The 56,647-nt window shown below is 69.5% G+C and carries 49 protein-coding genes, 4 tRNA genes and 1 other RNA gene (2 of these 54 running past the window's edge); 19 read left to right on the top strand and 35 right to left on the bottom strand.

The window, feature by feature from the left end; genetic code table 11:
* From QBE02_RS02755 to QBE02_RS02730, 5 genes are all read right to left on the bottom strand, one after another.
* Positions 1–219 carry the 5' portion of an ATP-dependent DNA ligase gene (locus tag QBE02_RS02755; RefSeq protein ID WP_279367035.1) on the bottom strand. 165 nt of this gene lie to the left of the window's left edge, so 219 of the gene's 384 nt are visible here — the first part of the coding sequence; its start codon is at positions 217–219; the stop codon falls past the left edge of the window.
* Between the two features lie 186 nt (positions 220–405).
* The gene (locus QBE02_RS02745) at positions 406–2,205 is read right to left on the bottom strand and encodes a PPOX class F420-dependent oxidoreductase (protein ID WP_347710272.1); all 1,800 of its coding nucleotides are present in this window, start codon (positions 2,203–2,205) and stop codon (positions 406–408) included.
* 545 nt (positions 2,206–2,750) lie between these two features.
* Positions 2,751–2,825, bottom strand: a tRNA-Val gene (locus QBE02_RS02740).
* A gap of 27 nt (positions 2,826–2,852) precedes the next feature.
* Positions 2,853–2,923: transfer RNA gene (locus QBE02_RS02735), tRNA-Cys, on the bottom strand.
* A gap of 66 nt (positions 2,924–2,989) precedes the next feature.
* Positions 2,990–3,062 (bottom strand) — tRNA-Gly (locus QBE02_RS02730).
* Between the two features lie 152 nt (positions 3,063–3,214).
* Here QBE02_RS02730 and QBE02_RS02725 point away from each other — a divergent pair.
* Positions 3,215–3,287: transfer RNA gene (locus QBE02_RS02725), tRNA-Val, on the top strand.
* Positions 3,288–3,515: 228 nt separating this feature from the next.
* On the opposite strand, the gene QBE02_RS02720 is transcribed toward QBE02_RS02725, so the two are convergent.
* The 6 genes from QBE02_RS02720 to zapE form a co-directional block, all read right to left on the bottom strand.
* Complete coding sequence (locus QBE02_RS02720) at positions 3,516–4,772, bottom strand: hypothetical protein (protein ID WP_279367034.1); 1,257 nt, start codon at positions 4,770–4,772, stop codon at positions 3,516–3,518.
* A complete protein-coding gene (locus QBE02_RS02715) occupies positions 4,772–5,092 on the bottom strand; it encodes a type VII secretion target (protein WP_279367033.1) in 321 nt (106 codons plus the stop codon). The genes QBE02_RS02720 and QBE02_RS02715 overlap by 1 nt, the downstream gene beginning before the upstream one ends.
* Positions 5,082–5,462 (bottom strand): YbaB/EbfC family nucleoid-associated protein, encoded by a 381-nt coding sequence (locus QBE02_RS02710; protein WP_279367032.1) that lies wholly within the window; start codon positions 5,460–5,462, stop codon positions 5,082–5,084. Before QBE02_RS02710 ends, QBE02_RS02715 begins: the two co-directional genes overlap by 11 nt.
* A gap of 127 nt (positions 5,463–5,589) precedes the next feature.
* Positions 5,590–6,114, bottom strand: coding sequence for a type II toxin-antitoxin system PemK/MazF family toxin (locus QBE02_RS02705; protein ID WP_279367031.1), 525 nt, complete (start codon positions 6,112–6,114; stop codon positions 5,590–5,592).
* Positions 6,115–6,187: 73 nt separating this feature from the next.
* A complete protein-coding gene (locus QBE02_RS02700; protein ID WP_056231608.1) occupies positions 6,188–7,462 on the bottom strand; it encodes an ammonium transporter in 1,275 nt (424 codons plus the stop codon).
* Positions 7,463–7,627: 165 nt separating this feature from the next.
* On the bottom strand, positions 7,628–8,665 hold the full coding sequence (zapE, locus tag QBE02_RS02695; RefSeq protein ID WP_279367030.1) for a cell division protein ZapE: 1,038 nt from the start codon (positions 8,663–8,665) through the stop codon (positions 7,628–7,630).
* A gap of 118 nt (positions 8,666–8,783) precedes the next feature.
* Here zapE and QBE02_RS02690 point away from each other — a divergent pair, with 118 nt between their 5' ends.
* Positions 8,784–9,686 carry a sulfurtransferase gene (locus QBE02_RS02690; protein WP_279367029.1) on the top strand — a complete coding sequence of 301 codons (903 nt, stop codon included), beginning with the start codon at positions 8,784–8,786 and terminating at the stop codon, positions 9,684–9,686.
* 34 nt (positions 9,687–9,720) lie between these two features.
* Complete coding sequence (locus tag QBE02_RS02685; protein WP_279367028.1) at positions 9,721–10,161, top strand: SufE family protein; 441 nt, start codon at positions 9,721–9,723, stop codon at positions 10,159–10,161.
* Positions 10,162–10,195: 34 nt separating this feature from the next.
* Here the strand turns inward: QBE02_RS02685 and QBE02_RS02680 are convergent, their stop codons facing one another.
* Positions 10,196–11,401, bottom strand: coding sequence for an alpha/beta hydrolase family protein (locus tag QBE02_RS02680; protein ID WP_279367027.1), 1,206 nt, complete (start codon positions 11,399–11,401; stop codon positions 10,196–10,198).
* Between the two features lie 25 nt (positions 11,402–11,426).
* Between QBE02_RS02680 and QBE02_RS02675 the strand changes: the two genes are divergently transcribed.
* The 4 genes from QBE02_RS02675 (at position 11,427) to QBE02_RS02660 (ending at position 16,621) form a co-directional block, all read left to right on the top strand.
* A complete protein-coding gene (locus tag QBE02_RS02675) occupies positions 11,427–12,017 on the top strand; it encodes a DUF3000 domain-containing protein (protein ID WP_056232378.1) in 591 nt (196 codons plus the stop codon).
* Positions 12,010–13,206: a ribonuclease D gene (locus QBE02_RS02670; RefSeq protein WP_279367026.1), complete on the top strand. Its 1,197-nt coding sequence runs from the start codon at positions 12,010–12,012 to the stop codon at positions 13,204–13,206. The genes QBE02_RS02675 and QBE02_RS02670 overlap by 8 nt, the downstream gene beginning before the upstream one ends.
* Positions 13,207–13,277: 71 nt before the next feature.
* A complete protein-coding gene (locus QBE02_RS02665; protein WP_279367025.1) occupies positions 13,278–14,486 on the top strand; it encodes a thiolase family protein in 1,209 nt (402 codons plus the stop codon).
* A complete protein-coding gene (locus tag QBE02_RS02660; protein WP_279367024.1) occupies positions 14,483–16,621 on the top strand; it encodes a 3-hydroxyacyl-CoA dehydrogenase NAD-binding domain-containing protein in 2,139 nt (712 codons plus the stop codon). The genes QBE02_RS02665 and QBE02_RS02660 overlap by 4 nt, the downstream gene beginning before the upstream one ends.
* Positions 16,622–16,682: 61 nt before the next feature.
* Here QBE02_RS02660 and dxs read toward each other — a convergent pair whose 3' ends face one another.
* The 5 genes from dxs to dut all read right to left on the bottom strand — a co-directional run bounded on the left by dxs (position 16,683) and on the right by dut (position 23,612).
* Positions 16,683–18,632, bottom strand: a complete 1,950-nt coding sequence (dxs, locus tag QBE02_RS02655) for a 1-deoxy-D-xylulose-5-phosphate synthase (RefSeq protein WP_279367023.1) — start codon at positions 18,630–18,632, stop codon at positions 16,683–16,685.
* A gap of 166 nt (positions 18,633–18,798) precedes the next feature.
* Complete coding sequence (gene acnA / locus QBE02_RS02650; protein WP_279367022.1) at positions 18,799–21,639, bottom strand: aconitate hydratase AcnA; 2,841 nt, start codon at positions 21,637–21,639, stop codon at positions 18,799–18,801.
* Between the two features lie 133 nt (positions 21,640–21,772).
* Positions 21,773–22,528 carry a DUF3159 domain-containing protein gene (locus tag QBE02_RS02645; protein ID WP_056231557.1) on the bottom strand — a complete coding sequence of 252 codons (756 nt, stop codon included), beginning with the start codon at positions 22,526–22,528 and terminating at the stop codon, positions 21,773–21,775.
* Complete coding sequence (locus QBE02_RS02640) at positions 22,525–23,160, bottom strand: DUF3710 domain-containing protein (RefSeq protein ID WP_279367021.1); 636 nt, start codon at positions 23,158–23,160, stop codon at positions 22,525–22,527. The genes QBE02_RS02645 and QBE02_RS02640 overlap by 4 nt, the downstream gene beginning before the upstream one ends.
* Positions 23,157–23,612 (bottom strand): dUTP diphosphatase, encoded by a 456-nt coding sequence (gene dut / locus QBE02_RS02635; protein ID WP_056231552.1) that lies wholly within the window; start codon positions 23,610–23,612, stop codon positions 23,157–23,159. The genes QBE02_RS02640 and dut overlap by 4 nt, the downstream gene beginning before the upstream one ends.
* Positions 23,613–23,624: 12 nt before the next feature.
* Between dut and QBE02_RS02630 the strand changes: the two genes are divergently transcribed.
* Positions 23,625–24,116: a DUF3093 domain-containing protein gene (locus QBE02_RS02630; RefSeq protein ID WP_056231549.1), complete on the top strand. Its 492-nt coding sequence runs from the start codon at positions 23,625–23,627 to the stop codon at positions 24,114–24,116.
* Here the strand turns inward: QBE02_RS02630 and QBE02_RS02625 are convergent.
* Entirely contained in the window at positions 24,091–24,384 is a 294-nt protein-coding gene (locus QBE02_RS02625) for a DUF4193 domain-containing protein (protein WP_056231545.1), read from the bottom strand. The two genes, QBE02_RS02630 and QBE02_RS02625, sit on opposite strands and share 26 nt — an antisense overlap.
* Before the next feature lie 221 nt (positions 24,385–24,605).
* Here QBE02_RS02625 and sepH point away from each other — a divergent pair, with 221 nt between their 5' ends.
* Positions 24,606–25,634 (top strand): septation protein SepH, encoded by a 1,029-nt coding sequence (sepH, locus tag QBE02_RS02620; protein ID WP_279367020.1) that lies wholly within the window; start codon positions 24,606–24,608, stop codon positions 25,632–25,634.
* 87 nt (positions 25,635–25,721) lie between these two features.
* Here the strand turns inward: sepH and QBE02_RS02615 are convergent, their stop codons facing one another.
* Positions 25,722–26,849, bottom strand: a complete 1,128-nt coding sequence (locus tag QBE02_RS02615) for an alkaline phosphatase family protein (protein WP_279367019.1) — start codon at positions 26,847–26,849, stop codon at positions 25,722–25,724.
* A 71-nt stretch (positions 26,850–26,920) separates the two neighbouring features.
* Between QBE02_RS02615 and QBE02_RS02610 the strand changes: the two genes are divergently transcribed.
* A complete protein-coding gene (locus QBE02_RS02610; protein ID WP_279367018.1) occupies positions 26,921–29,389 on the top strand; it encodes a DNA gyrase/topoisomerase IV subunit A in 2,469 nt (822 codons plus the stop codon).
* 82 nt (positions 29,390–29,471) lie between these two features.
* On the opposite strand, the gene QBE02_RS02605 is transcribed toward QBE02_RS02610, so the two are convergent.
* Positions 29,472–31,544, bottom strand: a complete 2,073-nt coding sequence (locus QBE02_RS02605; protein WP_279367850.1) for a DNA gyrase/topoisomerase IV subunit B — start codon at positions 31,542–31,544, stop codon at positions 29,472–29,474.
* Positions 31,545–31,706: 162 nt separating this feature from the next.
* Between QBE02_RS02605 and QBE02_RS02600 the strand changes: the two genes are divergently transcribed.
* Positions 31,707–31,928, top strand: coding sequence for a DUF7455 domain-containing protein (locus tag QBE02_RS02600; RefSeq protein ID WP_056231527.1), 222 nt, complete (start codon positions 31,707–31,709; stop codon positions 31,926–31,928).
* 59 nt (positions 31,929–31,987) lie between these two features.
* On the opposite strand, the gene QBE02_RS02595 is transcribed toward QBE02_RS02600, so the two are convergent.
* Together QBE02_RS02595 and QBE02_RS02590 are read right to left on the bottom strand one after the other, a co-directional pair.
* Positions 31,988–33,031, bottom strand: a complete 1,044-nt coding sequence (locus tag QBE02_RS02595; protein WP_279367017.1) for an alanine racemase — start codon at positions 33,029–33,031, stop codon at positions 31,988–31,990.
* On the bottom strand, positions 33,028–33,678 hold the full coding sequence (locus tag QBE02_RS02590; RefSeq protein ID WP_279367016.1) for an alanine racemase C-terminal domain-containing protein: 651 nt from the start codon (positions 33,676–33,678) through the stop codon (positions 33,028–33,030). Before QBE02_RS02590 ends, QBE02_RS02595 begins: the two co-directional genes overlap by 4 nt.
* Before the next feature lie 44 nt (positions 33,679–33,722).
* On the opposite strand from QBE02_RS02590, the gene QBE02_RS02585 reads away from it, so the two are divergent.
* Entirely contained in the window at positions 33,723–34,745 is a 1,023-nt protein-coding gene (locus QBE02_RS02585) for a sugar-transfer associated ATP-grasp domain-containing protein (protein ID WP_279367015.1), read from the top strand.
* A 494-nt stretch (positions 34,746–35,239) separates the two neighbouring features.
* Here the strand turns inward: QBE02_RS02585 and QBE02_RS02580 are convergent, their stop codons facing one another.
* The 3 genes from QBE02_RS02580 to QBE02_RS02570 form a co-directional block, all read right to left on the bottom strand.
* A complete protein-coding gene (locus QBE02_RS02580; protein WP_279367014.1) occupies positions 35,240–35,938 on the bottom strand; it encodes a coenzyme F420-0:L-glutamate ligase in 699 nt (232 codons plus the stop codon).
* Entirely contained in the window at positions 35,935–37,254 is a 1,320-nt protein-coding gene (locus QBE02_RS02575) for an RNA polymerase sigma factor (RefSeq protein WP_279367013.1), read from the bottom strand. Before QBE02_RS02575 ends, QBE02_RS02580 begins: the two co-directional genes overlap by 4 nt.
* 259 nt (positions 37,255–37,513) lie before the next feature.
* Complete coding sequence (locus QBE02_RS02570; protein WP_279367012.1) at positions 37,514–38,440, bottom strand: proteasome assembly chaperone family protein; 927 nt, start codon at positions 38,438–38,440, stop codon at positions 37,514–37,516.
* A gap of 84 nt (positions 38,441–38,524) precedes the next feature.
* Between QBE02_RS02570 and QBE02_RS02565 the strand changes: the two genes are divergently transcribed.
* Genes QBE02_RS02565 through sucB form a run of 3 tightly spaced genes read left to right on the top strand, consistent with a single transcriptional unit; the run spans position 38,525 to position 43,161 of the window.
* Positions 38,525–39,991: a leucyl aminopeptidase gene (locus tag QBE02_RS02565; RefSeq protein ID WP_279367011.1), complete on the top strand. Its 1,467-nt coding sequence runs from the start codon at positions 38,525–38,527 to the stop codon at positions 39,989–39,991.
* The gene (gene lpdA, locus QBE02_RS02560; protein WP_279367010.1) at positions 39,988–41,361 is read left to right on the top strand and encodes a dihydrolipoyl dehydrogenase; all 1,374 of its coding nucleotides are present in this window, start codon (positions 39,988–39,990) and stop codon (positions 41,359–41,361) included. Before QBE02_RS02565 ends, lpdA begins: the two co-directional genes overlap by 4 nt.
* A 54-nt stretch (positions 41,362–41,415) precedes the next feature.
* On the top strand, positions 41,416–43,161 hold the full coding sequence (gene sucB, locus QBE02_RS02555) for a 2-oxoglutarate dehydrogenase, E2 component, dihydrolipoamide succinyltransferase (protein ID WP_279367009.1): 1,746 nt from the start codon (positions 41,416–41,418) through the stop codon (positions 43,159–43,161).
* Positions 43,162–43,178: 17 nt separating this feature from the next.
* Here sucB and QBE02_RS02550 read toward each other — a convergent pair whose 3' ends face one another.
* Positions 43,179–44,192 (bottom strand): hypothetical protein, encoded by a 1,014-nt coding sequence (locus QBE02_RS02550; protein ID WP_279367008.1) that lies wholly within the window; start codon positions 44,190–44,192, stop codon positions 43,179–43,181.
* A 118-nt stretch (positions 44,193–44,310) separates the two neighbouring features.
* Between QBE02_RS02550 and QBE02_RS02545 the strand changes: the two genes are divergently transcribed.
* The gene (locus QBE02_RS02545) at positions 44,311–45,021 is read left to right on the top strand and encodes a DUF4191 domain-containing protein (RefSeq protein ID WP_056231496.1); all 711 of its coding nucleotides are present in this window, start codon (positions 44,311–44,313) and stop codon (positions 45,019–45,021) included.
* A gap of 52 nt (positions 45,022–45,073) precedes the next feature.
* Here the strand turns inward: QBE02_RS02545 and QBE02_RS02540 are convergent, their stop codons facing one another.
* Positions 45,074–45,502 (bottom strand): RDD family protein, encoded by a 429-nt coding sequence (locus QBE02_RS02540; RefSeq protein WP_256335554.1) that lies wholly within the window; start codon positions 45,500–45,502, stop codon positions 45,074–45,076.
* A 133-nt stretch (positions 45,503–45,635) separates the two neighbouring features.
* Between QBE02_RS02540 and glnA (QBE02_RS02535) the strand changes: the two genes are divergently transcribed.
* On the top strand, positions 45,636–47,060 hold the full coding sequence (gene glnA, locus QBE02_RS02535) for a type I glutamate--ammonia ligase (RefSeq protein ID WP_056231492.1): 1,425 nt from the start codon (positions 45,636–45,638) through the stop codon (positions 47,058–47,060).
* A gap of 96 nt (positions 47,061–47,156) precedes the next feature.
* On the opposite strand, the gene QBE02_RS02530 is transcribed toward glnA (QBE02_RS02535), so the two are convergent.
* Together QBE02_RS02530 and QBE02_RS02525 are read right to left on the bottom strand one after the other, a co-directional pair.
* Positions 47,157–47,468 (bottom strand): DUF2277 domain-containing protein, encoded by a 312-nt coding sequence (locus QBE02_RS02530; protein WP_279367007.1) that lies wholly within the window; start codon positions 47,466–47,468, stop codon positions 47,157–47,159.
* Between the two features lie 39 nt (positions 47,469–47,507).
* The gene (locus QBE02_RS02525; RefSeq protein ID WP_279367006.1) at positions 47,508–48,350 is read right to left on the bottom strand and encodes a GNAT family N-acetyltransferase; all 843 of its coding nucleotides are present in this window, start codon (positions 48,348–48,350) and stop codon (positions 47,508–47,510) included.
* Positions 48,351–48,438: 88 nt separating this feature from the next.
* On the opposite strand from QBE02_RS02525, the gene QBE02_RS02520 reads away from it, so the two are divergent.
* Complete coding sequence (locus tag QBE02_RS02520; RefSeq protein ID WP_279367005.1) at positions 48,439–50,133, top strand: long-chain-fatty-acid--CoA ligase; 1,695 nt, start codon at positions 48,439–48,441, stop codon at positions 50,131–50,133.
* Positions 50,134–50,182: 49 nt separating this feature from the next.
* Here the strand turns inward: QBE02_RS02520 and QBE02_RS02515 are convergent, their stop codons facing one another.
* Genes QBE02_RS02515 through QBE02_RS02505 form a run of 3 tightly spaced genes read right to left on the bottom strand, consistent with a single transcriptional unit; the run spans position 50,183 to position 54,753 of the window.
* Complete coding sequence (locus tag QBE02_RS02515; RefSeq protein WP_279367004.1) at positions 50,183–53,173, bottom strand: bifunctional [glutamine synthetase] adenylyltransferase/[glutamine synthetase]-adenylyl-L-tyrosine phosphorylase; 2,991 nt, start codon at positions 53,171–53,173, stop codon at positions 50,183–50,185.
* 10 nt (positions 53,174–53,183) lie between these two features.
* Positions 53,184–54,524 carry a type I glutamate--ammonia ligase gene (gene glnA / locus QBE02_RS02510; RefSeq protein ID WP_056232374.1) on the bottom strand — a complete coding sequence of 447 codons (1,341 nt, stop codon included), beginning with the start codon at positions 54,522–54,524 and terminating at the stop codon, positions 53,184–53,186.
* Positions 54,525–54,549: 25 nt separating this feature from the next.
* On the bottom strand, positions 54,550–54,753 hold the full coding sequence (locus QBE02_RS02505; protein ID WP_279367003.1) for an SPOR domain-containing protein: 204 nt from the start codon (positions 54,751–54,753) through the stop codon (positions 54,550–54,552).
* A gap of 96 nt (positions 54,754–54,849) precedes the next feature.
* Here QBE02_RS02505 and ppgK point away from each other — a divergent pair, with 96 nt between their 5' ends.
* Positions 54,850–55,653, top strand: a complete 804-nt coding sequence (gene ppgK, locus QBE02_RS02500) for a polyphosphate--glucose phosphotransferase (protein ID WP_279367002.1) — start codon at positions 54,850–54,852, stop codon at positions 55,651–55,653.
* Positions 55,654–55,675: 22 nt separating this feature from the next.
* Here ppgK and QBE02_RS02495 read toward each other — a convergent pair whose 3' ends face one another.
* The 3 genes from QBE02_RS02495 to rnpB form a co-directional block, all read right to left on the bottom strand.
* Positions 55,676–55,966, bottom strand: a complete 291-nt coding sequence (locus tag QBE02_RS02495; protein WP_143017854.1) for a hypothetical protein — start codon at positions 55,964–55,966, stop codon at positions 55,676–55,678.
* A gap of 81 nt (positions 55,967–56,047) precedes the next feature.
* Positions 56,048–56,362 (bottom strand): hypothetical protein, encoded by a 315-nt coding sequence (locus QBE02_RS02490; protein ID WP_279367001.1) that lies wholly within the window; start codon positions 56,360–56,362, stop codon positions 56,048–56,050.
* A 73-nt stretch (positions 56,363–56,435) separates the two neighbouring features.
* Positions 56,436–56,647, bottom strand: an RNA gene (gene rnpB, locus QBE02_RS02485) — RNase P RNA component class A (it continues 156 nt past the right edge of the window).

Here is a 56,647-nt window from a genome sequence, read left to right as displayed (position 1 = left end):
CAGTTGCGGAGTTCGACTGCCGTGGAACTTGAACACCAGCGACACGTACGGGTGGATATAGACCGTAGTGCGCCCGCCGCCCGTGCTGATGTCGTCTTTCCAGGTGAACGGGAAGCTCTCGCCGCGACGCACTTTCGCCATGATCACCGCCTGCAGGTGCGCGAGCAGCCGGTCCTCGAAATCGACCTTGATGTTGCCGTCGTAGATGAACTTGCCCATGGTGACTCCCGTCGGTGCCGCCCGCGGCCAGGCGCCTCTCGGCGAGAAGTGGAACGCGGAGGTCGGGGGGCGGCAACCGCTTTCTCTGCGTGCACCGTCTCTCGGAGTCGACGTTCACGCAAACCCCCTTGCGAAGGATTGCGGTTTCGGGATAACGGCGGGTGAAAAGCGGGGGGATGCCGCGAATCAGGCGTCGCGAGAGATGCGGATGATGACGCGGTCGCCGGGTTTGCGTTGCAGGCGACGTACGAACGCCTCGAAGCCGAGGATCGCGCGGTATTGGAAGCCGTACTTGCGCTTGAGGGCGGCGTCGGCGCGAGCGTCGTCCGTGGCGGGGCCGGCGATCCGACCGTGCGCCTCGACGCGGATGGCATCCGGTTCGACGGCGCCCATCCTGCTGCAGGGCTGCAGGGTCACGCGCGAGTCGTTGCGCAGGCGCTTGACCTTGCCCGTGGACCGCTCGCTCGTCACGACCAGCTCGTCACCGTCGCGCGCGACCCACACCGGGACGGCCACGAGGGCTCCGTTGCGGCGGTAAGTGCCGAGCGAAACGAACGACGAGGCCGCGATCTCGCGCCACAGGGTGTCGGGGACGGTCATGGTCTCACCGTACTGGGCGGCCTCCGCGGCGGCGACGGGTTGCGCCGACGGCCCGCCGCGAGGTCCGAACAGATCGAGAACCCCGGGAATGGATGCCATCTCCTCCATGCGCCCGTGCGCGAAGCCGCCCCAGAGCGAACGGACGCTCCGGCCGACAGCGGTGAGCTCGTCGGAACGCGCGCCGGCGTAGGGCGCGAGCTGCGGCCCGGTCGACTCGGTACCGAAGACGAAGGGCACCTCGATCGCGTGGGAGGCCCGGTAGAGGTCGTTCGCCCGCCACCGGAAGACGTAGCGCAGCGCCGTCCCTCCCGCCCTGCGGTAGTCGCGAGCGAGGCGACGGGCCGGGCGGCCGTAGACGACCGCGTTCATCGCGGTGTCGAGGACCGTGGAGGCGAGGGCGTGCAGCAGCGGCACGGCGCGCAATGCGTCCAGGGCCGTCACGCCGGGGAGGAAGAGCCGCGTCTCCTCGGCGGTGACCCCGATCAGCAGGGGAATGCGTGCGGCCCCCTCGAGCCACCTCTCGGCGATCTCGCCGTGGGGAGGCAGGGGGTCGAACCCGGGCTGCGGAGCGAAGGGCATCAGAGAGAACCGTCCGAAACCGCGCGCGGCCTGCATCGCGTCCGCCTGGAGGCGCATGAGTTCTTCCGACGGGGTCGCCGGGCTGAGAGACGCGGTCGCCGCGCTCATCGCCGCTGCGAGGCCGGCGCGCGCGCCCATGGTGCCCATGGGCGCGCTCTGCACGATGGCGCGCGAGAACAGCCGCCGAGCGCGGTCGACGGCCATGAGGTGGAGCACGGCGTCGGCGCCCGCGGATTGTCCGAACGCCGTCACGCGAGCCGGGTCTCCCCCGAACGCCGCGATGTTGCGCTGGACCCACTCGAAGGCGGCGAGCTGATCGAGGAGCCCGAGGTTGGCAGGACGCTCCGCTCCGTCACCGAGATAGCCGAGTACGCCGAGCCGGTAGGTGACCGTGACGACGACGACGTGCTGCTCGGCCGCGAGCACGGCGGGGTCGTAGACGGGCAGATCGCCCGCACCGCTGGTGTAGCCACCGCCGTGCACCCACACCATCACGGGCAGCGCGGCGTCCGCTTCGCCGCGGTCGGCCGGAACGGTGATCGAGAGGTGCTGGCACTCCTCGCGGATCGGAAGGTGGCCGGTCTGGTCGCCGAGAGCGTCGATCAGCGGAGTGGGTGCCTGCGGGGCGGCGGGCGAGGGCTCGAGGGCCTCGAAGACGTCGTCGTCAGCCCGGTCCGGCAGAGGGAGGGGACGACCGAAGCGCTCCGCGCGAGCGTACGGGATGCCACTGGCCCGCAGCACCGCACCGTCGCGGCGTCCGCGGATGGGTCCCGTCGGCGGGAAGAAGAGGGGGTCTTCGCTCGTCACGCCTACTCGCTTCCTGTTCCGCCGGGGCGGTGCGTCGCGCCTGCCGCGGAGGTGGCGGAGGCGTCTGGCCACCCTACTGAGCCGCACCCATGGCCCCGCTGTACGACCGGGGCCGCGAACCTCAAAGCGAGCGCAAGATCAGCGCAAGGACAGCACAAGACTGGGCCGAACGTGTCCCCCAAACGGTGGACACGTCGTAGTGTCGTCTCGTTCCCGCCGCCAGGCACTCCGCAGCCCCCCTTACTGGCGGCGGGAACGACTACCCCGGATCCTCGCCCCGCCCGGCGCACCTCTCGGCCCTTTCTCGGCCCGTGCGCAGGGAGCGGAGCAGCGAGAAGTCCCGTGCCCCGGGATGCGGACCGTGACGCGTCGCGGTCGCCGCGCCGGGTCCGCCACCGGGTCGGGCCCGTGCGTGCCCGCTGGCGTGTCTTCGTACCGAGGGTCGGCGGCCGCATGCGTCCCGGTCGACCGCTCGGGCTGCGGGCGGCCTGCGAGAGGTGGTCCGGAAACGACGAAACCCCCGGCGAACCGGGGGCTTCTTCAGGTGGTGCGCGATACTGGGATCGAACCAGTGACCTCTTCCGTGTCAGGGAAGCGCGCTACCGCTGCGCCAATCGCGCCTATACAGGCTGTTCTTTTATGAGTTGAGGTGGCGACGGGATTCGAACCCGTGTAAACGGCTTTGCAGGCCGGTGCCTAGCCGCTCGGCCACGCCACCGTGATGTGGTTCGACCCACGTGTCGTGATTCTCCGTCGGTTTTCCAGACGGAGATCCCTCCACTCGAGCGGATGACGAGACTCGAACTCGCGACCCCAACCTTGGCAAGGTTGTGCGCTACCAACTGCGCTACATCCGCATTTCGTTCCCGGGGCTTGCCCCGAGCACTCGTAAGACATTACCCGATCTGAGCGCGGGTGCAAAACGGCGCGCGCCCCGCGCGTGTCCGCCCCTCGTGGTTCGAAGCACCTCTCGGCATCCGGTACGATCGATGAGTCCCGTTCGGGATGAGGGCGATTGGCGCAGTTGGTAGCGCGCTTCCTTCACACGGAAGAGGTCGTCGGTTCGAGTCCGGCATCGCCCACAGATTCACCCCCGGTCCTTCCGGGGGTTTTCTGCTTCCTCCCCGGGCTGGCGCCCCGGTCGCAGATCGTCGGCGCACCGCCCGCTCGGCGTGCCGGGCCAACTGGCCGTAGACCCGTCCCGGTCGGGGCGGCCGCTCGTCGGCCCCTGCCTATGCGCGCCCCACGTGGTAACGCCCCGGCACCCGGCCGTCGTGAGGCCGGACGCCGGGGCGTCGTCGACTCGCGGGTCAGTCGTCTTCGATGACCACGCGAAGATCGCGGCGGCGCTGACCGAGCTTCTGTCGGCTGCCGGCCCCCGCTCCGTGCTGTGTACCCGCGCCGGTCATCGGGGGGCGCAGACCGCCGGGGCCGGTGCCCCGCGCGGCCGACATCGAGGTCGCGGCCATGGCCGCTCCCCCGGTGGTCCCGCCGATGAGCGCGCCGGCGCTTCCGCTGTGGACGCCGGCGACGGTCTTCGCGTCGAGCCCGGTCAGCCCACCGAGCGAGCCGCCCGCGCCGCCGGACCCGCCGAGGGAGGCCTGGCCGATGACGGACCCATCGGGCGTAGGGGCGCCGGACAAGGCCCCGGAGCCGCTGAGGTGGAAGTCCCCCGAGGCGTGCTCGCCCGAGACGGCGAAGGGTCGGTAGACGACCCCGTCGGCACGCTGGCCCTTGACGGCGAGGTCGTGGGCAGCGCTGTTTCCGTAGCGGGTGGCGTCCGACGCGTCGACGACGGCCCCCGAGTCGATGCGGATGGTCTGGGCGCTGTTCTGCAGGGCCGCAGCGGTCGTGGTCGACGTGCGATCGAAGACGCCGCGGAGCTGCTGCACGAGCCCGGTGAGGGCCTTGACCGACCCGAGCACGGCACGCAGGGGCCGCACGACCTTGTTCACCATTTCGTTGACCTTCATCACGACGCGCGCGATGGCGTAGCCCATGCCGAGACCGAACGAGGCGGCGACGACCGCCATGGCCTCGATGGCGGTCGCAACGACCTTGGAGATCGCCGACTTGACGACGCCCTGCATCTTCGTCACCAGGGTGGAGGCGGAGGTGAGCCCGCTCGCCGCGGCCTCGGCCCATTCGCCCGACGCGCCGAGGTGCTTCGCCGCGTCGGTGGCGAACCGCACGTAGGCGGTGATGCTGCCGCCGGTCATGCCCTCGAGGTCGCTCAACCGGCGGTTCAGGTCGGCGCCCGCCTGTCGCATCGACGACCCGGCAGAGACCCATTGCGACGCGACGGAGGCGACGTTGGAGGCGCTGCCGGCGAGTTGGTCGAGCCAGGTGCTGAGAGGCTTGAGGTGCTCCATCACCCAGCCGAGACCACACGCGGTCAACGTGCCGATGGGGTCGGTGAGAGCAGCGGCTGCATCACCCAGGGTGTCGAGGAAGGCCATTCCTCCGTCGAGCCAGTTGCCGCTCTTGACGGCTTCGGCGAGGGCCCGACCCGACTCGATGACGCGGCTCCCCGAGAAGGTGGTGCCGGGGGCGACGATAGTGGTCATCAGACCCCCATCGCGGATTCGAGCGATCGGATGGTCGCGATGGCGTCGCTCTCGAACTGCTCCCACTGGTCGGCCGTCTGCCGCAGCTCTCCGGCGGTGCGCATGAGCAGTGATTGGTCCTCGCCGAGCAGGCCGGTGGCGGCTGCCGACAGGGCGAGTCCCGGGGGAACGAGGAAGGCGCACAGGAGTCCGAAGGCTTCGGGGAGCAGGTTGCTGCCGCGGAGGACGGAGAGCGCCGATCCGACGTCTCCCACGAGGGAATCGACGAATGCGGCGTGCTGTCGGAGTCGATCGAAGTCGACGGCGATGTCATCGGCCATGAAGAGTCCTCTCGGGTGAGGCGGGTTCGGTGTCGCGCAACTGCGCGACGAGGGGATCGTCGGCGCCGAGCAGCTCGCTCACCGCGCGGAGAGTACTCTCGCGGGCGTCGGCCTCGGCTTGTCGGATGGTCGAGAGGATCTCGGCGGACAGTCGCTGCGCGCCGCGGGCCAGAGCTGCCTCGCTCAGCCGCAGATCGACGACCCGGCCGCCCGAGTCCACCTGGGCGATGACGTCGCGACCGCGAGAGCGACCGGTGCCGCGCACCGAAGCGACCGTCGCCTCGAAGGCCGGCATCTGCGCGGCGCGCAGCTCGGCACGACGAACGTCGGCTTCGACCTGCGCGAACGACTCTTCGGGATCCAACGGCACGGCAGAAATTTATCGACCCGGGCGCTGAGAACGGACGGTTCCCGTCAAGAAAACCCGGTAGATGAGAGGAATCTCACGTAGCTCTCACGAACAGTTCCTCGTCCGGTTCGGGGAGGGACGCAGAGAATCAGCCGCGTGACCAGCCGTAGCGCGCGGCGAGAGCGGCAGCGACGGCGTCGAACCGCGCGCGGTCCAGGGCCGCCGCCTCCCGGCGCATCCCCGCGTCATGGACCAGATACAGCTGTTCGATGTCGATCCACGACGCACGACGCTGGGGATCCCACTCCCCCGTGCCCAGCGACAGGTACTGCCGGTCGCCGTCGTGCGGCTTGCTGGTGAGTCGCACGGCGTAGGAGCGGGTGGCATCCGCTCGACCGATGACGAGGACCGGTCGATCTTTGCCCCGTCCGTCGCGCTCCTCGTAGGGGACCCACGTCCAGACGATCTCGCCCCCGTCGGGGGCGTTGTCGCGTTTCGGCGCGTACGACAGGGTGAGGCGCCGCGGCGGATCGATCTCGACGGTCTCGCTCCCGCGGCGGCCCGAGGGGCGCGCGGTCGGCGCGACGGGAACGGAACGACGAGCGGGCGGAGCCGTCGGCGTCGACCGGAACATGCCCAGCACGGCGGACAGCAGACGAGAAGCGGTTCCCATACCCACACCCTAGGCACGCGGAACGGGGCGCCGCCGACGAATCGGCGACGCCCCGTTGGGGGTCGGGCGGTTATCAGGCGCGGACGTCGGAGAGGACGTAGCCCTCTTCGCCGTGCACGACGGTGTCGATGCCGGCGATCTCGTCCTCGTTCTTCACGCGGAAGCCGATCGTCTTCTCGATCGCGAAGCCGATGATGAAGGCCAGCACGAACGAGTAGACCAGCACCGCGAGGGCCGCGATCGCCTGGACGATCAGCTGGTTGAACGAGCCGCTGTAGATGAGGCCGCTCGTGTTGGCGAAGATGCCGAGGTAGAGCGTTCCGAGCAGACCACCGACGAGGTGGATGCCGACCACGTCGAGCGAGTCGTCGAAGCCGAGCTTGAACTTCAGCTCGATGGCGAGGGCGCAGATCGCACCGGCGAGCAGGCCCAGCACGATGGCCCAGATGGGCGTCAGCGCGGCGCAGGCCGGGGTGATCGCGACGAGACCCGCGACGGCACCGGAGGCGGCGCCGACCGAGGTGGGCTTGCCGTCCTTGATCTTCTCGACGATCAGCCACGACAGAAGAGCCGCGGCGGGAGCGGCGATCGTGTTGACGAAGGCCAGGGCGGCGGTGTTGTCTGCGGCGAGCTCGGAACCGGCGTTGAAGCCGAACCAGCCGAACCACAGCAGGCCCGCACCGAGGAGGACGAAGGGCGGGTTGTGAGGGACGTGGGCGCCTTTCTGGAACCCGACGCGCTTTCCGAGCACCAGGGCCAGGGCGAGGGCCGCCGCACCGGCGTTGATGTGCACCGCGGTACCACCGGCGAAGTCGATCGCGCCGACGCCGAACACATCCTGCAGACCGTGCGTGATCCAGCCGCCGTAGCTGAAGGTGCCGTCTTCGGCGAGGCCGAAGTTGAACACCCAGCTCGCGACCGGGAAGTAGACGACCGTGGCCCAGATGCCGGCGAAGATCATCCACGCGCCGAACTTGGCGCGGTCGGCGATCGCGCCCGAGACCAGGGCGACGGTGATGATGGCGAAGGTGGCCTGGAAGGCGACGAAGGCGAGCGGCGGGTACGCGGCGCCCTCGGGGGTGGTGAGCACGTTGGCGAGGCCGAAGTCGGTGCCGTCGATGTGCCACGGGGCGTTGGTGACCCCGGCGTCGGTCGCGGGGAACGCGATCGCGTAGCCGTAGAGCACCCACAGGACGCCCATGAGGCCCATCGCGCCGAAGCTCATCATCATCATGCTGATGACGCTCTTGGCCTTGACGAGACCGCCGTAGAAGAACGCGAGTCCTGGCGTCATGAGCAGCACGAGTGCCGCTGCTATCAGGATGAATGCGGTGTTGCCTTGATCCATCTCGGAGGGAACCTCTCTGCAGGGACGCAGGTAAAGCGTCGGGTCCCCTCAGTGTCCACAGCCTCGGTTCCGTCGCCGTTCGCCCCGTGTTTCGGGGGCGTTACAGGCGGGCCGCTCCGGTAAACATCGCGTTTCCTGCGCCCGCGAACCGGCGATGAACTCGCCTCAGGAGTGCGTCAGCGCCACGAGTCGCGAGACCGCGCGCAGGTACTTCTTGCGGTATCCGCCGCCGAGCATCTCTTCGCTGAACACCGTGTTCAGGGGCACGCCCGTCGCCCGGATCGGGATCTGCGCGTCGTAGGCGCGGTCGACGAAGGCGACCAGGCGCAGCGCGGCCGACTGATCGTGGAGGACCTGCACGTCGCGCAGGCCGATCACATCGACCCCGTCGATCAGGCGGATGAAGCGCGACGGGTGGACCCGTGCGAGGTGGCCGACGAGGTCGAGGAAGGAGTCGTCGGATGCCACGGCGCCGGTGGCGGCGGCATCCATCGCCTGTCGATACCCCTCGTCGGACAGGACCTTCGCTTCTCCGTCGATCGCGCGCTGACGGAAGTCGGTGCCGTCGATGCGGATCGTGCGGAAGCTGTCGGCCATCGACTGGATCTCGCGCAAGAAGTCCTGCGCCGCGAAGCGCCCCTCGCCCAACGCGTTCGGCGGGGTGTTCGAGGTCGCGGCGAGCCGGGTTCCGGATGCCACGAGCTCGCCGAGCAGGCGCGTCATGACCATCGTGTCGCCGGGGTCGTCCAGCTCGAACTCGTCGATGCAGAGGAGGTCCGAACCGCGGAACAGCTCGACGGCCTTGGCGTAGCCGAGGACCCCCACGAGGGCCGTGTACTCGATGAACGATCCGAAGTACTTCCGGCGGGCGGGCATCGCGTGATAGATCGCCGCGAGCAGGTGGGTCTTTCCGACGCCGAATCCGCCGTCGAGGTAGACGCCCGGCTTGATGGGGGCCACCTTCTCGGCGCGGCGGAAGAAGCCGCCCTTCTTGGCCGGAGCCGCCTGTCGGCCCGCGAATTCCTGCAGCAGCTCCTTCGCCTCCTGCTGCGAGGGATAGGCGTCGTCGGCGCGGTACGACTCGAAGGTCGCTCCGTCGAACTGGGGCGGCGGAACGAGGGCATTCACCATGTCGGCGCCCGAGACGGCGGGCTCGCGTTCGGTGAGGTGGATGAGGCCGGTCGTGGCGGGAGTGGAGGTCATGGCCGTCCTGTGTCCAAGTCTTACGGGGAGGGTGCGTGCCCCATGCCGCGGATCTAGGGTCGATGGTGCGGTGTCCACCCTATGCCGCGCCATCCACCGCCTTGACCGAGGAGTCCCCGTGACCGTCGAGTTCGACACCACGTCCCCCAAGTTCGCCGACTACGCCGAGCCCGGCCGTCTCGTCACGGGCGAGTGGCTCCAGGAGCGTCTCGGGCAGCCGGGACTCGTGGTCGTGGAGTCCGACGAGGACGTCCTGCTGTACGAGACGGGGCACATCCCCGGGTCCGTGAAGGTCGACTGGCACACCGAGCTCAACGATCCCGTCGTCCGCGACTACGTGGACGGCGCGGGATTCGCCGAGCTGTTGAGCCGCAAGGGCATCTCGCGCGACGACACCGTCGTGATCTACGGCGACAAGAACAACTGGTGGGCGGCGTACGCCCTGTGGGTCTTCTCGCTCTTCGGTCACGAGGACGTGCGCCTGCTCGACGGGGGCCGCGACAAGTGGATCGCCGAGGGCCGCCCGATCACGACGGACAAGACGGTCGTCGAACCCACCGACTACCCGGTCGTCGAGCGCGACGACTCGGTGCTGCGCGCCTATAAGGACGACGTGCTCGCCCACCTCGGCAACCCGCTGATCGACGTCCGCTCCCCCGAGGAGTACTCGGGCGAGCGCACCACCGCCCCCGCCTACCCCGAAGAGGGCGCCCTCCGCGCCGGCCACATCCCGAGCGCGCAGAGCGTGCCGTGGGGCAAGGCCGTGGCGGAGGACGGCGGGTTCAAATCGCGTGAAGAGCTGGATGCCATTTACCGCGACGGCGCCGGCCTGGCCGACGGAGACAAGATCGTGGCGTACTGCCGCATCGGTGAGCGCTCGAGCCACACCTGGTTCGTGCTGAAGCACCTGCTGGGCTTCGACGACGTCCGCAACTACGACGGCTCGTGGACCGAGTGGGGCAGCGCGGTCCGCGTGCCGATCGTCGCGGGTGCCGAGCCCGGCGAGGTCCCCTCGCGCTGATCCCGGTCGACGCGGGCGTGGGAGGATGACGGTGATGTCCGACAACGCCCTCCCCGCCCGCCTCGCCGAGATCCGCGACGAGTTCCTCGAGCTCGACGAGCCCGATCGCCTGCAGCTACTGCTCGAGTTCTCGCAGGAGCTGCCCGAGGTCCCGGCGGAGTACGCCGACCACCCCGAGATGCGTGAGCGCGTCGTCGAGTGCCAGTCGCCGGTGTACATCATCGTCACGGTCGACGACGCCGACCGGGTCGCGATGCACGCCACGGCTCCCGCCGAAGCGCCGACCACGCGCGGATTCGCGAGCATCCTGTCGCAGGGGCTCACGGGGCTGTCCGCCGACGAGGTGCTCGCGGTGCCCGACGACTTCCCGCAGAGCATCGGTCTGACGCGCGCCGTGAGTCCGTTGCGCATCGCGGGCATGACCGGGATGCTCATGCGCGCCAAACGCCAGGTGCGCGCGAACCGCGAGGCCTGAGCCGCGCGCGTCGCCGGGGTCCCGGCATCCCGGATCAGTCCCTCGCGAACCCCCGTTCGCGGACCCAGCCCTGGATCGCGGTGGTCCACCGGGTCTCGTCGTAGTTCCACAGCTTCGTGTGGCGGGCGACCGTGAATGTCTCCATCGTGACGAGGTCGGGGCGCGCCTGCGCCAGCGCGTGCGAGGCGTCCGCGGGGACGAAGCCGTCGTCGTCGCTGTGCAGGATGAGGACAGGATGCCGCAGCTCGGCCGCCCGGGAGACCCCGTCGAGGCGGTCGAGAGGGATGGGTTCGCCGCTGCGTAGTGCGGTAGCTCCCCAGTTCGAGGCGAGCGTGCGTTCCGCGAGCGCGATGACGGGTGCGGGCAGGCGCATCGCGCGCCCCTGGAAGCTCAACACCGTCCGCCAGTCGACCACCGGCGAATCCAGGACGAGGCCGGCGATCACGTCGGCGTGCGGCGACTCGAGCGCGGCCTGCAGCGACAGCGCTCCGCCCATCGACCAGCCCATCAGCAGCACGCGACGAGCCCCCTGACGGCGGGCGTAGCCGATCGCCGCGTCGACGTCGCGCCATTCGGTCGCGCCGAGGGCGTAGGTGCCGGACGGACTGCGCGGGGCGTCGCCGTCGTTGCGGTACGAGACCACGAGGCTCGAGATGCCGAGCGTGTGGAACACGGGCACGGCGCGAAGGGTCTCGGACCGGGTCGTGCCGCGGCCGTGCACCTGGATGACCCAGACGTCGGTGTCGCCGCGGGCGGGAAACTCCCACGCGGGGCATGCGCCCACTCCGGTGTCGATGTCGATCGAGTCGAACGGGAGGAGCAGGTCGCCGGGCTTGTCGAAGTACCACCCGCTGAAGGCCGCCTCGGCGGCGAGGTCTCCGTCCGCGGGCACGTGGGTGAGGAGTTTGCGGGTGACGGTGTCCTCGTCCTCACCCACGATCGAGCCGACCCGCAGGTAGTCGGCCGATCCGACGGTGAAGAGACCGTACCGACCGGGCAGCACCGTGTCGGGGGTGCGCCCGAGCGTGATGGTCTGCGCGGCGGCGTCCAGACGCACGATGCGCGTGTCGGGGCGTCGTCCGGCGGGACGGACGACCGTCCGTGCGACGCGCAGCGAGACCGCCCCGAGAGCGGTCGCGGAGGCCGCGAGGGCGACGCCGAGAGCCGAGAGCGTGACGCGGAGGCCGGGGTTCGTGCGCTGCGATGCGCGAGGACCCGCGGCGCGCCTGGGAGCGTTCATCGAGGCCTCACTCTAGTCTGTGGCCGTGAGTGACCAGCGCCCGGCGGAGGCCGATAGCCCCTTCGCGCGAGCCGTCGAAGAGGTGCGCGACACGGCTTTCCGCGACGATCTGGTCGTCCGGCAGATCCCCTCTCCCTCGGGCTTGGCTCCTTTCTCGCTCGCTCTCGCCGGCGATGTCCGCCCCGAGGAGCACGCGACAGACTCCCCCTTCGGCACGGGACGGTTCATCCTGCTCCACGACCCCGAAGAGCCCGAGCCGTGGGGCGGTGCGTGGCGCATCGTGTGCTTCGCGCAGGCCCCTCTCGAACCCGAGATCGGGGTCGACCCCCTGCTGGCCGAGGTCGCCTGGTCGTGGCTGATCGACGCGCTGGATTCGCGCGGGGCGCAGCGCCACTCGGAGTCGGGCACCGCCACCAAGACCCTTTCCACCGGCTTCGGCGCCCTGGCAGCCCAGGGTGAGGGGTCGCAGATCGAACTTCGCGCGTCGTGGTCGCCGCGCGGTCCCTTCCGCCCGCACCTCGAGGCGTGGGCGGAGCTCGTGTGCATGCTCGCCGGCCTCCCCCCGGGGTCGGAGGGCGTCGCTGTTCTCGGAGCCCGGAGGCCCACACGTGGTTGAGTACATCGTCATCGAGGATGCCGCGGGGTTCCTCGCCGCGTGCGAGACCCTGGCCGCGGGCAGCGGTCCCGTCGCGGTCGACGTCGAGCGCGCCTCGGGGTTCCGGTATTCGCAGCGGGCGTACCTGATCCAGGTGTTCCGGCGCGAGGCGGGGGTCTTCCTCTTCGACCCCTCCACGATCGAGGACTTCTCGCCCTTGCAACGCGCCATCGGCGATCTCGAATGGGTCTTCCACGCCGCGAGCCAGGATCTGCCGTCGCTGCGCGAGCGGGGGCTCGAGCCGCCGCGCATCTTCGACACCGAGCTGGGTTCGCGCCTGCTCGGGCACGAGCGGGTCGGTCTCGGGGCTGTCGTCGAGCAGACGCTGGGCATCACCCTGGCCAAGGCCCACTCGGCCGCGGACTGGTCGACGCGCCCCTTGCCGGCATCCTGGCTCGAATACGCGGCCCTCGACGTCGAGCACCTGATCGACGTGCGCGACGTGCTGGATGCCGAGCTCACCGAGCAGGGCAAGACCGAGATCGCGCGGCAGGAGTTCCAGGCCGTGCTCGATCGCGAGCCGAAGCCTCCTCGTGACGACCCGTGGCGGCGCCTGAGCGGCCTGCACAGCGTGCGCGGTCGCCGGTCGCTGGCCGTCGCCCGTTCGCTGTGGCAGGCGCGCGAGGACTACGCCCGCGAGCAGGATGTCGCCCCCGGGCGTCTCGTGCCCGACCGCGCGCTCGTGGCCGCCGTCCTTGCCGATCCCGCGAGCAAACAGGCTCTCGCGGGCGTCAAGGAGTTCAACGGCCGGGCAAGCCGCACGCAGCTCGATCGCTGGTGGAACGCGATCGTCGCCGGACGCGAGGCGACGGACCTGCCGGCGGACCGCGTCCCGAGCGACACGCTTCCTCCGCCGCGGGCGTGGGCCGATCGCAATCCCGAGGCCGATCGCCGGCTGAAGAAGGCGCGTCCGGCCGTCGAGGCGCGGGCGGAAGAACTCCGGATGCCGACCGAGAACCTGCTCACGCCCGAGACGCTGCGTCGTCTGGCCTGGGCGCCGCCTGCCGAGACGACCGCCGAGGCCATCGGGGAGGCTCTCGCGCAGCTGGGGGCGCGGCCGTGGCAGATTGACCAGACCTCACAGGTGATCGCCGATAGCTTTGTAGCTTCCCTCAACGCCGACGACGACGTGTCCGGATTGGATTCGTAGGTTCGGACAACCGATTCTGCGACGGATTCGCCTCTTCCTAGGCTGGGGTCATCCCAAACTATGGAGGCAGAGTGGCCGAGATGACGGACGTCTTCTTCGTCGACGGAATGCGCACCCCCTTCGGGCGCGCCGGCGAAAAAGGCATGTACTGGAACACCCGCGCCGACGACCTCGTGGTCAAGGCGATCATCGGGTTGATGGAACGCAACGGCGACGTGCCCAAGGACCGGATCGACGACGTGGCGATCGCCGCGACCTCGCAGACCGGTGACCAGGGACTGACCCTCGGGCGCACCGCGGCGATCCTCGCGGGTCTGCCGATGACGGTGCCGGGCCTGGCGATCGAGCGCATGTGCGCGGGCGCCATGACGAGCGTCACGACGATGGGCGCCTCGATCGGCGTCGGCATGTACGACCTCGCCCTCGCCGGCGGCGTCGAGCACATGGGACGCCACCCCATCGGCGGAAACGTCGACCCTAACCCGCGCTTCGTGGCCGAGAAGCTCGTCGACCCGGGCGCCCTCAACATGGGCGTCACCGCCGAACGCATCCACGACCGCTTCCCGCACCTGACGAAGGAGCGCGCCGACCGCTTCGGCGCCGCCAGCCAGCACAAGGTGCAGGCCGCCTACGAAGCGGGCAAGATCCAGCCCGACCTCGTCCCGGTCGCCGTGAAGGACGCCGAGGGCGCCTGGGGCCTCGCGACGGCGGACGAGGGTCGACGCCCGGAGACCACCGTCGAGGGCCTGGCGACGCTGAAGACCCCCTTCCGCCCGCACGGCCGGGTCACGGCCGGGACGTCCTCGCCCCTCACGGACGGTGCGACCATCAGCCTGCTCGCCGGAGCCGGCGCCGTGAAGGAGTTCGGCCTCGCGCCCAAGATGCGCATGGTCTCGTTCGCGTTCGCCGGCGTCGAGCCCGAGATCATGGGCATCGGCCCGATCCCCTCGACCGAGAAGGCCCTCAAGAAGGCCGGGCTCACGATCGACGACATCGGCCTGTTCGAGCTCAACGAGGCCTTCGCCATCCAGGTGATCTCGCTGCTCGACCACTTCGGCATCGCCGACGACGACCCGCGCGTGAACCCCTGGGGCGGCGCCATCGCCCTGGGCCACCCGCTCGCGGCATCCGGAGTGCGTCTCATGATCCAGCTGGCAGCGCAGTTCGCCGAGCGACCCGACGTTCGCTACGGCCTCACCGCCATGTGCGTCGGCCTGGGCCAGGGCGGCTCGGTCATCTGGGAGAACCCGTTCTTCGACGGAAAGAAGAAGCGCAAGTGACCGACTACACCTCGATCGACTTCACGCCCCTCGACGCCCTCACCGGCGACGAGGTGGTGACCCACTCCCCCGTCCGCGACGTGCGTCTGCCCTCGGGCAACGTGCTTTCGCTGATCACCCTCGACAACGGTCGCGACCACACCCGGCCCAACACGCTGGGACCTGCGACCCTCGCCGAGCTTGGGCAGACGCTCGAGACGCTCAAGGAGCGCGCCGACGCCGGCGAGATCCACGCCGTCGCGATCACCGGCAAGCAGTACATCCTCGCGGCGGGCGCCGACCTGTCCGACGTGGCGAAGCTGCCCTCGAAAGAGGTCGCGCGCCTCATCGCACAGCGCGGACACCAGGTGATCGGGTCGCTGTCGGAGCTCGGCGTCCCCTCGTTCGCGTTCGTCAACGGCCTCGCCCTCGGCGGCGGTCTCGAGATCGCGCTCAATTCGACATATCGCACGGTCGACTCCTCGGCCGCGGCGATCGCCCTGCCCGAGGTGTTCCTCGGGATCATCCCCGGCTGGGGAGGTGCGTACCTGCTGCCGAACCTCATCGGCATCGAGAACGCGCTCGAGGTCGTCATCTCGAACCCGCTCAAGCAGAACCGCATGCTCAAGCCGCAGCAGGCCTTCGACCTCGGGATCATGGATGCCATCTTCCCGGCGGCCAGCTACCTCGAGGACTCGCTGCGGTGGGCCGATGGCGTGCTCACCGGTCGGGTGCGCGTCGAGCGCAAGAACGAGCCAGGCAAGCTCGAGCGCCTCACCAAGTGGCCCATCGCGATCAAGATGGCCCGCGGCATGCTCGAGTCGAAGATCGGCACCGTGCCCCGCTCCCCCTACGTCGCGCTCGACCTGCTCGACAAGGCGAAGAGCGGCACCAAGGCCGAGGGCTTCGCGCGCGAAGACGAGGCGCTGGCCGAGCTCATCACGGGCGACCAGTTCGCGGCATCCATGTACGCCTTCGACCTCGTGCAGAAGCGCGCCAAGCGTCCGGTCGGGGCCCCCGACAAGGCTCTCGCGAAGAAGGTCACCAAGGTCGGCGTCATCGGCGCGGGTCTCATGGCCTCGCAATTCGCGCTGCTGTTCGTCCGCAAGCTGCGGGTGCCCGTGATCATCACCGACCTCGATCAGGGTCGGGTCGACAAGGGCGTGGCATCCATTCGAGAAGAGATCGGCAAGCTCGAGGCAAAGGGGCGCCTCGACGGCGACACGGCCAACCAGCTGCGCGCGCTCGTGCACGGCACCACCGACCGGTCGGAGTTCGCCGACTGCGACTTCGTCATCGAGGCCGTGTTCGAAGAGGTGGGCGTCAAGCAGGAGGTCTTCTCGGCCATCGAAAAGATCGTCGCCGCCGATGCGATCCTCGCCACGAACACCTCATCGCTCTCGGTCGCCGAGATCGGCTCGGTGCTGCAGAACCCGGAGCGCCTGGTGGGCTTCCACTTCTTCAACCCCGTCGCGGTCATGCCGCTCATCGAGGTCGTGAAGACGGACGCCACATCCGAGGCCGCTCTATCGACCGCCTTCGTGGTCGCCAAGGGGCTGGGCAAGAACGCGGTCCTCACCGCTGACGCGCCGGGCTTCGTCGTGAACCGCCTGCTGGCGAAGGTCATGGGCGAAGCAGCGCGAGCCGTGTACGAGGGCACACCCATCACCGTCGTCGAGAAGGCTTTCGCGCCCCTCGGGCTGCCGATGGGGCCGTTCCAGCTGATCGACCTGGTCGGCTGGAAGGTCGCCGCCCACGTGCAGGACACGATGGCGCACGCGTTCCCCGACCGGTTCTTCTCGTCGGAGAACTTCCACGAGCTCGCGGCCCTGCCGGAGGTCGTCGAGAAGGACAAGGGCGGCCGGGTGACCGGGTGGACCAAGGCCGCGCAGAAGGTGCTCGTGACGGGCAAGACGCCCGTCGTGCCCGAGACGATCCTCGCGCGCGTGCAGGACGGCCTCGCGCAGGAGATCAAGATCATGCTCGACGAGGGCGTGGTCCCCGAGGTGCAGGACATCGACCTGTGCCTCATCCTCGGCGCCGGCTGGCCCTTCATCGACGGTGGGGCGTCGCCCTACCTCGACCGCGAGGGGGCGTCGGAGCGCGCCTTCGGCGACACGTTCCACCACCCGCCCATCCGCGGCATCGGGGCCTGACCCCGGGTACGACAGCGGCGCCGTCCCCGAGGGGGCGGCGCCGTCGTCGTGTGTGAGGGCTTTACGGCCGGGACTTCTCCCACTCCTCGATCGTCGGGATCGAGCCGGTCGGAGTCTGACGGGCCATGGGGATGCGGGTACCGAGGACCTGCGCCACGACGTCATGGGCGATCTTGGACGCCGTGAGTCCGGCATCCTCGAGGATCTGCTCGCGCGTGGCGTGATCGATGAACTCGTCCGGGATGCCGAGCTCGTCGACCGCCGTGTCGACGCCGGCCTCGCGCAGAACCTGGCGCACGCGCGTGCCGACCCCGCCGACGCGGATGCCGTCCTCGATCGTGATCACGAGACGGTGCTCGCGGGCCAGGTCGACGATCGACGGCTGCACCGGAATGGCCCAGCGCGGATCGATCACGGTGGCGCCGATGCCCTGCGCCTTCAGTCGCTCCGCGACCTCCAGCGCAAGATGGACCATCGGCCCGATGCCGACGAGGAGCACGTCTTCGCTCGAGCCGCGACTCAGCACGTCGACGCCGTCGTGCAGACGCTCGATCGCCTCGACGTCGTCGTTGACCTTGCCCTTGGGGTAGCGCACGACGGTCGGCGCGTCTTCGACGGCGGTGGCCTCGCGGAACACCTCGCGCAAGCGCGCGGCGTCGCGGGGAGCGGCGATGCGGATGCCGGGGACCAGCTGCAGCATCGCGAGGTCCCAGATGCCGTGGTGGCTCGGGCCGTCGGGACCGGTGACGCCGGCCCGGTCGAGCACGAAGGTCACCCCGGCCTTGTGCAGGGCGACGTCCATCATGACCTGATCGAACGCGCGGTTCATGAACGTCGCGTAGATGGCGACGACCGGGTGCAGGCCTCCGAAGGCCAGACCGGCGGCGGATGCCACCGCGTGCTGCTCCGCGATCCCGACGTCGTACACGCGCTCGGGGAAGCGCTCCGCGAACTTCTGCAGACCCGTGGGACGCAGCATCGCGGCGGTCATCGCGATGACGTCGTCGCGTTCGGCACCGACCGCGACCAGTTCGTCGGCGAACACGTCGGTCCACTGCGGACCGCCGCCCGAGCCGAGCGCCTCGCCGGTGATCGGGTCGATCTTGCCCACGGCGTGGAACTGATCGGCTTCGTCGCTCATCGCGGGCGCGTACCCGCTGCCCTTGTCGGTGATGGCGTGCACGATGACGGGCGCGCCGTACGACTTGGCCAGCTCGAGCGTCTCGATGAGCGACTCGAAGTCGTGGCCGTCGATGGGACCGAGGTATTTGATGTCGAGGTTGCTGTACAGCGCCTCGTTGTTCGTGAAGCGCGACAGGAAGCCGTGCGTTCCGCCGCGGACGCCGCGGTACACCGCGCGCGCGGCGGGCCCGAGACGGCGGAAGAGCGTGTCGGAGCCGCGGTGCAGGGTGCGGTACGCCTCGTTCGTGCGCACGCGGTTGAGGTAGCGCGCCATGCCGCCGATCGTGGGGGCGTAGGAGCGACCGTTGTCGTTGACCACGATGACGAGGTTGCGGTCGTTGTCGTCGCTGATGTTGTTCAGCGCCTCCCACGTCATCCCGCCAGTGAGTGCGCCGTCGCCGACGACGGCGACGACGTGGCGGTCGCGGCGACCGGTGCGGCTGAAGGCCCGCGAGACGCCGTCGGCCCAGCTGAGCGAACTGGAGGCGTGCGACGACTCGACGACGTCGTGCTCGCTCTCGGAGCGCTGGGGGTAGCCGGCGAGACCCCCGCGCGAGCGGAGCTTCTCGAAGTCCTGCCGACCGGTCAGGATCTTGTGCACATAGGACTGGTGCCCGGTGTCGAAGATGATGGGGTCGGCGGGTGAATCGAAGACCTTGTGGAGAGCGATCGTGAGCTCGACCACGCCGAGGTTCGGTCCGAGGTGGCCGCCGGTGCGGGCCACGTTCTCGACGAGGAACGACCGCACCTCCGCGGCCAGCTGACGCAGCTCGTCGGGGGTCAGGGCGTCGAGGTCACGGGGTCCGTGGATGCCGGGTAGGAGAGCCATGTGACTCCTCTCGTGCGATGCGCGCGGGGGCCGCGCGTACGGGTCGATTCTAGTCTCCGAGGGTGCGAGGGGCCCGGCAACGGGTTGCGCGCCGGGGCCGTGTACTCTCTGCGAACGCGATGTGCCCCGGGAGCGCGAGGCTCCCGGGGCACATCGATGAAGCGGGTCAGACCAGCGAACGCAGCACGTACTGCAGGATGCCGCCGTTGCGGTAGTAGTCGGCCTCACCGGGGGTGTCGATGCGGACCACGGCGTCGAACGTGACGGCCTGCTTGCCCTCGGGCGAGAACTCGCTCGGCTCGGCGGTGACCTTCACGGTCTTCGGCGTCACGCCCTCGTTGAGCTGCTCCAGGCCCTCGATCGAGACGATCTCGGTGCCGTCGAGGCCCAGCGACTTCCAGCTCTCGCCGGCGGGGAACTGCAGCGGAACGACGCCCATGCCGATCAGGTTCGAGCGGTGGATGCGCTCGAAGCTCTCGGTGATGACGGCCTTGACGCCCAGCAGGTTGGTGCCCTTCGCCGCCCAGTCGCGCGACGAGCCGGAGCCGTACTCCTTGCCGCCGAAGATGACGAGCGGGGTGCCCTGCGCCTGATAGTTCTGGCTCGCGTCGAAGATGTACGACTGCGGGCCGCCCTCCTGGGTGAAGTCGCGGGTGTAGCCGCCCTCGACGACCGTGCCGTCGTTGACCGCTGCCGTGAGCTCGTTCTTAAGGCGGATGTTGGCGAACGTGCCGCGAATCATGACCTCGTGGTTGCCGCGACGCGAGCCGTAGGAGTTGAAGTCCTTCTGCGCGACGCCGTGCTCCATCAGGTACTGCGCGGCGGGGGTACCCGCCTTGATGTTTCCGGCCGGGCTGATGTGGTCGGTCGTGACCGAGTCACCCAGCGTCGCCATGACGCGTGCGCCGGTGATGTCGCGCACGGCATCGGGCTGCATGGTCATGCCGTCGAAGTACGGGGCCTTGCGGACGTACGTCGAGTCGGCATCCCACTCGAAGATCGGGCCGGTCGGGGTGGGCAGGTTCTTCCAGCGCTCGTCGCCCTCGAAGACGGTGGCGTACTGCTGGATGAACTGCTCGCGCGAGATCGAGGCGTCGATGATCGTCTGCACCTGGTCGGGGGCCGGCCAGATGTCCTTCAGGAAGACGTCGTCGCCGTTCTGGTCCTTGCCCAGGGCGTCGGTCTCGAAGTCGAAGTTCATCGAGCCGGCGAGGGCGTAGGCGACGACCAGCGGCGGCGAGGCGAGGTAGTTCATCTTCACGTCGGGGCTGATGCGCCCCTCGAAGTTGCGGTTACCCGAGAGGACGGCCGTGACGGCGAGGTCGTTCTCGTTGATGGCCTCGGAGACCTCTTCGATGAGGGGTCCCGAGTTGCCGATGCAGATGGTGCAGCCGTAGCCGACGGTGTAGAAGTCGAGACCCTCGAGCGCCTTGTCGAGGCCGGACTTCTCGTAGTAGTCGGTGACGACCTTCGAGCCGGGTCCGAGCGTCGTCTTGACCCACGGCTTGCGCTTGAGGCCCTTGTCGACGGCGTTCTTGGCGAGCAGGCCCGCCGCGATCATGACCGAGGGGTTCGAGGTGTTCGTGCACGAGGTGATGGCCGCGAGCGTGACCGCGCCGTTGTCGAGCAGGTACGACTGGCCGTCGGGGGTGGTGACCTTGACGGGGTTCGACGCGTTGGCGGGGTGCCCCGAAGAGATCAGCACCTCGCTCTCGGTGACGTCCTCGTGCTCTTCGCCGGGAACCGAGCCCGGGTCGGATGCGGGGAAGGTCCCGTCGACCTCGAGGTCGACGATCGAGTCGGAGACCGACGCGCCCGCGTAGTTGAGGATGTCCTTCTCGAACTGGTTCTTGGCCTCGGACAGCAGGATGCGGTCCTGGGGGCGCTTCGGACCGGCGATCGAGGGGACGACCGTCGACAGGTCGAGCTCCATGTACTCGCTGAAGACGAGCTCGCGGTCGGCGTCGTGCCAGAGCTTCTGCTCCTTGGCGTACGCCTCGACCAGGGCGACGGTCTGCTCGTCGCGGCCGGTCAGGCGCAGGTAGTCGAGCGTCACGTCGTCGATGGGGAACATCGCGGCGGTCGAGCCGAACTCGGGGCTCATGTTGCCGATGGTGGCGCGGTTGGCCAGCGGCACCGAGGCCACGCCCTCGCCGTAGAACTCGACGAACTTGCCGACGACGCCGTGCTTGCGCAGCATGTCGGTGATGGTGAGGACGACGTCGGTCGCGGTCACGCCGGCGGGGATCTCGCCCGAGAGCTTGAAGCCGACGACGCGCGGGATCAGCATCGACACGGGCTGGCCGAGCATCGCGGCCTCGGCCTCGATGCCGCCGACGCCCCAGCCGAGCACGCCCAGGCCGTTGACCATCGTGGTGTGCGAGTCGGTACCGACGCAGGTGTCGGGGTAGGCGCGGAGCACGCCGTCGACCGAGCGGTCGTAGATGACCTTGGCGAGGTGCTCGATGTTGACCTGGTGCACGATTCCCGTTCCCGGGGGGACGACCTTGAAGTCGTCGAACGCCGTCTGGCCCCAGCGGAGGAACTGGTACCGCTCGCCGTTGCGCTCGTACTCGATCTCGACGTTGCGCTCGAGGGCGTTCTCGCTGCCGAACAGGTCGGCGATGACCGAATGGTCGATGACCATCTCGGCGGGCGAGAGCGGGTTGATCTTGCTGGGGTCGCCGCCCAGGGCGGTCACGGCCTCGCGCATGGTGGCGAGGTCGACAATGCAGGGCACACCGGTGAAGTCCTGCATGACCACGCGAGCGGGCGTGAACTGGATCTCGGTGTCGGGGTCGGCCGTGGGGACCCACGAGCCGAGGGCCTCGATCTGCTCCTTGGTGACGTTGGCCCCGTCCTCGGTGCGCAGAAGGTTCTCGAGCAGCACCTTGAGGCTGAACGGGAGCTTCTCGTGACCGGCGACCGTGTCGATGCGGAAGATCTCGTAGTCGGTGCTGCCGACCGTCAGGGTGCTCTTGGCACCGAAGCTGTCAACCGTGGACACGATCGTCTCCTTCGTCGGCGAATGCGCAGGCGTCAGCCCGCATTTGTCCATCTTCCCCGCGCGGAGAGGTCGATTCCAGGAAGGTCGACCTAACCGCTCGGAGCGACGGATTTATCTTGATGTCAAGATATTATCAGGACTCTCGGCGAGGGTGGAGAGCCCGCACCACGAGCCACGTCACCGCCAGCATCGGGGCGAACAGCGGCAGGCCCATGACGATCTTGAGCGTGCCGAGCGCGGTGACGTCGCCCGCGAAGTACAGCGGCAGCTGCACGGCGAGTCGCGCGGCGAACAGGGCGGCCCAGGCGATCGAGAGCCACGTGTAGGCGCGGCGCTTGCGCTTGTCGGCGCGCCAGCGCGTGCCCTCACCGAGCAGATACCCGGCGGCCAGACCGATCAGCGGCCAGCCGATGAGGGCCGAGACGAGGAACGCCGTTCCGTACGCGCCGTTGGTGAAGAAACCCAGCACGAAGTTGTCCTGCCCGCGGCCGGTCACCAGCGACAGGACGGCGGCGCCCGCGGTCGCCAGGAGTCCGCCGATCGCGGCGCTCGGGGGCGACTTGGCGATCAGACGCGCGAGGGTGAAGACGACGGCGAGCCCCACGGACACCCCGAGGCTCACCCACAGGTTGCCCTGGCGCGTCTCGGGGTCGATCGTGACGGTGAAGAGCACCACGAACGCGAGCGAGGGCAGGACGGATTCCAGGATGCCGCGCACCCCGCCCATCGCCGACCATACGGCTGCGCCGGTCGAGGTGTGCTTCGAGGGGTCGAGCCCCGCGCGGCGTGCCGCGTTGCCGAGAGCCGCGCTGACGCTGTCCGCCGCGGACGGGGGGTCGAGGGGGACGCGGTCGTCTTCTCGCGCCGGGCGTGCGGAGTCGTCGCTCATGCGGTTCCGGGGCTCGACGGCATCCGGAGGGGGATGAGGTCGCGCGGCGGCATCGGTGACGATCCGCGGACAACGACGATCGAGCGGAAGAGGTCCTCGACGGCGGCGGCTGCCTCGACGTCGCTGGTGGCGGCTCCCCCGACGACCCCGCGCAGGAACCAGCGGGGCCCGTCGACGCCCACGAAACGCGCGAGGCGCTTGGCGGCGCCGTCCGCGCCGGCCATGACGGGCACCTCGGCGAGCAGCTCGGGACCGAGCGGGCCCTCGCGCTCTTCGACGCGGCCGCCCTGCTGCTTGACCTGCTGGCGGATCTGCTCCCGTGTCTCTTCCCACAGGCCGCTCGAGCGCGGCGCGGCGAAGGGCTGCACCTGCAGGGTGGAGTCGGCGTAGTCGAGGCCCACGGCCACGATGCGCTTGGTCTGCTCCTCGACCTCGAGACGGAGGTTCAGCCCCTCGCGCGGGAGGATCTTGATGCCACCCAGGTCGATGTAGGGGCGGACGGGGTTCGCCTCGGCCTCGTCGAACGGACCGGCGGTCTCGCGATCGGTGGGCGCGCTCTTCAGCGCCTGCACCGCTTCGGTTCCGGGCTGGTCGGCGGTGTCAGGGGTGGTCTGCGACTCGTCGTCGGTCATCGGGTGCTCCCTTGCAGAGTCTGGTATCCGCTCGATCCGAAGCCGCCTTGACCGCGCACGCTGTCGGGCAGTTCGTCGACGGGGACGAAGCGCACGGCCGGGACGGGCATCACGATGAGCTGGGCGATGCGGTCTCCGACCGCGATGTCATAGGCCTCGTCGAGGTCGGTGTTCAACAGGGCGACCTTGATCTCTCCGCGGTATCCGGCGTCGATCGTGCCGGGCGCATTCACGATGGTGATGCCGTGTTTGGCGGCCAAGCCGCTTCGCGGCACGACGAACGCGGCGTATCCCTCGGGGAGAGCGATGCGCACGCCCGTCGAGACGAGAGCGCGTCGCCCGGGCTCCAGGCGTACCGCCTCGGCGGCGGTCAGGTCGGCTCCGGCGTCGCCGGGGTGGGCGAAGACCGGAGGCTCGGATGCGACAATGAGGACGTCCACCGTTTCGGTCACCCCACGAGGGTAATGCAGAAGAGGGGGTGCGGCATCCGCACCGCAGCCGAGTATCGAGAGCGTCTGAGCCCGTCGCTGTGGGCGCTGGTCGCCGCAGCCGTGTGCGGTCCCATGGCGGCCGTCGTCTTCTCCCCGCTCGACACGACCCTGGCCCTGTTCATCGGGCTGCTCGTGTCGGTGGCGATCGTGACGGGCCTTCTCGCGCTCGCACCGGTCATCGAGATCCGTGACGGGGAGTTCCGAGCGGGACGGGCGCACATTCCGGTCGATCTTCTGGGCGTTCCCACCGGCGTCATCGCCGAAGAAGCGCGTACGGCCCGTGGGAGTGGTCTCGACCACCGGGCGTGGCATGTCATCCGGGGCGGGATCGACGGGATCGTCACGGTTCCCGTGATCGATCCCGATGATCCGACTCCGTCGTGGGTGGTGTCCACCCGCACGCCGGACCGCCTGGTGGCGGCGATCCAGCGCGCTCAGGTCAGGCTGCGCACTCCAGGCAGATGAAGCCGGGGCCGCTCTCTTCGGCGATCTGCGAACGGTGCTTCACGAGGAAGCAGTTCATGCAGGTGAACTCGTCTTCCTGAGGGGGAAGCACGACGACATCGAGCTCGATGTCGGAAAGGTCGGCGCCGGGCAGTTCGAAGCCCGAGGGGTTATCGGCATCCTCGTTGTCGATCGACCCCGACGCCTTGTCGGGCACGCGCTCCTTGAGGGCCTCGATCGACTCGCTGTCGTCCTCGGTCTTGCGCGGTGCGTCGTAATCGGTTGCCATGCGTGCAGGTCTCTACTTCCGGTTTTCGTGGTGCTGTGCCCCATCGGGTGCCCGATCGGGCGGCCATAGTTTGCATGACCCGTCCTCGATAAGCAAATGCTCCGAGACGGGCGTGCGTGTCAGGCCTGACGGGAAACTCGCGGCGCGCCCGCGATATTCCCGGATGCGGACCGTGTGCGTGACAGCATGAACGCTGACCGCAGATCGGAGGGGTGTTTCGTATGGAACAGCTCAAAGTCATCGGAACCGAAGATGACGTCCTCGTCGTGGCGACGCAGGCGGGCGAACGCTTCGCCCTCGCGCTCGATGAGGTGCTGCGCGCTGAGGCGCGCCGTGCGCGTCGGGACCGCGAGGACGACGACCGTGCCCCGCGCCCGAGCCCCCGCGAGATCCAGGCGCACATCCGCGCCGGCCTGTCGGCGCGCGAAGTCGCGACGTTGCTGAACGCCCGCCTCGAAGACGTCGAGCGTTTCGAGGGCCCCGTGCTCGCGGAGCGCGAGCACGTCGTCGCCCAGGCGCTGGCCGTCCCGGTCCTGCTGGGTGGCACTCTCGAGCACGACTCCCCCATCACCTTCGGTGCGGCCGTTCGCGCGAAGCTCGCCGAGGCCGGCGCAACCGCCGAGCGGTGGACGAGTTGGAAGGAGTCGTCGGGCTGGTCCGTCAAGCTCGAGTTCACCGCCAACGGCATTGACCACGACGCGCGCTGGAGCTTCGACCCGCGCCGCAGCATCCTCTCGCCGCAGAACGCCGACGCGATCCAGCTGTCGCGGCAGGGATCGCTCCCCGAGGGGCTGATCCCCCGTCTGCGCGCTCTCGACAACGTCTCGAAGGACGACTCGCGGTTCGACAGCGGAGCCTTCGGGCCCCGCCGTATCGACATCGACGACGAGCCGGGCGTCGAGGCGACCGGACCCGTCGCCCCCGCCGTGCAGGCTGCGGCGATCAAGCGAGCGCCCGATGCCCCCGTCACCTCGGCCGAGACCGCCGATCTGCTCGAGGCACTGCGTCGTCGACGCGGACAGCGCGAACCACTGCCCGGCGCGACCGAGATCGAGCCCGAGCCGCGCCCCTCGTCGGGCGCCCCCGTGGCCCTGTTCGACGCCGTCGAGCCGGGGTACGCCGACGATGTCGACGAGTCCGCGGGCGAACCCGAGCGTCCTTCGTCCGACAACGGCCGTCGGACGAAGGGACGTCCGTCGATGCCCTCGTGGGACGAGATCGTCTTCGGGGCCCGCTCCGACGAGAGCTGACGCGGGTCCTCCCCCGGCTCACGGCGCCGCGGACGCCCCTTCGGAGTGAGGGGGCCGGATGCCGGCATTCGGTGTGCTCCGACAGGCTCAGGCGAACGCGCCGAGACGCAGCAGCGGAACGGTGCGTTCCTCGTCGGTGAGAGAACCGTGCTGGCCGACCATCCGCTGCGGACGCTTGTCCGCCTCGCGGTCGTCGTAGTACGCGAAGCGCCCCCGCGCGGCGACGAGGACGTCTCCGATCCGCGGACGCACGTCGTCGTCGACGGCGCCGAAGAGGCCCGCCGCGATCGCCTCGTCGCGCGTCATCACCCAGGCCCGTGCGGCCTCGGTCTCGCGCCACAGGGAGGCCACGGCATCCGCTCGTCCCTCGTCCGTGTAGAGGTGGAGCATGCGGGGCTCGCCACCGAGGAGGGCGACGCCCTCGAGGAGCGGATCGCCCTCGCGCAGCAGCACGTGCTTGTGGGCGGGGACGTCGACCATGCCGTGGTCCGCGGTGACCAGGACGCCCGTGCGCGCGTCGATCCCGTCGGCGAGGCGTCGAGCCGCGGCATCCACCCGCTCGAGGGTGTCGGTCCAGCGGTCGGATTCCCACCCGTCGCGGTGACCGGCCGTGTCGAGCTCGGGGGCGTACAGGTAGGTGATCGATCCCGGATGCCGTGCCGCCAGGTCGGCCGCGAGACGCACGCGCTCATCGAGGTCGTCGGAGGGGAAGAACTCGGCCCCGCGCAGTGTCGCCTGGGTGAAACCGGTGCCCGTGTACGAGGGACGCGACACCACGAAGCTCGGTCGTCCCGCGGCGGCGCGGCGGGCGAACAGCGGCTCGGAGCGCTGCCAGGTGTGCGGGTCGAGGCCGTCCGTCTCCCACCCGTGCAGCTGGTTCGGGGCCTTGTCGGTCCCCGGGATGCGTGCGCGATAGCCGACGATGCCGTGCGCGCCCGGATCGGTACCGGTCAGAAGACTCGACAGGGCCGCGGCGGTGGTCGAGGGGAAGACGGTGCGGGCGACATCGCGCCGACCGCCGACCGAGCCGAGGAACCGCGCGTGCCCGCGACGGGCGGCGAGGTTGTGCGAGCCGAGGCCGTCCACGAGCATGACGATCGCGCTGCGCGCGGGCGCGAACCACTCGGATCCGCCGGTCAGAGCGGCGATCGACTGCTCCACCACACCGGTGAGGCTCCGGGAGCGCGGCGGGTCCGCCGGTAGGCTGAGTGACATCGGGCCCAGTCTCCCACAGGAGCCCCGATCCCCGTCGAGACGCGACGCCCGCCCGACCCGAGGCCGTACCTATGCCCGATTCCCGTTCCTCCTCATCCGCGACGTCACCCGTCGTCGAGCGCATCGAAGACGTCGATGTCTCGACCGAGATGCAGGGGTCGTTCCTCGAGTACGCCTACTCGGTCATCTACTCGCGGGCCCTTCCCGACGCCCGCGACGGACTCAAGCCGGTGCAGCGCCGCATCCTGTACCAGATGGCCGAGATGGGGCTGCGACCCGACCGCGGGCACGTCAAGAGCGCTCGCGTCGTCGGTGAGGTGATGGGAAAGCTCCACCCCCACGGTGACGCCCCCATCTACGACGCCCTCGTGCGCCTCGCGCAGTACTTCTCGCTGCGGGTGCCGCTGGTCGACGGCCACGGCAACTTCGGCTCGCTCGATGACGGTCCCGCCGCGCCCCGCTACACCGAGGCGCGCCTGGCCGCCCCGGCGATGGCGCTGACCGAGAACCTCGACGAAGACGTCGTCGACTTCATCCCCAACTACGACGGGCAGTTCCAGCAGCCCGAGGTGCTGCCGGCCGCCTTCCCCAACCTGCTGGTCAACGGCGCGACGGGCATCGCGGTCGGCATGGCCACGAACATGGCCCCGCACAACCTCATCGAGGTCGTCGCCGCCGCGATCCACCTGCTCCAGCATCCGGATGCCACCGTCGAAGAACTCATGGAGTTCGTGCCCGGCCCCGACCTGCCCTCGGGCGGCATCATCGTCGGTCTCGACGGCATCAAAGACGCGTACACGAACGGTCGCGGCACGTTCCGCACCCGCGCGAAGGCGTCGATCGAGTCGCTCGGCCCGCGCCGTACCGGAATCGTCATCACCGAACTGCCCTACCTCGTCGGCCCCGAGCGCGTGATCGAGAAGATCAAAGACGCGGTGCAGGCGAAGAAGCTGACCGGCATCGCCGACGTCACCGACCTCACCGACCGCAACAACGGCCTGCGCCTCGTCATCGGCATCAAGACCGGCTTCGATCCCAAGGCCGTGCTCGAGCAGCTCTACCGCCTCACCCCGCTCGAGGACTCGTTCGGCATCAACAACGTCGCCCTGGTCGACGGGCAGCCGCAGACTCTCGGCCTGCGCGAGATGCTGCGGGTGTACATCGATCACCGCATCCGCGTCGTCACGCGGCGCAGCGAGTTCCGCCTGGCGCGTAAGCGCGAGCGGCTCCACCTGGTCGAGGGTCTGCTCATCGCGATCCTCGACATCGACGAGGTCATCCAGGTCATCCGCTCCTCGGACGACGGTGAGCAGGCGCGCACGAAGCTGCAGGAGGTCTTCGACCTCTCGCATCTGCAGGCCGAGTACATCCTCGAACTGCGCCTGCGCCGCCTCACGAAGTTCTCGCGCATCGAGCTCGAGGCCGAGCGCGATCAGTTGAACGCCGAGATCGCACAATTGGTCGAGCTGCTGGGCAGCGAGACGCTGCTCCGTCAGCAGGTGGCCAGAGAATTGGATGCCGCGGCCGACGCGTACGGCACCCCCCGCCGCACGATGCTGCTGAACGGCGGGCCGGTGCAGCCCCGCTCGGCGCGGGCCGCGGCCGCTGCCGCCGACCTGCAGATCGCCGATGCCCCCTGCCGCGTGTACCTCTCGGCCACCGGACGCATGGTCCGCGCCGAGCTGATCGCCGACGCGCCCGCCGGTGGGGTCGTTCCGCCCGCGCGCCGCTCGAAGCACGACGCGATCCGCTCCTCGGTCGATACGACCACGCGTGGCGATATCGGCGCCGTGACCTCGGCCGGCCGTCTCGTGCGCTTCTCGCCGGTGGACCTGCCGTCGGTTCCCGCGAACTCCGTCCAGGTCGCCGCGGGCACGAAGGTCGAGCAGTACCTTCCGCTGGCGAAGGGCGAGAAGGTCGTGGCCCTCGTGCCGCTGATCGACTCCCCCACCATCGCGCTCGGCACCGAGCAGGGTGTCGTCAAGCGCGTCGCGGCCACCGAGCTCGGCACGAAGGACGAGATTGAAATCATCTCGTTGCGTGACGGCGACCGGGTCGTGGGCGCCGCTCCCGCCGGTGACAACGCCGAGCTCGTCTTCGTCGCGAGCGACGCGCAGCTGCTGCGTTTCGAGGCCTCCTCCGTGCGGCCCCAGGGCCGATCCGCGGGCGGGATGGCCGGCATCCGCCTCTCCGACGGCGCCCGGGTGATCGCCTTCGCCGTCGTCGGGGCCTCGGCCTTCGACGCGGTGGTCGTGACCGTCGCCGGGTCGTCGGCGGCTCTGCCGGGCACCGACGCCGGCAGCGCCAAGGTCTCGGCCTTCACGGAGTTCCCCGCGAAGGGCCGTGCCACCGGAGGCGTGCGCGCCCAGCGCCTGTTGCGTGGCGAGGACGGCCTCGTGCTCGCCTGGGTGGGCACCGATCCGCGCGCGGTCGGACCCGACGGCTCGGTGCGTGCGCTTCCGGATGCCGGCGCGAAGCGCGACGCCTCGGGTCAGCCCCTCGACGCCGTCGTCGGGGCGATCGGCACCGTCGTCCGTTAGGCCGCGTCCGCCGCTTTGGCGGCGCGCCCCTCGCGCGGATGCGGTGACCGGTGCGCCGTTCCCGGCTGCGGCCTCGGCAGGCTCAGACGTCGATGCGTTCGCGCGCGAGCCGATCGCTCGAGTCGATGATGAACTCGCGGCGCGGGGCCACGTCGCTGCCCATGAGCAGGTCGAACACGGATGCCGCGACCTCCATGTCCTGCACGCGCACGCGGCGCAGCATGCGGCCGGCGCGATCCATGGTCGTGGTCGCGAGCTGATCGGCATCCATCTCGCCGAGCCCCTTGTACCGCTGGATCGGCTCCTGCCAGCGCTTGTTGCCGCGCTTGAGCTTGGCGAGCAGCGCGTGCAGCTCCTGCTCGCTGTAGGTGTAGATCGTCTCGTTGGGCTTGGTGCCGGGGTTCATGACGATCACCCGGTGCAGCGGCGGGACGGCGGCGAAGACGCGCCCCTCTTCGACCAGCGGTCGCATGTAGCGGAAGAACAGCGTCAGCAGCAGCGTGCGGATGTGCGCGCCGTCGACGTCGGCGTCGCTCATCAGGATGATCTTGCCGTAGCGGGCGGCGTCGAGATCGAACGAGCGCCCGGAGCCCGCACCGATCACCTGGATGATCGAGGCGCACTCGGCGTTCGACAGCATGTCGCTGATCGAGGCCTTCTGCGTGTTGAGGATCTTGCCGCGGATCGGCAGCAGCGCCTGGAACTCACTGTTGCGCGCGAGCTTGGCCGTGCCGAGCGCGGAGTCGCCCTCGACGATGAACAGCTCGGAATCGTTGACATCGTTCGAGCGGCAGTCGACGAGCTTGGCGGGCAGCGACGACGACTCCAGGGCGTTCTTGCGTCGCTGGGTCTCTTTGTGGGTGCGCGCGGAGATGCGCGCCTTCATCTCGGAGACGATCTTCTCGAGCAGCTGAGCCGTCTGCGCCTTGTCGTCGCGCTTGGGCGAGGCGAAGCGGGCCGCGAGCTCCTTCTGGACGACGGATGCCACGATCTGGCGCACCGCCGGGGTGCCGAGCACCTCTTTCGTCTGGCCCTCGAACTGCGGCTCGGGCAGACGCACGGTGAGCACCGTGGTGAGCCCCGCCAGCAGATCGTCCTTCTCGATCTTGTCGTTGCCGACCTTGAGCTTGCGGGCGTTCTGCTCGACCTGCGCGCGGAGCACCTTCATGAGCCCCTGCTCGAAGCCCTGCTGGTGCGTGCCGCCCTTGGGCGTGGCGATGATGTTGACGAATGAGCGGGTCGTGGTGTCGTAGCCCGTGCCCCAGCGCACCGCGATGTCGACCTCGCACTCGCGCGAGACCTCGGTCGGGATCATCGATCCGCCGGGCTGCAGCACGGGCACGGTTTCGGTGAAGGTGCCGGTGCCGGTGAGACGCCAGGTGTCGGTGACCGCCGCGTCGGGCGCGAGGAAGTCGGCGAACTCCGAGATGCCGCCGTCGAAGCGGTAGCTCGTCTCGACGCGCTCGTCGCTCCGCTCGTCCTGCACGACGATCTCGAGCCCCGGCACCAGGAACGCCGTCTGGCGCACGCGCTGCACGAGCTCGTCGAGCCCGAAGGTCGCGTCTTTGGTGAAGATCTGCCGGTCGGCCCAGTAGCGGATGCGCGTGCCGCTGACTCCGCGCGGCGCCTTGCCGATCACGCGCAGCTCACTGCTGCGCTCGAAGGGGGTGAACGTCGAGTCGGGGGTGTCGCCCGAGAACAGACCGGGCTCGCCGCGGTGGAACGACATCGCGTAGGTCTTGCCGCCGCGATCGACCTCGACGTCGAGGCGCTCCGACAGCGCGTTGACGACCGACGCGCCCACGCCGTGCAGACCGCCGGATGCCGCGTACGAGCCGCCGCCGAACTTGCCGCCGGCGTGCAGCTTGGTGAAGACGACCTCGACACCCGTCAGGCCCGTGCGGGGTTCGACGTCGACCGGGATGCCGCGGGCGCGGTCGCGCACCTCGACGCTGCCGTCGGCGTGCAGCACGATGTCGATGCGCGAGCCGAAGCCGCCGAGGGCTTCGTCGACGGAGTTGTCGATGATCTCCCACAGGCAGTGCATGAGACCACGGGAGTCGGTGGACCCGATGTACATGCCCGGGCGCTTGCGCACGGCTTCGAGGCCCTCGAGGACCTGCAGATGATGGGCGGAGTACTCGGACGTCACGATCTCCCAGCGTAATCGGGGCCACCGACATCGCCTGCCAGACACACAGCAAGGTCGGGTCACCGTACGCGCACAGCGAAATGTGATCAAGCGGCGGCATAGGGGAAACATCCGCGTGGTTGTATATGGAGACTCGCCCACGACCACCTGAGGAGGGCACCCGACATGACCACCACGACTGCACCCGAAGCGTCAGCCGTCCTCGATCACCGCCTGACGGCGGCCGATCGCTGCGACTCCTGCGGCGCACAGGCGTACATCGCCGCTGAGGTGAACGGCAGCGAGCTGTTGTTCTGCGCGCACCACGGCCGCAAGTACGAAGAGAAGCTCCGCAGCGTCGCCACCTCGTGGCACGACGAGACGGCGCGACTCAACGCCGCCGACTGAGACCATCACGTCGGAACGGGCCCCGCACTCACGGAGTGCGTCGGGGCCCGTTCCGCGTTTCAGGCGTCGGTCGAGACGTACACGCGCGGAACAGTCGGTGACACGCGCAGCGCGATCTCCTCGCCGATCGTGTCGATCAGTTCGGCCAGGTCGGTCGCCGTGTGCGAGGCCGCGGGGCCGAACAGGGCGATCTCGTTTCCCGGTTGAGCGCCGGCCCACGGAGCGAGCACCGTCTCGGTCGGCGCGATCGCCTCGACCCGTCGCGGCCCCTCGGGGGTGAGAACGTCGAACCGTCCACCCAGGGCGCTGGGCAACCCGTGCAGGCTTCCGAGGTCGAGGTGCACGCCCGCGGCGTCCACCGCCGTGACCGTGGCCGACAGCGTCGCGATCGGCTCGATGCCGAGCTCCCGCTCCCCCGGCCCGCCGGCGGGACGGATGCCGTACGAGAACGCCCCGACCCGCACGATGTCTTCGCGGAACTCGCCGCGCGCGAACCCCGCCGCACTGGCGGCCAAGTGAGAGAAACGCGGGTCGAGCCCCGCGGCGCGCGCCGTCTCGCGCGCGGCCAGGAACACCGCTCGGGCGTCGTCGTCGTCGGCATCCGAGGCCTCGGAGATGTGCGACCAGATCCCCTCGAAGGCCACCCGGCCCGCGGCGACGAGCTCCGAGGTCTGCGCGAGAGCGGCCTCCCATCGTTCGGGACGGATGCCGTTGCGGTGAAGGCCCGTGTCGATCTTGAGGTGCACGCGGGCGGGCCGACCGGTGTCGAGCCGGGCGAGGTCGTCGAGGAGGGCTTCGTCGCCGATGCCGAGGTCGAGGTCGGCCGCGATGCCCGCGGCCAGGTCGTCGGCCCCGCCGATCAGCCACACGAAGATACGTACGTCGGGCCCGGCGATACGGCGGACGGCCGCCCCGGTGACGACGTCGAACGCGCCGATCCAGCGGACGCCCTCCGCGACGGCCCGCGTCACGAGGGGCTCCAGACCGTGGGCGTAGGCGTCGTCCTTGACGACGAGCATGTGCTCCGCGGGTGCCACGGCCTCTCGCACGCGACGGAGGTTGCGAGCGAAGGCGTCGAGGTCCACGCGGTAGACGGCGCTCACGCGGTCACCCGCCGATCGGCGCGGACGCCCACGACGGCGACAATCTCGGCGGCACCGAGGCCCGTGGCATCCGTCCACTCCTCGAGCGACGGATGACCCTCGGCCGGGTCGCCGAAGAAGACGACCTCCGCTCCGCGCGGCACAGCGGCGTGCTCGACGTCCACGACGCAGACGTCCATGGCCACGCGCCCGACGATGCGGTGCCGGTGCCCGTCGATCGCGACCGTGGCGGCGTTCCCGAGCGAGCGCACCACGCCTTGGGCGTAACCGCCGGTGACGAGGGCCACGGTGGTGTCGTGAGGAGCGCGGTGCGTGTAGCCGTACGAGACGCCCTCGCCGCGCAGGAGCGGCTTGGTTCCCAGAGCGCGTCCGCGCAGCGACATCACGGGCTGCGCGTGCGAGCCGGGCAGACCGAACAGGGCGGCTGCGTCGAGGGGCGCGGCATCCATTCCCAGATCCGAGAGCACGGATGCCACCCACTCGGCGCCGTGCCCCCACGCGTCGGCCGCGAGCACGTCGTCGGTGCCGGTCGCGGTGCCGGCTGCGAGGGCGAGGGGCGCGTTGCGACGCAGGGCCGACTCGGAGACGAAGGCCACCGGGGCCACTCCCCCGGCCGCGGGCAAGCGGGCAGGGAGCGTGGAGGTCACCCCTTTAGACTAACGGGGTCCTTCGTCCCCGACCTCGGAGCCTCATGCCTCAACAGGGTTTCTCCCCCGTCACACGCCTGCGTTACCTCGCCGGGCGGGCCCGCCGCATCGACGTCGGATCCGTCGTCGAACGAGCCAAAGAGGCCTCCGCGCAGCACGGCAAGGCGCTGCCGCTCGTCGTCGCCGACATGCTCTTTCAGGCCGGTGTGAAGAACGTCGGCTTCCAGGACTACATCGACTACGACTTCGCCATCCTCACCCCCGCTGAGCGCGCGACGTACATGACGCACCCGGTGTCGAACCAGATCTCGCAGAAGTACGACCACCCCGACTACCGCGGTCTGTTCCAGGACAAGGTCGAGTTTGACAAGAGGTTCAGCGAGTTCCTCCGTCGCGACTGGATGGTGGTGGATGCCGGCAACGCCGACGAACTGCGCGCCTTCACCGAGCGCCTCGGCACCATCGTCACCAAGGAGCCGGTCGGTCAGGCCGGCACCGGCGTGCACCGCTACCACGCGGCCGAGGTCGACGACTGGAGCGCTTTCCACCGCGGACTGCTCGAGCGCGGAGAGATCCTCGTCGAAGAGGTCATCCGCCAGCACGACGACCTCGCGGCCGTCTGCCCCGGCACCGTCAACACCACGCGCGTCACCGCGTTCTTCGATGGACAGAAGACCCACATCCTCGCGATGGCGCAGAAGTTCGGCCGCGGCGCGGTGAGCGACCAGATGACCTTCGGCGGCTTTTACACGATGCTCGACGAGAACGGCCACGCCCTCGGCGCCGGCTACGACTCGCACGGTCACGTGCACGAGCTGCACCCCGACTCGGGAGCGCGCATCGCCGACTTCCAGCTGCCGATGATCGACGAGGTCAAGGCGTTCGTCGACCAGGTCGCGCGCGTCGTTCCCCAGGTGCAGTACGTCGGCTGGGACATCGTCGTCGGCCCCGACGGCCCCGTACTCGTCGAGGGCAACTGGGGCGCCGGCGTCTACGAGAACAAGCCGAGCGTGACCGGCATCCGCACCGGGCACAAGCCGCGCTACCAGGCCGCCATCGGGTTCTGATCCCGGATGCCGAGAGGCCCGTCCCCCGCGTGGGGGCGGGCCTCCGCTGTGTTCGTCGGCGCGAAAGATGCTCACTCCCTTGGTCCCCCGCCCGGTGGCGCGCGGCGTGGACACCTACCGGGGCCGCGTGATGAGTACGCCCCACTCGCCACAGCCGCGCGTGAGCGTCGCGAGCCGTTCGTTTGCCGCAAAGGGCCGCCCGAAGTGGCCGGTGGCGTGCATCTGCGGCACATGAGCGTCGTGCGTGAGAGCCTCGGGCCGTTCGTTTGCCGCAAAGGGCCGCCCGAAGTGGCCGGTGGCGTGCATTTGCGGCACATGAGCGTCGTGCGTGAGCGTCTCGAGCCGCTCACTCGCCGCGAGTGGGCGCCCGGCGGGGCCGTCGCCGCGCAACCGGGGCGAGACATCTGCGTGATGGGCGCGGGCGGGTGGGAGACGGCATCCGGGAACGCGAGAGGCCCGCCCCGAGAACGGGACGGGCCTTTCGACGAGGTGTCTCAGGTGTGGCGCACGATGCCGAGCGGCGTCGACTCGTGGCCCTGACCGAGCGGGTTGTCCTTGAGGATCGCGACGAGGCGCTTCTCGCCGGCCTTGTCCATCGTCGAGCCGAGGATGTTGCCACCCAGGTCGTTGATGTCGACCACGGCCACCTGCAGGTCGTCGCCGAGCAGCGACTTCAGGCGTGCGGCCACCTCGCGCGGACGCTCGGGTCCGAGCACGACGGCCTGGTTGTACGGCGGGATCGTGCCCTTGGTGGGGCCGTCGATCGCGCGCGCCTTGTCGCCGGCGATGCGGTAGAAGTCGCCCTTGCGTCCGAACGCCTTGGTCACGGCCGAGACGGCCGCGGCGAACAGGATGCGGGGCGTTCCGCACTCGCGCAGCGCCATCTCCATCGTCTCGGGCATGCCGAGACCGATGCCGTAGGGCGTGCGGGTGACGTACTTCGACAGGAAGAGCGCGAGCTTGCGGGGCTTGATCGTGTCGAGCTTGAACGACCGGCCCTGCGTGATCGCGACGATCTTCTCGGTGACGAACAGCAGGTCGCCCGGCTGCACGGCATCCTTCGCGTACTCGAGGATGAACGCGTCGAGGTCGTCGCCCGGCATGACGACCCGCGTGCGGATCGGGATGCGGGCGTACGAGGTGCCCTCGACGGTGACGGTGAGCGCCTTGCCGGCGTTGGCCTCCGCGCTCATTCGAGGTAGTCCCGAAGCGACTGCGAGCGGCTCGGGTGACGCAGCTTCGCCATGGTCTTCGACTCGATCTGGCGGATGCGCTCGCGCGTGACACCGAACGTGTCGCCGATCTGGTCGAGGGTCTTGGGCTGACCGTCGCCGAGGCCGAAGCGCATGCGGATCACGCCCGCCTCGCGCTCGCTGAGCGAGTCGAGGAGCGACTCCAGCTGACGCTGCAGCATGGTGAAGCCGACGGCGTCGGCGGGAACGACGGCCTCGGTGTCCTCGATGAGGTCGCCGAACTCGCTGTCTCCGTCTTCACCGAGGGGCGTGTGCAGCGAGATCGGCTCGCGGCCGTACTTCTGCACCTCGATGACCTTCTCGGGGGTCATGTCGAGCTCGCGGCTGAGTTCCTCGGGCGTGGGTTCGCGACCGAGGTCCTGCAGCATCTGACGCTGGACGCGCGCGAGCTTGTTGATGACCTCGACCATGTGCACCGGGATGCGGATGGTGCGGGCCTGGTCGGCCATAGCGCGCGTGATCGCCTGACGGATCCACCAGGTGGCGTAGGTCGAGAACTTGAAGCCCTTGGTGTAGTCGAACTTCTCAACCGCACGGATCAGGCCCAGGTTGCCCTCCTGAATGAGGTCGAGGAACTGCATGCCACGACCGGTGTAGCGCTTGGCAAGCGAAACGACGAGGCGCAGGTTCGCACCGAGCAGGTGACTCTTGGCGCGCTGACCGTCACGGGCGACCCACTGCAGGTCGAGCCCGAGCTGGCTCGTCTTCTCGGCCGCCGACATGTTCGACAGCTTCTCTTCGGCGAACAGACCGGCCTCGATGCGCATCGCGAGCTCGACCTCTTCGGCCGCGTTCAGGAGCGGGACCTTGCCGATCTGCTTCAGGTAGTCCTTGACCGGGTCGGCGGTCGCGCCGGTGATCTGCGCGGAGTAGACGGGGACGTCGTCCTCGTCGCTCGACGAGATGACGATCGCGCCCGTGGGAAGAGCCTCGGCGGGCGCCGCCGGAGTCTCGTCGTCATCGTCGTCGTCGGTCTTCTTCGCGTCGGTCTTGGCCGCGTCGTCGGAGTCGTCGCTGTCGTCGGTCTCGTCGATCTCGACGTCGCCTTCTTCGACCTCGTCGTCCTCTTCGAGGTCGTCGTCCTTGTTGGCCTTGGCCTTCGCCTTGGCGGGAGTCGCCTTGGCCTTGGCCGGAGCCTTCTTCGCGGGGGCCTTCTTGGCGGTCGTCGTCTTCGACGCCGTCACGGTCTCCTCGGAGTTCTCGAGCTCGGTGTCCTTCGCACTCCGGGAGCGGGTCTTGGTTGTCGTGTCTGCCACGTTTCGCCTTTCACCGGGAACGTACGCTGCACGGCCACCGGTCGTTCTCGGACACTAGTAAGACCCTTGTCAAGTCCCGAACCGAGGAGCGGGGGCTCCTGGTCCGGTTGACAACGGGTCAGGTTCTTCATTGTCTCACATTCCCGGACCGGGACTTGACGTGGACCGGGGATCTATGCGTAGACAACGCTCGCGTCCGATCGGACATTCCCGGGATGCCGACTCCTCGGCATCCCGTCGACGCGGATTTCGGATGCCGTCAGCCGAGCTTGCCGCGTCGATCGTCGTCGCCGGGGCGCGAGGCGAGGAAGCGCTCGAGCTCGGCGGCGAGCTCGTCGGCACTCGGCAGATCGCCCGTGTGGATGATCGGCGTGGCTTGGGTCGAGCCCGCCATGTAGGCGTCGTAACGCTCCTCGAGGTTCTCGAGCATGCGGGTCAGCTCATCGCTGCCCTCGACCTGCTCGGTCACCTTCTCGAGGAATTCGCGGTTCTCTTCGCGCAGCACTTCTCCCGAGAACACCAAGCCGGTCGCGACGGTCAGGCTGTCGAGAGCGGCGAGGGCGGCGGCCGGGTACTCCGTATCGCCGAGGTAATGGGGAACGAGCAAGGCGAAGCCCGCCACCTTGGCGCCGGCCTCGGCGAAGCGGTACTCGAGAAGGTGGCCCGCCGTGGAGGGCACCTGGGTGTGAGGGCGCCAGACGGAGTGAGCCTCGGCGAGGTCGGGGCGCGTTCCGCTGACGGTGGTGCCGATGGGGCGCGTGTGCGGGACCGGCATGGGGATCGCGTGCACCCACGAGATCGACGAGACCTGCAGGCCCGCCGACAACTCGAGGACCGTTTCGGCGAAGGACTCCCAGAGGAAGTCGGGCTCGTACCCCGCGAGGAGCAGGAAGGGTTGCCCGAGGGAGTCGTGTGCGAGCGACAGCTCGAGGCGCGCGGGGCGGTAGTCCGTGAGGTGGTCCTCGACGAACGTGATCGCGGGTCGGCGCGCGCGGTAATCCAGCAGCGCGTCGTTGTCGAAGACGAAGAGGGCGTTGGGCTGCACGTCGTTTCGGAAGTACTCGACGAGACGGGTCACCGCGCCACCGGCATCGGTGAAACCGGTGAGGGCGATCACGAGAGGCAGGCCCGACGGCACGGGGGGCGCCGCAGGGGCGCGGTCGTACAGCGGGGCGGAGGAACGCATACCTCCACTCTACGAGCGTGCCGGTTGCGTCGGCCGCGGTGCGTCCCGCTCCTAGCGAACACGCTCGAACCTAGGATGGATGCCATGCCGTTTCCCTCCGTGGCGTATACCGACGCCCCCGTTCTCGAGTCCGACGCCGATGCGATCCTTCTGATCGTCCCCACTGTTTCGGAGGGGGCTCCGGATCCGGCCGGCTGGGAGGGACTGATGGCGGCGCTGTCCGCAGTCGGTTTCACCGGCGCGGCGGGCTCGTTCCAGCGGGTGCACGTCCCGGGCGTCTCCACCCCCGTGGCCGTGGCCGGTGCGGGCTCGAACCCGGCGGACGCGGCTCTGCGTGAAGCCGCGGGCACGGGGCTCCGCCAGCTGACCGGCTTCGAGCACGTCGCCGTGCAGTCGCTCGTCGCTTCCCCGTGGCGACCGATCGCCGAAGGTGCCGCTCTCGGCGGATACCGCTTCGCCGACTACAAGAAGAAGGCGGCGAAGGTGCGCGCGACCCGCGTGACGGTGGTCGCCGATGAGGCGCCCGCCGACAGTGACACCGCTGCGGTCGCGGCCGTCGCCGGTGCTGTCGCGCTGGTGAAGGACCTGGTGACGACCCCGGCCGAGTGGCTCGGGCCCGCCGACTTCGCCGACGCCGCTGTGAAGGCCGTCGAGGGACTACCCGTCGAGGTCGAGGTGCTCGACGAGAACGCCCTTCGTGACGGCGGGTACGGCGGCATCCTCGGCGTCGGGCAGGGATCCGACCGCCCGCCGCGCATGGTGCGCCTCGACTATGCGCCCGCCGACGCGGAGCGTCACGTCGCCCTCGTCGGCAAGGGCATCACGTTCGACACCGGTGGCCTCTCGCTCAAGCCGCCGGCATCCATGGTCGGCATGAAGTACGACATGTGCGGCGCCGCGACAGTGCTCGCCGTCCTCAAGGCCGCAGCCGAGATGCGTCTGCCCGTGCACGTGAGCGCCTGGCTCTGCATCGCGGACAACATGCCCTCGGGTCGCGCGACGCGCCCGGGCGACGTGCTGCGCACCCTCGACGGCACGACCGTCGAAGTGCTGAACACCGATGCCGAAGGTCGCCTCGTGCTCGCCGACGGCCTCGCCGCGGCCAGCCGCGAGAACCCCGATCTCATCGTCGACGTGGCCACTCTGACGGGGGCGATCACCGTCGCGCTCGGCAACCGCCACACCGGTGTGATGGGAGACGACGAGGCGGTCGCGACGTACCTGGCCGCGTCTTCGCGGACGGCAGAGCTCGCCTGGCAGTTGCCGCTCCCGGACCACATGGTCGACGACCTCGACTCCCCCATCGCCGACCTGCAGAACGCCAAGATCGGCGATCCCGCGGGCGGCTCGCTGTTCGCCGGGTTGTTCCTGCGCCACTTCGTGGGTCGTGTCTCGTCGGACGCCGATGCTCCGCGTATCCCCTGGGTGCACCTCGACATCGCCGGTGTGGGCATGAACAAGTCCGCGCCCTTCGGGTACACAGATAAGGGCGTGACGGGAGCGACGGTCCGCTCGCTCGTCGAGATGCTGGCCACGGACGGCGCACGGTGACCGACTACTCCGCCGACGTTGTCGTGCTCGGCGGCGGAAGCGGTGGCTACGCCGCCGCCCTCCGCCTCGCGGAGCTGGGTAAAGGCGTCGTCCTCGTCGAGAAGGACAAGCTCGGCGGCACCTGCCTGCACCGGGGGTGCATTCCGACCAAGGCGCTCCTCCACGCCGGCGAGGTCGCCGATGCCGCCCGTGGCGCGGCCGACATCGGCGTCGATGTGACCTTCTCGGGCATCGATCCGGTGCGCGTGCGGGCGTACCGCGAAGGCATCGTCGCGAAGAAGTTCAAGGGACTCGAGGGCCTGATCTCGGCTCGCGGCATCCGAGTCGTCCACGGCGAAGGGGTGCTCGCGGCGGGGCCGACAGTTCGCGTCGGCGATGACGTGTACCGCGGAACCGACGTCATCCTCGCCACCGGCTCGTACAGCCGGAGCCTGCCGGGCCTCGAGATCGGCGGGCGGGTGCTCACCAGCGAGCAGGCCCTCGACCTCGATGTGATCCCCGAGCGAGTGGTCGTCCTGGGCGGTGGCGTGATCGGTGTCGAGTTCGCGAGCGTGTGGCGTTCGTTCGGCGTCGACGTCACGATCGTCGAGGCACTCCCCCACCTGCTGCCGGCCGAGGACGTGGCGTCGAGCAAGGCGCTCGAGCGCGCGTTCCGAAAGCGCGGGATCTCGCTCCACCTCGGGAAGAGGTTCGCCTCGCTCTCGCAGTCCGCGGACTCGGCGACCGTGACCCTGGACGACGGCTCCGAGCTCGTGGCCGATTACGTCCTGGTCGCTGTCGGCCGGGGCCCGGTGACCGCCGGACTCGGCTACGAAGAAGCCGGCGTCGTCCTCGACCGCGGCTTCGTCCAGACCGACGAGCGTCTTCGCACCGCCGCCGACCACGTGTGGGCGGTGGGCGACATCGTCCCCGGCCTGCAGCTCGCGCACCGCGGCTTCCAGCAGGGCATCTTCGTGGCGGAGGAGATCGCCGGGCTGGCGCCCGTGCTGGTCCCCGACGTCGACGTCCCCCGCGTCGCCTACTCGCACCCCGAGGTCGCGTCCGTCGGTCTCACCGAGGCGCAGGCGCAGGATCGTTACGGATCCGATGCCGTGAAGGCGTACGAGTACAACCTGGCCGGAAACGGCCGCAGCGAGATCATCGGCACCTCGGGCATCGTGAAGATCGTCCGACGTGTCGACGGCCCCGTCGTCGGCGCCCACCTCGTGGGCGATCGCGTCGGTGAACTGATCTCGGAGGCGCAGCTCGCCGTGGGGTGGGAAGCCCACCCCGAAGACATCGCGCCGTTCGTCCACGCACACCCCACCCAGAGCGAGGCGCTCGGCGAAGCCTTCCTGGCTCTCGCCGGCAAGCCCCTGCACGCACTCTGACCGCAAACCGGTCACTAAGCTAGATACCGCATCCGGTACGAAGGAGACATATCCATGAGCACTTCCGTCGTCCTCCCCGCTCTCGGCGAGAGCGTCACCGAGGGAACGGTCACCCGCTGGCTCAAGCAGGTCGGTGACACCGTCCAGGAGGACGAGGGTCTGCTGGAGATCTCGACCGACAAGGTCGACACCGAGATCCCCTCGCCCGTCTCGGGCGTGATCGAGGAGATTCTGGTCCAGGAAGACGAGACCGTCGAGGTCGGAGCGGTCCTCGCGAAGATCGGTGACGGCTCCGGCCCCGCCTCGTCCGACGACGCCCCGCAGGCCGCCCCGGCCGAGGAGCAGTCCGCTCCGGCCGAAGAGGCGGCCCCCGCCGAGGCTGCTCCCGAGCAGCCCGCCGCCGAGCAGCCCGCCGCCGAGCAGCCCGCTGCCGAGTCCGCGCCCGCCGCGAGTGGCGACTCCACCGAGGTGAAGCTCCCCGAGCTCGGCGAGAGTGTCACCGAGGGCACCGTCACCCGCTGGCTGAAGGCCGTCGGCGACGACGTCGCGGTCGACGAGCCGCTGCTCGAGATCTCGACCGACAAGGTCGACACCGAGATTCCTTCGCCGGTCGCCGGCACGCTGCAGGAGATCCTGGTTCAGGAAGACGAGACGGTCAACGTCGGTGCCGCCCTCGCGCGCATCGGCAGTGGTGCCGCCCCGGCCGCCGAAGAGAAGCCGGCCGAGCAGCCCGCCCCCGCGGCGGAGGAGAAGCCCGCCGAGCAGCCCGCTCCCGCCGCCGAGCAGAAGTCGGCCGAACAGCCTGCTCCCGCCGCGGAGCAGAAGTCGGCCGAACAGCCTGCTCCCGCCGCGGCTCCGGCCGCCTCGTCCAACGACGACGTAACCTACGTCACCCCGCTCGTGCGCCGCCTGGCGCAGCAGCAGGGCGTCGACCTGGCTTCGGTCAAGGGCAGCGGCGTCGGTGGACGCATCCGCAAGGAAGACGTGCTCAAGGCCGCCGAGGCAGCCAAGTCCGCTCCCGCCGCTGCGGCTCCCGCTGCCGCGTCGGCCCCGGCGGCCGCCCCCGCGCCGGTCGAGGTCTCGCCCCTGCGCGGTACCACGCAGAAGATGTCGCGCCTGCGCAAGGTCATTGCCGAGCGCGCCGTCGCGTCGATGCAGGCCACGGCTCAGCTGACGACGGTGGTCGAGGTCGACGTGACCAGGCTCGCGGCCCTGCGTGACCGCATGAAGGGCGAGTTCCAGCAGAAGACGGGCGACAAGCTCTCGTTCCTGCCGTTCTTCGCCATCGCGGCCATCGAGGGTCTCAAGGCGTACCCGATCATCAACTCCACGGTCGAGGGTGACGAGATCGTCTACCCCGCTCACGAGAACGTGTCGATCGCCGTCGACACCGAGCGCGGCCTGCTCACCCCGGTCGTCAAGGACGCCGGCGACAAGAACATCGCGCAGCTGGCGCGCGAGATCGCCGATCTCGCCGCCCGCACGCGCGACAACCAGCTGAAGCCCGACGAGCTCGCCGGCGGCACGTTCACGCTGACCAACACCGGTTCGCGCGGCGCGCTCTTCGACACGCCCATCGTGTTCCTGCCGCAGTCGGCGATCCTCGGCCTCGGTGCCGTGGTGAAGAAGCCCGGTGTGGTCTCGGTCGACGGCAAGGACGCGATCTCGGTCCGCTCGTACGTCTACCTCGCGCTGTCGTACGACCACCGCATCATCGATGGAGCCGACGCCGCTCGCTTCCTCGGCACGGTCAAGGCTCGCCTCGAGGCGGCGCAGTTCGAGGGTGACCTCGGAATCTGATCGCACCGAGCACCGGCTCATGATGGCTGGTCCGCGACCGTTCTGACGGCGCGGACCAGCCATCGCTCGTTCTGGCGCACGAGGGTGACGTACTGCGTCGCTTGTGCCGCATCGACCCGCACGACGGTCACTCCCCCGAAGTCGTCGACGACGGCGATCTTTCCTGCCGCCGCCCCAGCCGCCACAGGCTCCCGCGGGAAGGCGGAGTTCTCTTCGTACCTGGACACGCAGGCCGCGTCGCCTCGGCATCCCTGCAGCTCCGAGAACAGTGTGCGGGCGATCTGTTCCACGTCGTCGGACAGCGGACGGTGCTCGTCCACCGGCAGCGGGCCCGACAGCCACGGCGTCGTCGAGGTCGGGACGGGATCGACGACGGTCTGGTCGGTGGAAGGCTGCGGCGTTGCGCGGTCTTCGGGGACCAGGCAGAAGGCGAGCACGGCGATCACCCCGATGCTCGCGCTCAACGTGAACATGCGGAAGACGCGAGACCGACGCCAGTGTCCGCGGACACGCTCGAGCGCTTGTCGGGTCGCGTCGGCGAGGTCGGCATCGACGAGGTCGAGCACCCGGATCGCCGGGCCGTCCTGCTCGCGCGTCGGCGGATCCGCGACGGGTTCCGCTGCCGGGAACAACGGGCCGAGCACGAGCGGAACGGGCGTCGCGTGCGCGAACAGACGCCTCTCGACCGCCTCCCAATCGCGTGGGGGACGCGTCAACACGCTCTCTCGTGCGCGACCGACGATCTCGCGCGTGGGCGTGTCGTCGGCGATGTCCGCGAGGTGCGCGAGCGTCTCGGCGGTCGCTGCGATCGCGTCGGGTCCGTCCGGGTCGTCGATCGCCACGGGGCACCCGGTCGCGGTGAGCCACCAGGTCTTCCCGTCCGCCGCGGTGGTGGATGCGCGGCATCCGCGAAGGAGGCCGACGGCTGCCGTGACGGCCTCCCCCGGCGTCAGGGGGAGGGTGCTGCGCGCTCGACGTCTCAGGTACGCGTCGAGGGGTTCGGCGAGAACGGATGCCGTGGAGCTGCTCATTCCGCGATGGTGGCCGAACCCCCCGCCCCGTGAGGGCGCGTCGCCCCTGAAGTGGGGAGCGAACGAGGGATCCGCCGCCTGGGGAGGAAGGACTCGCGGCGAAGATAGAATCATTCTCATGGCCGCTCGCACCACCACGCCCGAGAAGCGTCCGGGCTTCTTCTCGCAGATCAAAACCCTGTACACCTTCACCCAGAAGGAGTACCGGTGGTTGCCGTTCCTGCTGGCCGGAATCGTGCTGGTGGGCATCGCCCTCGGTGTGCTCATCGGTTTCCTGATCCCGCCGCTGGCGGCCTGGAGCATCATCCTCTGGGGTGTCACGGGCCTGCTGGCCGGCATCCTGGCGTCGATGATCACGATGACGCGTCTGTCGACGACCGCGATGTACAAGAAGATCGACGGTATGCCCGGCGCCACCGGCCACGTGCTGTCGTCGTCGCTCGGGCGCAACTGGCAGGCCTCCGAGGCTCCGATCGGCGTCAACCCCCGCACGCAGGAGGCCGTCTACCGGGCCATCGGCCGCGGCGGTGTCGTCCTCATCGGCGAGGGTAACCGCAGCCGTCTGACGCGTCTCGTCGGCGAGGAGCGCTCCCGTGTGACGCGGGTCGCCGCCGGCGTGCCCGTCACCGTCCTCTACGTCGGACACGGCGACGACGAGGTGCCGATCGCCAAGCTCGCCTCGACGATCAAGGCGCTCCCGAAGAAGGTCGACCGCTCGACGATGGCCGCCGTCATCAAGCGCGTGTCCTCGGTGTCGCAGGGCCTGTCGTCGCTGCCGATCCCGAAGGGCGTCGACCCGACGAAGATGCGCTCCCCGCGTCCCCGCTGACCTTATGAGAAAGGCCCCCGCTCCGGCGGGGGCCTTTCTCATAAGCCGGTATTCAGGAACGCACGAGGACCGTTCCGACGACTTTGTCGTGCAGGCCGCGCTGGTCGGCGTCCCACACGACCGCGGGGATGATGAGGGCGAGGAGGACGGTTCTCACGATCGGGCGCCAGAGGCCCACCCAGCCCCCGGATGCCAGCTCCAGGCGCATCCCCAGGATCCGGTGTCCCGGGCTGCCGCCGAGGAGGGGGATGAAGAGGATCTGGACGGCGAAGAAGATCAGGTTCGTCGCGATCGGATTTGCGAACGGCACGCCCGTCACCGGGTCGGGTGCGGAGAAGAACGCGTAGCCGATGAGGCCGGCGCTCGCGACGTCGATGAGCAGGGCCGCGATGCGGCGTCCTGGGCGGGCGATGGAGCCGCGACCCTCGCGGGGAAGGCCGAGCCGCTGGCCCGGATACTCGTTCTCGGCGGGGACGCTCACGGCATCCAGCGTAATCGGCGCCGCGTAACATCCCCGAAACATGCGAGATATGACCGGGACACCGGTTCTGGGTAGGGTCGAGGAGGCTGGCCGAGGCCGGCATGATCCCGAATGTTCTACCTCTGGAGTCTTCATGTTCAAAGATTCGTCCGAGGTGCTCAAGTTCATCCAGGACGAGGACGTCAAGTTCCTCGACATCCGTTTCACGGATCTTCCTGGTGTGCAGCAGCACTTCAACATCCCCGCCTCGACCGTCGACGAGGAGTTCTTCACCGTCGGACAGCTGTTCGATGGCTCGTCGATCCGCGGGTTCGCGAACATTCACGAGTCGGACATGCAGCTGATCCCCGACGTGACCACCGCGTACGTCGATCAGTTCCGCGAGGCCAAGACCCTCGTGATGATCTTCGACATCTACAACCCGCGTAACGGTGAGATCTACGGCAAGGACCCGCGTCAGGTCGCCAAGAAGGCCGAGAAGTACCTCGCCTCCACCGGCATCGCCGACACCGCGTTCTTCGCCCCCGAGGCCGAGTTCTACATCTTCGATGACGTCCGCTACGAGGTGAAGCAGAACTCGAGCTTCTACTCGGTGGACTCCGAAGAGGGCGCCTGGAACACCGGACGCGAAGAAGAGGGCGGAAACCTCGCCAACAAGACCCCCTACAAGGGCGGATACTTCCCCGTCTCGCCGGTCGACAAGACGGCGGACCTGCGCGACGACATCACCCTCAAGCTGATCGAGGCGGGCTTCGCGCTCGAGCGTTCGCACCACGAGGTCGGCACCGGTGGTCAGCAGGAGATCAACTACCGCTTCGACACGATGCTGCACGCGGCCGACGACATCCTGAAGTTCAAATACATCGTCAAGAACACCTGCGAGCAGTGGGGCAAGGTCGCGACCTTCATGCCCAAGCCGCTCTTCGGTGACAACGGCTCCGGCATGCACACGCACCAGTCGCTGTGGAACGACGGCAAGCCGCTGTTCTACGACGAGACCGGCTACGGCGGACTCTCCGACGTCGCCCGCTGGTACATCGGCGGTCTGCTGGCGCACGCCCCCGCGGTCCTCGCGTTTACCAACCCGACCCTCAACAGCTACCACCGCCTGGTGAAGGGCTTCGAGGCCCCGGTCAACCTGGTGTACTCGGCCGGTAACCGCTCCGCGGCCATCCGCATCCCGATCACGGGCACCAACCCCAAGGCCAAGCGCATCGAGTTCCGCGCTCCCGACGCCTCGGGCAACCCGTACCTCGCGTTCGCGGCTCAGCTCATGGCCGGTATCGACGGCATCAAGAACCGCATCGAGCCGCACGAGCCCGTCGACAAGGACCTCTACGAGCTCCCCGCCGAAGAGGCCAAGAACATCCCGCAGGTTCCGAACTCGCTGCTCGACTCGCTCGAGGCTCTGCGCGCCGACCACGAGTTCCTGCTCGCCGGTGGCGTGTTCACTCAGGAGCTCATCGACACCTGGATCGAGTACAAGATCGAGAACGAGATCCAGCCGATCGCCCAGCGCCCGCACCCCTTCGAGTACGAGCTGTACTTCGGGGTCTGATCGCCCGATCATCCACGTCGACGCCCGTCCCCGCCGTTTCGCGGGGGCGGGCGTCGACGTTTCCGTGCAGACCGGCGGAGTGGGAGTTACCACGGGTCACCCGGCGGGTGAGGCTCGCTTCTGCTCCTGGAAGACGCGGATGGCTTCGCAGCACTCGGCCGAGCGGGCCTGCCGCTTCGCCGCCTCGACCTCGCGCATCTTCGGCGGGGCTTTTGTCACCAGGTCGTCGAGCAGATTCCGGACGGATGCCGCGATCTCGTCCACGGCGCGGTCGAGGACGTCCTGGTTGGCCCGCGATGACGTCGTCGTCCCGACGATCCTGCGGACGAACTGGAGCGCCGCGTCGTGGCACTCGGCATCCGTCGCCGGAGGCGTGAAGTTGTGCAGGGGAACGATATTGCGGCACATGCGGGCCAGGTGAGGCGGATCGGCCGCCGGTTGCGAGGGTCATGGCGCCGGGATCTCGACGAGACGGAACCAGCGGCCGGTCGGGCGGAGGCGCGAAAGCGCGGGGAGAAAGTGCGGATCGCTGACGTGACCGTCGAAATCGACGACCGTGAGGCCGCGGCGCGCGAGGATCGCCATCGCACGACGGATGCACCCCTCGACCAGATGCTCTCCCCCCGGCTCATCGCGCGAAATGGTCTCGGACACGATGAGCGGCGGATCAGTGTCGAGGTAGGTGAGAGCCAGCGCCAGGATGCGGCCGGAGTCATCGACGGCGAGAGCTGAGGCCTCGACGTCGAGGTCGTCCCATAGGCCCTCGACCAAGGCGACCTCGAAGCCCTGTCGCACCGGGCTCCAGTTCTCGTGCGTCCAGCGGTACAGCTCCGTGAATGCGGCCTCGACGCGTGATCGGTCGCCGCCTGCCAGGGGCTGGACCGCGGCGTGGAAGCGCAGGTGCGTTCGAGTCTCGAGGCTCGCGCGCACGGGCGGGACGGTCTGAATGGTGCGGGCACCCAACGCCTCGGCGAACCGCAGGGACTCGTCGTCGACGTAACCGCGCGCCATCAGGGGGAGATCGCGCGAACGCAACGTCGCAAGGTGCCGTGCCAGGGCCGTCCCGATGCCGCGTCGGCGCCGCTCGGGGTCGACGACGACCTCGAGCCAGAACCGGTCGTCGTGCACGCGAGAGAGCCAGATCGCACCGGCGGCGACGATCCTGCCGCCATCGACCGCCACCGCCGACCGCGTCTCGTCACTGCGCCAGCCATCGCGGGCGAGGGAGCGGTCGCCCCACCACGGAGGAGAAGCGGCCAGGTCGTCGTCGGTCAAAGAGCGGAAGTGCACGAGCCCATCGAAGCAGGTCGCCGGCTTCCCGGCATCCCTTCAGGTGAACCTCCGCCGCGATGTCGGAGGGGCACGGGAGGATGGGAGCATGGCCGAGTCCCCATACGCGTCGCGTCCGTGGTCCACCTCCTACGCCGAGGGGGTGCCCCTCGAGATCGACGAGCCCTCGCAGACACTGCCCGAGATGCTCGCGGCCTCGGTCGCGCGGTACGGCAAGAAGACCGCCCTCGAGTTCTTCGGTGCGCCGACCACCTATCGCGAGCTCGGCGATCAGGTCTCCCGCGCGGCAGAGGGACTACGTCGACTGGGGGTTCGGGCCGGCGACCGCGTCGCCCTCGTCCTGCCGAACTCGCCGCAGCATGTCGTCGCGTTCTATGCCGCGCTGCGCCTCGGCGCGATCGTCATCGAGCACAACCCGCTGTACACGCCCCGCGAACTGCGTCATCAGTTCGAGGACCACGGCGCGCGGTTCGCGATCGTGTGGGACAAGCTGGCCGACACCGTCGCCGAGTTCCCGACCGATCTGGCGCTCGAGAAGATCGTCAGCGTCGACATCACCACCGCCCTCCCCTTCGCGAAGCGCCTCGCGCTGCGCCTCCCGGTGGCGAAAGCCAAGGCCGCGCGCGAGCAGCTCACCGGCGCGCCGCGGTCCAAGCGTCCGCAGGCGTGGGAGAAGCTCCTCACGCACGGCACGTTGCCTCGAAAGCACCCCGGCCCGGTTCTCGACGACATCGCACTGCTGCAGTACACGAGCGGCACCACGGGCAGCCCCAAGGGCGCCGTCCTCACCCACTCGAACCTGCGGGCCAACGCGATGCAAGGCCGCGCGTGGGTACCGGGCCTTCGCGACGGTGCAGAGACGTTCTACGGGGTCCTCCCCCTGTTCCACGCCTACGGGCTCACGCTCTGCCTGACATTCGCCGTGAGCATCGGGGCGAAGCTCGTGCTCTTCCCGAAGTACGACCTCGAGCTGGTCGCGGCGGCAGCGAAGAAGAGCCCGCCCACCTTCCTTCCCGCCGTTCCCCCCATCTACGACCAGCTCGCGCGCGCCGCGGCTCGGGGCACGCTCGACCTGAGCACCGTGCGGTTCGCGATCTCGGGGGCGATGAGCCTGCCCGTCGCCACCGTCGATCGGTGGGAGGCCGCCACCGGGGGTCTTCTCGTCGAGGGATACGGAATGACCGAGTCATCGCCGGTCGCCCTCGGCAACCCCATCGGCCCGTCCCGCCGCCCCGGAACGGTGGGCGTGCCCTTTCCGAGCACCGACATCCGCGTCGTCGACCCCGAGGACCCGACCGTCGACCGGCCCCTCGGCGAGACCGGTGAGCTCCTCCTGCGCGGCCCCCAGGTCTTCCAGGGGTACTGGAACCGCCCCTCCGACACCGCGGCGACACTGCTCGACGGCGGATGGCTGCGCACCGGCGATATCGCCTCGGTCTCACCGGACGGCTTCGTCACCATCGTCGACCGTCTCAAAGAGATCATCATCACGGGCGGGTTCAACGTGTCGCCCAGCGAGGTCGAAGACGTCCTGACCTCGCACCCCGACATCGCCGGAGCGGCCGTCGTCGCCCTCCCCAAGTCGAGCGGCGGAGAAGACGTCGCGGCGGCGATCGTGCTGCGCGACGGCGTCCACGTCGAACCCGACGCGATTCGCGACTTCTGCAAGGCGCGCCTCGCGGCCTACAAAGTGCCGCGCCGTGTCGTCGTGGTCGACGACCTGCCCCGCTCCCTCATCGGCAAGGTCCAGCGACGCGAGGTGCGCGAACGTCTCATGTCGTGAGCTGTGCAGAAGGGATGCCGCGAGCGGGCGGCATCCCTTCCGCTCACGGTCAGCCGTAGAACAGCTTGTCGAAGACCCGGCGCGCGCGGCGCGTGGTGCCCAGGTAGTCCTCTTCGACCTGCGTGGCCGAACGCGGAGCGTATTCGAGGATGCGGCCGATACCGTCGAGCTTCGCGCGGTCCACGGGAAGCACATTGCTCGTCTGGCCCGACAACAGCGTGTTCGCCGAACGAAGACGGCTCGCGAGGTGCCAGGCCGCGGCGAGCTTCTCGGCCGCGTCGGCCTCGATGACACCCGCGTCGACAGCGGCATCCAACGCCTCGAGCGTCGACGTCGTCCGCATCGCGGGGATCGCGCGCGCGTGCTGCAGCTGCAGCAACTGCACGAGCCACTCCACGTCGCTGATCGAACCGGGGCCGAGCTTGAGGTGGCGAGCGGGGTCGGCGCCCTGCGGCAGACGCTCGTTCTCGACGCGCGCCTTGATGCGCCGGATCTCGCGGAGCCCGTTCTGATCGGCCGACACCGGATACCGCACCTCGTCGGCGAGCTCGAGGAACGCCCCGATGAGCTTGACACTGCCGGCCACGCCACGGGCGCGCAGGAGCGCCTGCGCCTCCCACGACAGCGACCAGCGCCGGTAGTACTCGGCGTAGGCGTCGAGGGAGCGGGCGAGAGGACCGCTTCGCCCCTCGGGTCGGAGCTCCGCATCGAGGTCGAGCGGCAGACGGTGGTCCTCCGACTGCTCGCGCAGGCCGGCGACGAGCTTCAGCGCGAGCTGACTGGCCCGCTGCGGGTCGATTCCGTTCGCGCGATAGACGTACATCACGTCGGCATCCGATCCGAAACCGATCTCGCGTCCGCCGAAGCGTCCCATCGCGATGACCGCGAAGTCGAGATCGTCGTCCTCGGGCGGGACGACGACGCGGCGGACGGCGCGCAGGGTGGCCTGGATGGTGACCTCGGTGATGGTGGTGAGGGCGTCGGAGAGCTCCTCGAGCGAGACCGTTCCGAGGACTGCGGCCATCGCGACACGCAGCATCTCGCGCCGGCGCAGCGCGCGCACCGAACGCATCGCGTCGTCGATGTTCTGCCAGCGGGTCTGGATGGCCAGCGCCTCTTCTTCAAGCGCCTTTCCCGAACGGGGGCGCAGCAGCGCGTCGTCGTCGAGCCAGGCCACCGACTCGGGGATCCATTCCATGAGCTCGCCGATGTACCGCGACCCCGAGAGCACCCGCGTGAGGCTCTCGGCGGCCCCGGCCGAATCGCGCAGCATCCGCAGGAACCAGGGGGTGTTGCCGAGCCGCTCGCTGATGCGGCGGAAGACGAGCAGACCGTAGTCGGGGTCGACTCCGTCGGCGAACCAGCGGATCATGATCGGCATGAGGTGCCGCTGGATGGTGGCCTTGCGGCTGAGCCCGCTGGTCAGCGCCGCGATGTGGCGCAGCGCTCCGGCCGGGTCGCGGAAGCCGATCGCGGCGAGGCGATCGCGCGCCTGCTCGGTCGACAGAGTGCGCTCCCCCTCGGGAAGGGCGGCAACAGCCGACAGCAGGGGTCGGTAGAACAGGCGCACGTGGATGTCGCGCACCTCGCGCTTGATGCCCTCCCACACCGCCTGAACCCCGGATGCCGAGTCGGCCAGTCGCGACGCTCGCGCGAGGACCCGTAGGTCGTCGTCCTTCTCGGGCAGCAGCGCCGTGCGGCGGAGCCCGCGGAGCTGGAGGCGGTGCTCGAGCAGACGCAGCAGGCGATAGTCGCGACCGAACGCCTCGGCCTCGGACCGCCCGATGTACCCCTCGGCCACCAGCGCGTCGAGCGCCTCGAGCGTGCCGCGCTGGCGGATCCGTTCATCGGTCAGACCGTGGACCAGCTGCAGGAGCTGCACGGTGAACTCGACATCTCGGATGCCGCCGGGCCCGAGCTTGAGCTGTCGATTGACCTCCGCGGACGGGATGTGATCGGTGACGCGTTCGCGCATGCGCTGGACGCCCTCGACGAAGTTCTCTCGAGCGGCGCTGTGCCAGACCAGGGGCTGGACGGCAGCGACGTACTCGGCCCCCAACGTCTGGTCCCCGGCGATCGCCCGGGCCTTCAGCAGGGCTTGGAACTCCCAGCTCTTCGCCCACCGCGCGTAGTACTGCTCGTGCGAGGCGAGGCTGCGCACGAGCGCACCCTGCTTGCCCTCGGGGCGCAGGTTCGGGTCGACCTCCCACAAGGGCGGCTCGATCTCGGGACCCGAGATGCCGCGCATCGTCTGCACGGCGAGCCGCGTGCCGATGTCGATCGCGCGCGCCTCGGTGACGGCGTCCTCATCGGCCGATCCACCCACGAAGATCACGTCGACGTCGCTGACGTAGTTCAGCTCACGCGCGCCCGTCTTGCCCATCGCGATGATCGCGAACCGGGTCGCCTCCACCTGTTCACGAGGGAACGATCCCGGCCCGGGCCCGCTGACCCGCGCCCTCGCCACGCTGAGAGCCGCCTCGAGGGCCGCTCCCGCCAGGTCGGCCAGCGACGAGGCCACGGCGGGAATCGCGCCCGCGGGGTCGTCCTGCCCGAGGTCGTAGGCCGCGATGCGGGCCAGCAGTCGCCGATAGAGCACGCGCAACGCCACCCACGCGGCATCCGAGGCATCCGACGCGAAGCCCTCGACATCGCCGACGGATGCCAGGAGCTCGGCGCGCATGAAGGGCTCGTCCGGCAGGGTCAGGCCCGCACCCGAGAGATGCGCGAGCTCCTCGGGGTGGCGCAGGTAGAACTCCGCGAAGCCGTCGGAGGCGCCCACGATGTCCCACAGGGCGCGCCACGCTCCCGCGTCCGCCGCCGCCGCGCGAACCGCTTCGCGATCACGGCGGGCGACCTGCAGGATCGACAGCAGGGCACGGTCGGGGTCGGCCACGCGCTGCGCGAGCTGCATGGCATCCGCCCGCTCCACCCCCACCGACTCCTCGAGCTCGGAGAGCAGAGTGTCTGCTTCGGCGAGCCGTGAGAAGCCGGTGCGGGCGAGGGCGGTGAGCGCGGTGGAACGATCGCCCGAGGTCATGGGACGACTGTCAGAGCGCTTCGAGGTTGCTCGCGAGCTCGAACGGCGTCACCTGGGCGCGGTACTGCTGCCACTCGCGCCGCTTGTTGAGCAGCACGTACTTGAAGACCGTCTCGCCGAGCGTCTCGGCGACGAGCTCGGACTCCTCGAGGTATTCGAGGGCGTGATCGAGGCTCGCCGGCAGCGGTGCGTAGCCGAGCGCGCGGCGCTCCGCGTCGCTGAGCGACCAGACGTTGTCCTCGGCCTCGGCCGGGAGCTCGTACTCCTGCTCGATGCCCTTGAGGCCCGCCGCGAGCATGAGCGCGTACGACAGGTAGGGGTTGGCGGCGGAGTCGAGCGCGCGGTACTCGACCCGCGTCGACTGGCCCTTGTTCGGCTTGTACAGCGGCACGCGCACGAGAGCGGAGCGGTTGTTGTGGCCCCAGCAGATGAAGCTGGGCGCCTCGTCGCCGCCCCACAGGCGCTTGTACGAGTTGACGAACTGGTTGGTCACGGCCGAGATCTCGTTCGCGTGACGCAGCAGGCCCGCGATGAAGTGACGGCCCACCTTCGACAGCTGGTACTGCGCGCCCTCTTCGTAGAACGCGTTCATGTCGCCCTCGAAGAGCGACAGGTGCGTGTGCATGCCGCTGCCGGGCTGGCCGCTGATCGGCTTCGGCATGAAGGTGGCGTACACGCCCTGCTCGATCGCGACCTCTTTCACGACCGTGCGGAAGGTCATGATGTTGTCGGCCGTGGTCAGAGCATCGGCGTAGCGCAGGTCGATCTCGTTCTGGCCGGGTCCGCCCTCGTGGTGGCTGAACTCGACCGAGATGCCGAGGTCTTCGAGCATGCGCACCGACCGGCGACGGAAGTCGTGCGCCGTGCCGCCGGGGACGTTGTCGAAGTACCCGGCCGAGTCGACCGGCTGCGGGCGACCGTCGGCACCCAGCTGCGAGGACTTCAGCAGGTAGAACTCGATCTCGGGGTGCGTGTAGAACGTGAACCCGGCGTCGGCTGCCTTGGCGAGCGTGCGCTTGAGCACGTGACGCGGGTCGGCGACGGCCGGCTGCCCGTCGGGCGTCGTGATGTCGCAGAACATGCGCGCTGTCGGGTCGATCTCGCCGCGCCACGGCAGGATCTGGAAGGTCGTGGGGTCGGGGTGCGCGAGCAGGTCGGACTCGTACGACCGCGTCAGCCCCTCGATCGCGGAGCCGTCGAAGCCCAGCCCCTCGGTGAACGCTCCCTCGACCTCGGCCGGGGCGATCGCCACCGACTTGAGCGTGCCGACCACGTCGGTGAACCAGAGGCGGACGAACTTGACGCCCCGCTCCTCGATCGTGCGCAAGACGAAATCGCGCTGCTTGTCCATCGTCATCCCTCGTTTCGGTGGGCGTTCAGCGGGTGGAGCCGGAGCCCCAGTCGTCGCGGGCGTCTTCTTCGGCCCACTGCTTCGAGCGCTCCTTCATGAGCTGCGGCGCGTTGGCCGCCTCTTCGGCGGTGTCGAAGGGGCCGGCGCGATCCACCGCGGGCGACTCGTACCCCTGCTCGACCTGGCCGGTCTCGAGGTTGTACCAGTACTTCTTGTCATCGTCGCTCACGATCGCTCCTCACGTGGATCTCGCGTCTCGGCGCGAACCGCCGGTGCTCCCCCGATCCTACTGATCCCGACCGTGCGGCTGGATAGGCTGAGGGGTATGGCAACGAATGCGTCTCGTGCGGTCGGAGTGGACATCGGCGGAACCGGCATCAAGGCCGGGATCGTGGATCTGGATGCCGGTGAGCTCATCAGCGACCGGGTGAAGGTCGCGACGCCCGAGGGTGCAGAGCCGGCCGACGTCCTCGCGGCGGTGAAGCAGGTGCTCGAGACTCTGGAGGCCCCCGCGGATCTTCCCCTGGGTGTCGCGTTCCCCGCGATCGTGAAGGGCGGCCGCACCCTTTCGGCCGCGAACGTCTCGAAGTCCTGGATCGGTTTCGAGGCCGAGAAGTTCTTCGAGCACGGCCTGTCGCGCGACATTCACTTCGCCAACGACGCCGACGTCGCCGGCATCGCCGAGGTGCGTTACGGCGCGGCCAAGGGTGTCGACGGCCTCGTGATCCTCACGACGCTCGGCACCGGCATCGGCTCGGCCATGATCTACGACGGTGTACTCGTCCCCAACAGCGAGCTCGGTCACCTGCAGCGCGCCGGCCACAAGAAGGACGCCGAGCACTTCGCCGCATACTCCGCGCTGGAGCGCGAGGAACTGTCGTGGGAGAAGTGGGCGAAGCGCCTGCAGTGGTACTACGACTACGTCGAGTTCCTCTTCAGCCCCGACCTCATCGTCGTCGGCGGGGGCGTGTCGAAGCACTCCGAGAACTTCCTCCCCCTGCTGAAGCTGCGTGCTCCCATCGTCCCGGCGAAGCACCGCAACAACGCCGGCATCATCGGCGCCGCCTCGCTCGCGGTGCCGGTGCCCGAGGCGCTGCCCGCGGTGGCACCGAAGGCCGAGCCGAGCTGAGGGCGCGGCATCCGGAGACCTTTCAGGCGGCGTCTGCCCGACGCAGGCTGACCGCGTTGCGCCACACGACGGGTGCCCAGTGGCCGCCCTCGCACGGCACTTCGAGCATGACCACGCGGTCGTTGCCACCCGTCGCCCACGCGGGTTCGCGGGTGGCGGCCCGGTTGGGCCAGGTCACCCACGCCCACACGGGGCGTTTCTGCGCGTACCACTCGATGGGCCGCGCTCCCCAGGTCTCGGGCTGCAGTGTGCAGGGGGCGATGGATGCCAATACCCGAGCGACCATCTCGTCGCTGACTCTCGTCGAACCCATGCACCGGACCCCTTCCCCGGCCGTGGTCGAGTGTAGAACATATGTCCGACACTCGGCATCGGGGTTGACCCGCGAGCGCGTCTAACCGAGCAGCAGATGCACCCGCTCGCGCATGGCGGCGACGGCCTGCTGGCGCGTGCACCCATTGCTCGGCGCCTGCAGGAGCTCCGCCGCGACCTCGACGAGGATCGCCGCGCCGAGGAACAGATCGGCCGCGCCGACGGCCCCCGAATCGCCGTCGCGGTTGCGCGTCGTCCGCAGCGCGGCCGCGGGCGTGCCGAAGCGCGCACGCACGATCGCCCGCTCGTCGGCGGTCGCGTCCCAGAAGGGTCGTCCTGTCGCGTCCGCCCGATCGATGAGGTTGACCAGGAAGTCCCGTGCGTCGTCTTGTGCCACGACAGGTCTTCGGAGCCGGGCCGCGCTCAGATGCCGACCGGACTACTGGTTTTCTGCCTGCGACCCCGAGGGGCGAATGGGCCGGCCTGTACGCCGGGTTCTGTCCGGGGGTCGAAACCCCGTGGACGGTCATCTCTCTCGGCGACACGTTGCCGTGCCGCTCCAGCGGCCTACCCGGGGACTCGGCGAGCCGCGTCGTCATCCCCTGTCTGGCCTTGCTCCGGACGAGGTTTACCTCGCGGGTCGTGTCACCACGACCCCGGTGGTCTCTTACACCACCCTTTC

The organism is Microbacterium testaceum (assembly GCF_029761935.1).
Classification (GTDB): domain Bacteria; phylum Actinomycetota; class Actinomycetes; order Actinomycetales; family Microbacteriaceae; genus Microbacterium; species Microbacterium testaceum_A.
Note: the sequence above shows the minus strand (reverse complement) of the source record. Positions and strands in the feature narration are given on the sequence as shown.

Coding starts and splice junctions, on each gene's coding strand:
- QBE02_RS02720 (WP_279367034.1), bottom strand. CDS start 4,772: ATGACCACTATCGTCGCCCCCGGCACCACCTTCTCGGGGAGCCGCGTC.
- QBE02_RS02715 (WP_279367033.1), bottom strand. CDS start 5,092: ATGGCCGATGACATCGCCGTCGACTTCGATCGACTCCGACAGCACGCC.
- QBE02_RS02705 (WP_279367031.1), bottom strand. CDS start 6,114: ATGGGAACCGCTTCTCGTCTGCTGTCCGCCGTGCTGGGCATGTTCCGG.
- QBE02_RS02700 (WP_056231608.1), bottom strand. CDS start 7,462: ATGGATCAAGGCAACACCGCATTCATCCTGATAGCAGCGGCACTCGTG.
- zapE (WP_279367030.1), bottom strand. CDS start 8,665: ATGACCTCCACTCCCGCCACGACCGGCCTCATCCACCTCACCGAACGC.
- QBE02_RS02685 (WP_279367028.1), top strand. CDS start 9,721: ATGTCCGACAACGCCCTCCCCGCCCGCCTCGCCGAGATCCGCGACGAG.
- QBE02_RS02680 (WP_279367027.1), bottom strand. CDS start 11,401: ATGAACGCTCCCAGGCGCGCCGCGGGTCCTCGCGCATCGCAGCGCACG.
- dxs (WP_279367023.1), bottom strand. CDS start 18,632: ATGGCTCTCCTACCCGGCATCCACGGACCCCGTGACCTCGACGCCCTG.
- QBE02_RS02645 (WP_056231557.1), bottom strand. CDS start 22,528: ATGAGCGACGACTCCGCACGCCCGGCGCGAGAAGACGACCGCGTCCCC.
- QBE02_RS02640 (WP_279367021.1), bottom strand. CDS start 23,160: ATGACCGACGACGAGTCGCAGACCACCCCTGACACCGCCGACCAGCCC.
- QBE02_RS02630 (WP_056231549.1), top strand. CDS start 23,625: ATGCAGAAGAGGGGGTGCGGCATCCGCACCGCAGCCGAGTATCGAGAG.
- QBE02_RS02625 (WP_056231545.1), bottom strand. CDS start 24,384: ATGGCAACCGATTACGACGCACCGCGCAAGACCGAGGACGACAGCGAG.
- sepH (WP_279367020.1), top strand. CDS start 24,606: ATGGAACAGCTCAAAGTCATCGGAACCGAAGATGACGTCCTCGTCGTG.
- QBE02_RS02615 (WP_279367019.1), bottom strand. CDS start 26,849: ATGTCACTCAGCCTACCGGCGGACCCGCCGCGCTCCCGGAGCCTCACC.
- QBE02_RS02610 (WP_279367018.1), top strand. CDS start 26,921: ATGCCCGATTCCCGTTCCTCCTCATCCGCGACGTCACCCGTCGTCGAG.
- QBE02_RS02600 (WP_056231527.1), top strand. CDS start 31,707: ATGACCACCACGACTGCACCCGAAGCGTCAGCCGTCCTCGATCACCGC.
- QBE02_RS02585 (WP_279367015.1), top strand. CDS start 33,723: ATGCCTCAACAGGGTTTCTCCCCCGTCACACGCCTGCGTTACCTCGCC.
- QBE02_RS02580 (WP_279367014.1), bottom strand. CDS start 35,938: ATGAGCGCGGAGGCCAACGCCGGCAAGGCGCTCACCGTCACCGTCGAG.
- QBE02_RS02570 (WP_279367012.1), bottom strand. CDS start 38,440: ATGCGTTCCTCCGCCCCGCTGTACGACCGCGCCCCTGCGGCGCCCCCC.
- QBE02_RS02565 (WP_279367011.1), top strand. CDS start 38,525: ATGCCGTTTCCCTCCGTGGCGTATACCGACGCCCCCGTTCTCGAGTCC.
- sucB (WP_279367009.1), top strand. CDS start 41,416: ATGAGCACTTCCGTCGTCCTCCCCGCTCTCGGCGAGAGCGTCACCGAG.
- QBE02_RS02550 (WP_279367008.1), bottom strand. CDS start 44,192: ATGAGCAGCTCCACGGCATCCGTTCTCGCCGAACCCCTCGACGCGTAC.
- QBE02_RS02545 (WP_056231496.1), top strand. CDS start 44,311: ATGGCCGCTCGCACCACCACGCCCGAGAAGCGTCCGGGCTTCTTCTCG.
- glnA (WP_056231492.1), top strand. CDS start 45,636: ATGTTCAAAGATTCGTCCGAGGTGCTCAAGTTCATCCAGGACGAGGAC.
- QBE02_RS02530 (WP_279367007.1), bottom strand. CDS start 47,468: ATGTGCCGCAATATCGTTCCCCTGCACAACTTCACGCCTCCGGCGACG.
- QBE02_RS02520 (WP_279367005.1), top strand. CDS start 48,439: ATGGCCGAGTCCCCATACGCGTCGCGTCCGTGGTCCACCTCCTACGCC.
- QBE02_RS02515 (WP_279367004.1), bottom strand. CDS start 53,173: ATGACCTCGGGCGATCGTTCCACCGCGCTCACCGCCCTCGCCCGCACC.
- glnA (WP_056232374.1), bottom strand. CDS start 54,524: ATGGACAAGCAGCGCGATTTCGTCTTGCGCACGATCGAGGAGCGGGGC.
- ppgK (WP_279367002.1), top strand. CDS start 54,850: ATGGCAACGAATGCGTCTCGTGCGGTCGGAGTGGACATCGGCGGAACC.
- QBE02_RS02495 (WP_143017854.1), bottom strand. CDS start 55,966: ATGGGTTCGACGAGAGTCAGCGACGAGATGGTCGCTCGGGTATTGGCA.